Here is a 46924-nt window from a genome sequence, read left to right as displayed (position 1 = left end):
GGAGCTTACATCAGTAAGTGACCGGGGTTGAGGGCCGCAGACAACGCATTTGCAGTGTGAAAGGCCCCCACCCATTTAACCCAGCATTTCGCGTTGCAAAAAGGCGTCAAGACCCGAAATCCCCGGGAGCTTACATTAGTAAGTGACCGGGGTTGAGGGTCGCAGACAACGCATTTGCAGCGTGAAAGGCGCCCCGCCCATTTAACCCAGCATTTCGCGTGGCAAAAAGGCGTCAAGACCCGAAATCCCCGGGAGCTTACATCAGTAAGTGACCGGGGTTGAGGGCCGCAGACAACGCATTTGCAGCGTGAAAGGCGCCGGTTAAATTATTTGGCGTCGGTCGCCGTACCATTAGCATGCCAGGTAAAGACCCCGAACTCGAACCCTTTCAGGTCGCCTTTCTGATCCCACGACAGCGGGCCCATCACGGTGTCTACCGTCACGCCTTTCAGGTATTTAGCGATTTCCGCCGGATCGTCAGACTGATTCAGGCCTGCCTGCAGCGACTGCAGCGCCGCGTAGGTGGTCCACACGAAGGCGCCGCTCGGATCCTGTTTCTTCGCCTTGATCGCATCCACGATCGGTTTGTTCGCCGGCACCTGGTCGTAGTTCTTCGGCTTGGTCACCAGCAAACCTTCCGCCGACTCGCCGGCGATGTTAGACAGGGAGACGTTCGCTACGCCTTCCGGGCCCATAAACTGGGTTTTCAGACCGGCAGCGCGGGCCTGACGCAGGATCTGGCCCATTTCCGGGTGATAGCCGCCATAATAGACGAAGTCGATATTCTCTTTCTTCAGGCGCGCTACCAGCGTGGAGAAGTCTTTCTCACCGGCGGTGATCCCGTCGAAGAAGACCACGTTCGCCCCGCCTTTTTTCAGGCCATCCTGCACCGCACGGGCCAAACCTTCGCCATACTGCTGTTTGTCATGCACCACTGCGATACGCTGCGGCTTCACTTTGTCGAGAATGTATTTCGCCGCGGTTGGTCCCTGGTCGGAGTCCAGTCCGGTGGTGCGCAGGATCAGCTTATAGCCGCGCGCGGTCAGCTCCGGCGCGGTTGCTGCCGGGGTGATCATCAGAATGCCTTCGTCTTCATAGATATCAGACGCCGGCTGAGTGGAAGAGGAGCACAGGTGGCCGATAACGTATTTGATCCCGTCGTTGACCACTTTGTTGGCGACCGCTACCGCCTGTTTCGGGTCGCAAGCGTCATCATATTTTACGATCTGCAGCTTATTGCCCTTAATGCCGCCCTTAGCATTGATATCCGCTACCGCCTGCTCGGCGCCGGTAAATTCCTGATCGCCGTACTGGGCCACCGGGCCGGACATCGCCCCGACTACCGCGATTTTGATATCTTCCGCCAGCGCCGCGCTGCTCATAACTAAGGCAATACATCCTGCCAGTAACGCTTTACCCTTCATATTCATCCTGAGGCTCCCCATTATTATGGTTTTTGCATTTGTTGTGATGTTGTTTGTTAGCGCATTATTTTGTTTATATCGATAGGAAAAGCATATGATAGCTAATCTACCGGGGGCTGCTCGCGCTTTTGCAGCACACTATGCTAAACATACCGTCATTCTGAGGAATTTGAAACGACTAAATTGCGGGCTATGTAACAGATAAGTGACAAATAAAAAAACCGCGCCAGCATGAACCGGACGCGGTGCAAAACAGGCCCTAATTACCAGCCAGCGGGCAGGTAGCCTACCGCGGACGCTATCGCGTAGACGGCGCTGCAAAGATACAACAACACAATGAAGCATTGGATAAGCGGATGGGTCATCCAGGCCGGACAGGTCCAGCCCGGCGTCAGGTCGCCACGCTGGCGGGCGCCCTTGAGCATCAGGATCGGCATAATCGATAAAATAACGCCGCTGAACACCCCGGCAAAATAGAGCGCGTTGACGAAGGAGACCATGCCGCTGTAGGCCAGCGCGAACGGCGGGATCGCCACCACCAGCAGCACCATCAGGCGACGGGCGGGCTGTTCGTCATTCCCCAGGCGGAACTGATCGAAGATATTGGTCAGGAAGCTGCCGCCCAGTCCCCAGTAGGAGGTCAACATCGCGCACAGCGCAAACAGGTTGGCGGAGAAGAAGGCCCATTCGCCAAGCGCCCTGCCCCAGGAGATGGTGGCCACATCCGAAATATTCTCCAGGCCGTTAAGCGAGATCACCGACAGCGGCACCAGCGCCAGCAGGGTAAAGGTCAGCGCCATGCCGACCATAATGGCTTTAGGCAATTTTTCCGGTTTGTCGGCGAAGCCCCGCGCCATTTCCGGGACGATATACTGTGCCGAGAAGCAGAACGCCACGACGTTGAAGACCGGAACCATATACAGCCAGTTGCCGTCGAGCAGATAGCCCACGCGGGTGGTCTCTTTCAGCAGCGTGGCAATCACCAGCACCGAGATCATCACCACCATGCCGATGCTGATAAATTTCTCGCCGCGGCCGATCGCCTTCAGCCCCAGATAGAGCACCCCTGCCGCCGGGACGAAAAACAGCACGCTGCCCAGCGCCGGCGAGATGCCAAACAGCGAGTGCAGCAGCTTGCCGCTGCCGGTCATATAAGCCGTCAATGCCCCGACGCTGTTGACGCAGACGGAGAGGAACATCATTAGCGCGCCGAAGCCGCCGACGTAGCGCTTTGATAATCCGCTGAGCTGCAGATGTTTACGCGTGCGGAGCGTGGATTCCGCGACATAGAGCATGGTCACCGTGGTCAGGCTGCCCACCAGCACCAGCCAGAACAGCAGCGGTAAGAAGCCCGCTTTGCTTGACGCATAGGCGATAGAGAGGACACCCGCGCCAATATTGGTACCGACAATCATCGATACCCCTTCGACGAAGCTCAGAGATTTTGCAGGGACAGCCGTACGTTCCCGGCCGGTGAGGACGGGAGAAAAGGTGGAGTTTTCAGACATAATACTTTCCGTTTTACTCCGGCGGTTTTCTCCGCCGGAAAAAAGGTGATATCAGGGTGATAAACCACTCACGCTGAGCATGAACAGCCAGCTGCGGCGTCCTGTTTCTGTTCGGCTTCCCTGCCGCCGCAGCCCGCCGGGGAGACGTTAGCTCTTCAGTACGCGCGCCAGAATATCCAGCGCTTTCGAGAACTGGGCGTCCGGAATCGTCAGCGGATAGAGGAAGCGGATCACGTTGCCGTAGACGCCGCAGCTCAGCAGCAGCAGGCCGTTCTCCTGCGCTCTCTGTTGCACCTGGCGGGTGAACTCCGGCGACGGCTCGCCAGTTTGCGGATCGTTAAACTCCACTGCCACCATCGACCCCCGGCCGCGGACATCGACAATCGCCGGACAGGTGGCGCGCGCCTGGTTGAGCACTTCCTTCAGATGGCTACCCAGCTGCTCAGCGCGCTGGCACAGCTGCTCTTCGGCAATCACATCCAGCACCGCGTGCGCCGCGGCCACCGCCAGCGGGTTACCGGCATAGGTCCCGCCCAGTCCGCCTGGCGCTGGGGCATCCATTACCTCGGCGCGACCAACGACGCCCGACAGCGGGAAACCGCCGGCGAGGCTTTTCGCCATCGTCATCAGATCCGGTTTCACATCATAATGCTGCATGGCGAACAGCTTGCCGGTACGAGCGAAACCGGTTTGCACTTCATCGGCGATCAGCAGAATGCCGTGGGTATCGCACAGGTCGCGCAGCGCCTGCATGAAATCGGCCGGCGCGACGTTAAAGCCGCCTTCCCCCTGGATCGGCTCGAGGATGATGGCCGCGACCTGATCCGGCGCAATATCCGCTTTGAAAATGCGCTCCAGGCTTTTCAGCGCATCCGCTGTGGTCACGCCATGCGCCGCATTCGGGTAGACACCGTGGTACACCGAGCCCGGGAACGGCCCGAAGCCGATTTTGTAGGGTGCGACCTTACCGGTGAGGGCCATGGTCATAAAGGTACGGCCGTGGAAACCGCCGCCGAAAGTTATCAGCCCCGGACGACCGGTGTAAGCGCGGGCAATTTTCACCGCGTTCTCGACCGCTTCCGCGCCGGTGGTGAAGAAGGCCGTTTTTGCCGGCCCGTCAATCGGCGCCAGATCGTTGATACGTTCCGCCAGCGTGACATAGCTTTCGTACGGCACAATCTGATAGGCGGTGTGGGTGAACGCCTGCAGCTGGTCAGCGACCGCGGCGACCACCTTCGGATGACGGTGACCGGTATTTAACACGGCGATACCGGCGGCGAAATCGATCACCTCATTGCCTTCGATATCCCAAAGCGTGGCGTTCTCCGCCTTCTCGACAAAGTAGTTACACATTACGCCTACGCCGCGCGGCGTCGCCTGCTGGCGACGTTGATTCAGTTCTGAGCTTTTCACCTGCGAATCTCCTGTCGTGTATGTCACGTTATCGCAACAAATTAGAAACGATGTCGTTTATTTACACAGGAGTTGGCCCTATAATCGAGTACCAATTTTGAATATCTGAGGGATCCAATTGCGTTCGCTGGTGGGTGACCTGGTGCTGGTCCGTCTGCAGGAAGAGCGCGACCCTCTTCTGCACAAACGCTTATACAACGCGCTTCGCCGCGCGATCCTTGACGGTTCGCTGGCGCCGCAAAGCCGCCTGCCGCCGTCGCGGGACCTGGCGGGAGAACTCGGCGTATCAAGAAACACCATATTAACAACTTATGAACAATTACTGGCGGAAGGATATGTGGTTTCCCGTCGGGGAAGCGGAACATTCGTTGCCCAAACCGCCTCTGAAAGTTCCTTGACCGCTAAGGGTGAGCGGGAAAACAGCAGCATCGCGACATCGACGGCGCATCTTTCACGCCGCGGCCAGCACCTGCTCGGCCAGGTCAGCGCCAGCCCGCGCCAGTGGGGAGCGTTTATTCCCGGCGTACCGGACGTTAACGCCTTTCCCCATCCGCTGTTCAGCAAGATCCAGGCGCGCATCAGCCGTCGGCCAAAGCCCGAGCGGCTCAGCTACAGCTGCAACGGCGGTACCCCGGAGCTGCAGCAGGCGCTGGTGGATTATCTGCGGGTATCGCGCGGCGTCCACTGTCAGGCAGATCAAATTCTTATCACCGAGGGGATCCACCAGGCTATCGATCTGGTCACCCGCATGCTGTGCGACAGCGGCGATCTGGCGTGGGTGGAGGAGCCTTCCTACTGGGGCATTCGCCACCTGCTGGCGATGAACGACGTCCGGGCGGAGCCCCTGACCGTCGATGCCAACGGCCTGTGTCCGCCGGAAACGGTTGACGATGCGCCGCGGCTCATCTTTGTCACCCCTTCTCACCAGTATCCGCTGGGCGCAGTGATGAGCCTTGAACGTCGTCAGCGGCTGCTGGCGCTCGCCCGCCAGCAGGGGAGCTGGATCGTCGAAGATGATTATGACAGCGAGTTTCGCTTTTCCGGCCAGCCCATCCCCGCCCTGCAGGGGCTGGTGGCCGACGCGCCGGTGGTCTATATCGGCACCTTCAGTAAAACGCTCTATCCCGGCCTGCGTCTGGGCTATGTGGTGATCCCCCGTCCGCTGGTCAGCGATCTGAAGCACGCCCACGCCGAGCTTTACCGCGGCGGCCATTCGCTGATCCAGATGGCGCTGGCGGAGTTTATTACCGCTGGTCACTACTCGGCCCATATCCGCCGCATGCGCCTGCTCTACAGCCGTCGCCGCGCCTTTTTAACCGAGCTGATTCAGCGGCACTGTATGCCCGACGCCCTGTCGGACTTCAGCGATAATGCCGGGCTGCATTTGATCCTCAATTTACCGGAAGAGGCTGACGATGTGGCGATCGCCCGCGAGGCCAATGCGCGCCACATTCTGGTGCGGCCGCTCTCGCGCTACTACCTGACGGCGGCGCGTAAGAAAGGATTATTGATGGGATTTGCCAGCCAGCCCGAGGAGCAGATGGCGCCGGCATTCAGCGTGCTGATCGGCTGCCTGCGGACGCACTGTCCAGAGGTGCTGCGGCCCATGGATGGCGCAGAAAAACAAAACGCCCCAACCTGAGGCGGGGCGTTATCGGGTTGCCTGGCGTCAGGCAGGGGTGGCGTATCAGGCTTCGATCGCTGCACGCAGTTTTTTCATGGCGTTCTTTTCCAGCTGACGCACGCGCTCTGCGGAGACGCCGTAGCGGTCAGCCAGCTCCTGCAGCGTGGACTTGTTGTCTTCGTCCAGCCAGCGGGCGCGGATGATATCCTGGCTACGCTCGTCCAGGCCCTGCATCGCGTCAGTCAGCTTATTCGCCGCCTGCTCTTCCCAGTTATCGTCTTCGATTCCATCGGCAAAGTTTGACGTTTTGTCCTGCAGATACAGGACCGGCGCCATCGGCTGGCTGTCGGATTCATCGTCCGACGACATGTCGAACGTCATGTCCTGGGCCGCCATACGGGATTCCATCTCGCGGACGTCTTTGCTCGACACGCCCAGCTCACGGGCCACCATTTCCACTTCATCCTGGTTGAACCAACCCAGACGCTGTTTGGTTTTACGCAGGTTAAAGAACAGCTTACGCTGTGCTTTGGTGGTAGCGACCTTCACGATACGCCAGTTGCGCAGCACGTATTCGTGAATTTCGGCTTTAATCCAGTGCACGGCGAAGGAGACCAGGCGCACACCCACTTCCGGGTTGAAGCGACGCACGGCTTTCATCAGGCCGATATTGCCTTCCTGGATCAGATCCGCCTGCGGCAGGCCATAGCCCGAGTAGTTACGAGCAATGTGAACAACAAAGCGCAGGTGAGACAGAATCAGCTTTTTCGCTGCTTCCAGATCGCCCTGGTAATGCAGCTTTTCAGCAAGCTCCCGCTCTTCATCAGCCGACAGCATCGGCCAAGTGTTAGCGGCCCGGATATACGATTCCAGGTTACCAACGGGGGCTAAAGCTAAAGTTTGCATTTCTTTGGTCATTCAAATCCTCTCAATTGATATCTTCTGACGTGGTCTTGTCCCCATCAGGCAACAAGCATGCCAGCATTCATGAGCAACGAGAATATCACTCACATTAGTATCAGACAGTGATTTTATCCACAAGTTCCATGCAACGGTGTGAATAAATTACGCACAAAATGTGACACCACGATGAAAAAGTGAGGGCAGGAAAAGGAGAACAAGCTTGCGGTATCTTTCCCTGCGAACAGGAACTCATTGCAGCAGGGAAAGATTATATCACGCTTTTTTTAATCGGGAGTAAAGTGACGTAAATGTTGCACTGTCGCCAGCCAGGCGGCCACCCAGCCAATCATCGAGCAGACGATCAGCATCAGCAGACACTCGTCAAAGCCTAAGCCGCTTAGCTCAAACTGGGTGCCGAACACCTTCGCCACTTCGGTCACTGCCGACGAGAGGCGCATCACCAGAATCTCCGACAGGATCAGCGATAAAAACGCGCCGGAGAAGCCCAGCATCGCCCCGCCGTAGAGGAACGGACGCAGGATAAAGCCGTCGGTGGCGCCGATCAGTTTCTGCACGTTAATGGTATCGCGGCGGGCGAAGATGCTCAGGCGCACGCTGTTGCCGATCACCAGGAACACCGCCGCCACCATCAGCACGCCAATCATCGCCGACACGCGGCCCACCAGCCCGGTGAGCGAGGAGAGGCGGGCAAACCAGCTGTCGTCCATCCGCACCTCATCGACCCCCTGGATCCGCGATACCCGATCGCGCAGGGTGTTCAGCGCTTCCGTGCTCTGGAAATCCAGCTTCGGCACCACGATGGCGACCGCCGGCAGCGGGTTCTCTTCCAGCATATCCAGGGCGCCGCCAAAGCCGGACCAGTTACGGAATTCACCCAATGCCTCGTCACGTGACAAATAGTTCACCTTGTCGACGCCCTGCTCCGCCTGCAGCTGACCTACCACCCGCGCCGCGGCGTCGTCATCCAGCGTTTTTTCCAGATACACGGTGATCTGCGGCGAGGGATAGTACTGTGACGCCGCGCTGCTGACGTTTTTGTAGACCATGTAGCAGACGCTTGGCAGGGTCAACGAGATGGCGATAACCATCACCGTCAGGAAGGTGGCCAGCGGTGTGCTTTTTAAATCCTGGAGCGCGCCGTGCCAGGCGTAGCGCACCTGCTCGTTGAACACGTTGCTCTTACGCGAGGCCGGGTTAGGCGCCGCTTTCGGCCGTTTTGGCGCATTGCGCCCGCCGCCGCCGCCGCCCGCCGCGTTGCGCAGGCGATCGAACTTGCTGCCGAACTGGCGGATTTGGTTCATTGCGTCGCGCTTATTCACCCCGAATGCCTCCATGCAGATGGCCGTCGCTGAGCGTCAGCACGCGGTACGGACGGCTGGAGATAAGCCCCAGATCGTGCGTGGCCATCAGTACCGTCACCCCGACGCGGTTAAACTCTTCAAACAGACGTAAAATCCCCTCCGAGAGCGCCTCGTCGAGGTTACCGGTCGGTTCATCCGCCAGCAGTACCGCCGGCTTGTTGACCACCGCGCGAGCGATCCCCACGCGCTGCTGCTCGCCGCCGGAGAGCTGAATCGGAAAGTTCTTCGCTTTGTCCAGCAGCCCGACCTTGTCCAGCGCCGCCGAGACGCGGCGACGAATGTCATCGCCGCTGGCGCCGGCGATAATCAGCGGGATCGCCACGTTGTCATACACGGTGCGATCCATCAGCAAATGGTGGTCCTGGAAAATCATGCCGATCTGGCGGCGCAGGAACGGCACCTCACGGCTCTTCAGGCGGCTGATTTCATGACCGCTGAAGAAGATTTTGCCGGCGCTGGGCCGTTCGATACCACAGATAAGCTTCAGCAGGGTACTTTTCCCTGCGCCGGAGTGGCCGGTCAGAAACGCCATCTCGCCCGGCTGCAGGTGGAAGTTCACCCCCTGCAGCGCTTGTCTCCCACCGAGATAGGCTTTGCTGACTTGTTCAAAGCGAATCATTCTTAATCCTCTCGGGCAAAAAGTGCCTCAATAAAGTCGCCCGCATTAAACGGACGCAGATCCTCAATACGCTCGCCGACGCCAATATAGCGAATCGGAATGCCGAACTGGTCGGCCACCGAGAAGATCACGCCGCCTTTGGCGGTGCCATCCAGCTTGGTCAGGGTGATCCCGGTCAAACCTACCGCCTCATGGAACAGTTTGGCCTGGCTAATCGCATTCTGCCCGGTGCTGGCGTCGATGGTTAACATCACCTCATGCGGCGCGTCGACGTCCAGCTTTTTCATCACCCGGACGATCTTCTTCAGCTCTTCCATCAGGTGCGATTTATTCTGCAGACGCCCAGCGGTATCGGCAATCAGCACATCAACATGGCGCGCCTTCGCCGCCTGAATGGCGTCGAAAATCACCGAAGCGGAATCGGCGCCGGTGTGCTGGGCGATCACCGGGATATTGTTACGCTGCCCCCAGACCTGCAACTGTTCTACCGCCGCCGCACGGAAGGTATCCCCCGCCGCCAGCATCACCGATTTGCCCTGCTGCTCAAACTGACGCGCCAGCTTGCCGATGGTGGTGGTTTTCCCCACCCCGTTCACGCCGACCATCAGAATAACAAATGGCGTTTTGCCTTCAACGTTCAGCGGCGCATCCACTTTGGCGAGAATCTCACCCATCTCTTCTTTCAGCAGGCCGTACAGCGCCTCCGCATCGCGCAGCTGCTTACGGCTGGCGCCCTCAGTGAGGTTAGTAATGATCTTGCGGGTGGTCTCCACCCCGACATCAGCGATCAGCAGCTGCTCTTCCAGCTCTTCAAACAGATCGTCGTCGATCTTCTTACCGCGGAACAGGCTGATAAATCCGGAACCGAGATTTTCTTTTGTTTTCAGAAGACTACGTTTTAGGCGGGCAAAAAAGCCTTCTTTCGTCGGTTTTTCCTGCTCCTGGGCCAGTTCTTCCACCGGCGCCTCGTCTTCTGGCGCCGGCACCACCACCGCCGCCTCTTCTGCCGCCTCGGCCGCCAGCGCCTGCGCTTCCAGCTCTTCATCGCTTAACGGCGCGTCCTCTTCCGGCGCTTCCGTCTCCTGCGGCTGGGCAACAGCATCCTCTACAGGCTGCTCAGCCACGACCTCCGCCGCCACCGGTTCGGCGATAACCTCTTCCGCCAGCGACTCAACCACCGCAGGCTGTTCAGGCGGTTCGCTGACTGCGGGATCCGGTTCAACAACAGGCGCTTCTTCGGTCAGAGCAGGCGCTTCCACCCACTCTTCTTCCTGCGCGCTGGCAGGCTCCGCAAGGTGGGCCTTTTCGTTTTCGACCACCGTCTCGGTGACGTCGACGACCTCTTCGGCAAACGCCTCCGGGTCCGCTTTCGGCGCGCTCGGCTCGGCAGGGGTTTCCGCCGCCGGCGTCTCATCGGCAACCGCTTGTTGTTCTTCTACTTTTTGTTCAGTCTCGGTTTCCTGTGCCTGTTCTTTCTGTCCAAAGCCCAGCCAGGAAAAGAAGCCACGTTTTTTCTCTTTTGCCATTTGCGACCACACTCCTCGCTGTTTATTCATGGCGCAGCTTCATCAGAAGCTGAAAAAATGATGAAATTAGTTGGATAGTCTATCACTTAACTTAACTCGCAGCACCGCCCCCGGATTAAGGTTTCGTCAACCGCCGTCGATCGCTAGAATAGCAGGCCGGAAGTTGAGACTTGAGCAGAGAGATGAAAAAACCAAACCACGCGGGCAGCGGTCAGATCCGCATCATCGGCGGGCAATGGCGCGGCCGTAAATTACCGGTGCCGGAGAGCCCGGGCCTGCGGCCGACCACCGACCGGGTTCGCGAAACCCTTTTTAACTGGCTGGCGCCGTCCATCGTTGACGCGCACTGCCTCGACTGCTTTGCCGGCAGCGGCGCGCTGGGGCTTGAGGCGCTGTCCCGCTATGCGGCCAGCACTACGCTACTGGAGATGGAGCGCGGCGTCGCTCAGCAGTTGCAAAAAAACCTGGCCACCCTGAAAGCGGATCGCGGCAAGGTGATCGCGACCAACACCCTCAGCTTCCTGAGCCAACCGGGCACGCCGCATGAGATCGTATTCGTCGACCCACCGTTCCGTCAGGGGCTGCTGGAGGAGACGCTGCGCCTGCTGGAAACGCAGGGCTGGCTGGCCGATGAGGCCCTGGTGTACGTCGAAAGCGAAGTCGAAAACGGTTTACCGCCGGTACCGGCAAACTGGCATCTGTATCGTGAAAAAGTGGCCGGACAGGTCGCGTACCGTCTTTACCAACGTGAGGCCCAAGGAGAGCACCATGCTGATTAATTTAGGCCGCCTGCTGATGCTGTGCGTCTGGGCCTTTCTGTTATTGAATCTGTTTCAGCCCTTCCCGAAGCCGCTGAATATCTTCGTCAACGTCGCGCTGATTTTTATGATCCTGATGCATGGCCTGCAGCTGACGCTGCTCAAGGCGACGCAGCCGAAAGATGCCCCGCCGCTGGGCCGCTTTGAGCAAATCCGCATTTTTATCTTCGGCGTGTTTGAGCTCGTCGCCTGGCAGAAAAAACTGAAGGCGACGCTGAAGAAATAGTCCTGACAAGGGCTCAGGGATCGGGCGTAAACGCCACGAACGCTGTGCCCTTATAACGCAACATCCCGCGATCGCCGACGCTCAGCGCATGATACTGCGGCGCGTCAAGGCGAAACACCACCTCCAGCCCGCCGCTCTCAGGGCGAAAGCTCGCTTCATAGCGCATCTCGCTGCCCGCAGGCGTCACCGTCTGCTGGCGCGAACGCCGATCGTTAATCACTTTTTCCCGCTTATTGCTGACGATCACCCGCTTTTGCAACACCGGCGCGGCGTCGTTCGCCAGTTTTTCGCGGCGCTGCTGCACATAGCGAAACGAAGCCGCCACCACAATCACCGCGACGACCAGAACAAAAAAGAGCGGCATTTTACTCATTAAGGTTACCCATAAAAAATATCAGGAATCAGCATACTGCGACTGGAATAACATTGTCATCTGCTGCGCCAAACCACTACACTGAGTGGTAGCTTCACGCATCCGTAACTTTCTTTATGATAACAGATACAGGGACTTACTATGCTTTGGTCATTTATTGCTGTCTGTTTCTCCGCATGGCTTTATGTCGATGCATCCTATCGCGGGCCGGCCTGGCGACGCTGGGTATTTAAACCTGTCACCCTGATTCTGTTGCTGTTGCTGGCCTGGCAGGCGCCGATGTTCAATGCCATCAGCTACCTGGTGCTGGCTGGCCTGTGCGCCTCGCTGCTCGGCGACGCCCTCACCCTGCTGCCGCGTCAGCGGGTGATGTACGCGGTGGGCGCCTTCTTCCTGTCGCATCTGCTGTATACCATCTGGTTTGCCAGCCAGCTGACGCTGTCGTTCTTCTGGCCGCTGCCGCTGGTGCTGCTGGTATTCGGCGCCCTGCTGATGGCGGTGATCTGGAGCCGCCTGGAAGAGATGAAAATGCCGGTGCTGACCTTTATCGGCATGACGCTGGTGATGGTCTGGCTGGCCGGTGAGCTATGGTTTGCCCGCCCTACCAACACCGCGCTGTCCGGTTTCGCCGGCGCCGCTCTGCTGCTGCTGAGCAATGCCGTGTGGCTGGTAAGTCACTATCGTCGCCGTTTCCGCGCCGATAACGCCATTGCCGCCGCGTTTTACTTTGCCGGCCACTTCCTCATCGTGCGCGCACTGTACCTGTAATTTAGTCCTTGACTCTGGAGTCGACTCCAGAGTGTATCCTACGGCTAATGAGAAAATTATCATTTACCGGAGGGTGCCATGTCGACTCCAGACGCGCAGGATAAAAAAGTCCCACAATTCTCGTCATTCACCATGCGGCCAGCGCCCGCCCCGGCGGAGAGCTGCTGCACAGACCACGCCTGCGCCGCAGAGACCGCACCAGCCGCCGAAGCGCTTAGCGACGCCCGCTACAGCTGGCAGGTTGCCGGCATGGACTGCGCCGCCTGCGCCCGCAAGGTGGAAACGGCGGTTCGTCAGGTGCCCGGCGTCAGTCAGGTTCAGGTGCTGTTCGCCACGGAAAAATTATTGGTTAACGCCGAAGGCGACGTTCGCGCTCAGGTTGAGCAGGCGGTACGTCAGGCAGGCTATACGCTGCGCGATGCCGATGCCTCCGCGTCAGAGAAAACGCAGGGCTCGCGGCTGCGCGACAATTTACCGTTGCTGACGCTGGTCATTATGATGGCCCTGAGCTGGGGGCTGGAGCAGGCCAACCACCCCGCCGGTCAGTTAGCCTTTGTTGCCACCACCCTGGTCGGCCTGTGGCCGGTTGCCCGTCAGGCGCTGCGCCTGATCAAAAGCGGGAGCTGGTTCGCCATTGAAACGCTGATGAGCGTCGCCGCCATCGGGGCGCTGTTTATCGGCGCCACCGCGGAAGCGGCGATGGTCCTGCTACTGTTCCTGATCGGCGAGCGTCTCGAAGGCTGGGCCGCCAGCCGCGCGCGGCAGGGCGTGAGCGCGCTGATGGCGCTGAAGCCCGACACCGCCATCCGTCTGCGCAACGGCGTGCGGGAAACCGTCGCCCAGCGTGACCTGCGTCCCGGAGATGTGATTGAAGTGGCTGCCGGCGGGCGTCTGCCGGCGGATGGACAACTGCTGTCGCCGTTTGCCAGCTTTGATGAAAGCGCCCTGACCGGCGAGTCGGTGCCGGTGGAGCGCCAGGCCGGAGAACGGGTAGCGGCGGGCGCCACCAGCGTCGACCGCCTGGTGCAGCTGACCGTGATCTCCGAACCGGGCGACAGCGCCATCGACCGCATCCTGAAGCTGATTGAAGAGGCGGAGGAACGTCGGGCGCCGATCGAGCGTTTTATCGACCGCTTCAGCCGGATCTACACTCCGGCCATTATGGTGGTGGCCCTGTTGGTGGCCATTGTCCCGCCGCTGTTCTTCGCCAGCGCCTGGCTGCCATGGATCTATAAAGGCTTAACGCTGCTGTTGATCGGCTGCCCGTGCGCGCTGGTCATCTCCACCCCGGCGGCCATCACCTCCGGCCTGGCGGTCGCCGCCCGACGCGGGGCGCTGATCAAAGGCGGCGCGGCGCTGGAACAGCTGGGCCAGGTGCGCCAGGTGGCGTTCGATAAAACCGGCACCCTGACCGTCGGGCAGCCGCAGGTGACCTCGGTCATCACCACGGCTGAGAATGACGACAACGCGCTGCTGGCGCTGGCGGCGGCGGTGGAGCAAGGCTCCAGCCATCCGTTGGCGCAGGCCATCGTCCGCGAAGCGCAGCGGCGCCAGCTGAGCATTCCGCTGGCCAGCGGCCAGCGGGCGCTGGCAGGTTCCGGTATCGAAGCCGAGGTCAACGGCAGCCGGATTTTAATCTGCGCGGCCAGCAAAGCCGCCCCGGCAGAGTATGAGGCGCAGATCCAGCAGCTGGAGAGCGCCGGGCAAACGGTGGTGCTGGTCATGCGCGGCGAGACGCTTCTCGGCATCCTGGCGCTGCGCGACACCCTGCGCGACGACGCGCGTCAGGCAGTGGATGCCTTACACCAGCTGGGGGTGCAGGGGGTGATCCTCACCGGGGATAACCCGCGCGCCGCGGCGGCCATCGCCAGCGAACTGGGGCTGGAATTCCGCGCCGGCCTGCTGCCGGCGGACAAAGTCGAAGCGGTGATGGCGTTGAATGCCGATGCGCCGCTGGCGATGGTCGGCGACGGCATCAACGACGCCCCGGCGATGAAAGCGGCGACCATCGGCATCGCCATGGGCAGCGGTACCGACGTGGCGCTGGAGACTGCCGACGCCGCGCTGACCCACAACCGTCTGACCGGCCTGGCGCAGATGATTTCCCTGGCGCGGGCGACTCACGCCAATATCCGCCAGAACATCGCGATTGCCTTAGGGCTGAAGGGGATTTTCCTTGTCACCACCCTGCTCGGCCTGACCGGTCTGTGGCTGGCGGTGCTGGCGGATACCGGCGCCACCGTGCTGGTAACGGCTAACGCGCTGCGGTTATTGCGTAAGAAGTTGTAGCATAGATACCGGCTTCCCTGCTCGCGCTACGCTTAGCAGGGCTACGGTTCCAGACCGTCGGGTAGCCCGGATAAGGCGCTACGCGCCGCCATCCGGGGTATTCCCTGCTCGCGCTACGCTTAGCAGGGCTACGGTTCCGGACCGTCGGGTAGCCCGGATAAGGCGCTGCGCGCCGCCATCCGGGAGAGGCTCAGTGGCTTTTGCGGATCAGGTAGCGGTACGGCAGGGCTTCGGTTTCCTGGGCCACCAGCTCATGCTCCATAAAGCGGCAGAATCCCGGGATATCGCGGGTGGTGGCCGGATCGTCAGCAATAATCAGCAGCGTCTCGCCCACCGGCATCGTCCGCACGGTTTTACGCACCATCATGACCGGCTCCGGGCAGCGGAGTCCCAGGGCATCCAGAGTGTGGTCAGGAGTGGAGAAAAGTTCGCTCATTTTAGTCTCACGTCAACAAAACGGCCCTAGTTTACCCCCTGCTCGCCAGTACGCAAGCCAGGTTAACGTTTGCGCGAAAAACAACCATTGCATTACGCCGGCAACGCAGTATCATGCAGCCGTTTTTAATTGGGTTCCCTCACCCCAACGTTCCGCTGCCGATTGCTCATTTACCTGAAGCATGACGGGCATAAAAAGGTCACAATATGAATCCGTTTACTACCGTACAGCGCAAAAAAGCGCTCGTCTGGCTTTCGCTATTTCATCTGCTGGTGATTACCTCCAGCAACTATCTGGTTCAGCTGCCGATCTCCATCTTTGGTTTCCATACCACCTGGGGCGCGTTCAGTTTTCCGTTTATCTTCCTCGCCACCGATCTGACGGTGCGAATTTTTGGCGCACCGCTGGCGCGACGCATTATTTTTGCGGTGATGGTCCCGGCGCTGGTCATCTCCTACGCCATCTCCGCCCTGTTTTACATGGGCGAGTGGCAGGGCTTCGCCGCGCTGGGCACCTTTAATCTCTTCGTCGCGCGCATCGCCATCGCCAGCTTTATGGCCTATGCGCTGGGGCAGATCCTTGACGTCCACGTCTTCAACCGCCTGCGGCAGAGTCGTCACTGGTGGCTGGCCCCCACCGCCTCGACGCTGTTCGGCAACATCAGCGATACCGTAGCGTTCTTCTTCATCGCCTTCTGGCGCAGCCCGGATCCGTTTATGGCCGCTCACTGGGGGGAAATCGCCCTCGTCGACTACAGCTTTAAAGTGCTTATCAGCATCATTTTCTTCCTGCCGATGTACGGCGTGCTGTTAAATATGCTGTTGAAAAGGCTGGCGGATAAATCTGATTTGTCGGCATTGCAGCCGAGTTAAAGGTACTCGCGGACTGATGTGTTAAGATAGCCGGATGAGCCATTAGTGGCCGTTTATCGAAAGGAAGATGTCAATGCGCAATTTGGTTAAATATGTCGGTATTGGCCTGCTGGTGATGGGGCTTGCCGCCTGCGATAACAGCGATTCAAAAGCGCCAACCGTTGGGGCAGCAGCGGAGAGCAACACCAGCGGCCAGGCGATCAGCCTGCTGGATGGCAAACTGAGCTTCACCCTGCCTGCGGGCATGGCCGACCAGAGCGGCAAACTGGGTACTCAGGCGAACAACATGCACGTCTATTCTGACGCCACCGGCCAGAAAGCAGTCATCGTCATCGTCGGCGACAGCACCAATGAAGACCTGGCGGTGCTGGCGAAACGCCTGGAAGATCAGCAGCGTAGCCGCGACCCGCAGCTGCAGGTGGTGAGCAATAAGTCGCTGGAGATCAAAGGTCATACCCTGCAGCAGCTGGACAGCATCATCTCCGCCAAGGGGCAGACCGCGTGGTCTTCCGTACTGCTCGGCAAAGTGGATGACAAACTGCTGACCCTGCAGGTCACCCTGCCGGCGGACAACCAGCAGCAGGCGCAGACCGAAGCGGAAAGCATCATCAGCACCCTCACCATCCAGTAATTACTGGCCTGGTGCGACGGCCTCCGGTTCGCTGACCGGGGGCCGTTTTTTTAGCCGCCAGCCCAACAGCAGTGCCGCCATCACCAGCCCCGCCGCCGCCAGATATATCACCGGGATCCCGGTCCACGCCATCAGCAAGCCGGCCAGCGGCCCGGTGACGCCTAACGACAAATCCATAAACACGGTATAGGTGGCCAGCGCCGACCCCTGTTTGTGCTGCGGCACCGCTTTCACCGCCACCACGCCCAGCGCCGGAAAGACCAGCGAGAACCCGGCCCCGGTAAGCAAGGTGCCGATTTTCGCCAGCAGCGGAGTATCAGCAAAGCCGACCAGCAGCAGGCCGATGATCTCCACGCTAAAGCAGAGCATCGCCACGTTCAGCCCGCCGAAGCGGTTAATGGCGTTGGGAAACAGCAGCCGCGCGCCAACGAACGCGCAGCTGAACAGCGTCAGGGCGAAGGCCGCCCCGTCCCAGCCTTTGGCCTCATAAAACAGCGTGATAAAGGTGGCGATAACCCCGAAACCGGCGGAGGCCAGGGCCAGCGCCATGCCGTAGGGCCACACCCGCCCGAGCACCGCGCGAAACGACATCGCTTTGCCTTTCGCCGCCTTCACCGCTGCGCGGGGCAGCGCGCAGAGGATAGCCGCCAGCGCAACCGCCATAATGACCCCAGCCAGGCCGCTGAGGCCAATGTACGAATAGCACAGCACGCCGAGCGGGGCGCCCATCGCCATCGCCCCGTAGGTCACAATGCCGTTCCACGAGATCACCCGCCCGATATGCAGCGACCCAACAACGCCGACGCCCCACAGCGTCGAGCCGGTGCCGGCAAAGCTCTGGCCGATGCCGAGAATGACCCGCCCCAGGCATAGCAGCAGTAGGCTAACCAGCGGCCAGCCGCTGCTCCAGGCGGCAAGCAGGTAGCTCAGGCCGCTTAAAAAGCAGCCGCAGAGGCCGAAGACAACGATCTTTTTGGGCCCCAGCAGGTCAGCATAGCGCCCGGCGTGCGGGCGGCTGAGCAGCGTGGCGAAATATTGCAGACTAATCACCAGGCCGGCCCAGAAAGCGCTAAAGCCCATTACATCATGCACATAGCCGGGAAGCACCGCCAGCGGCAAGCCGATGGTGAGATAGCTGGCAAAGTTAAAAATGACGACGGAGACAATCCGCAGATTGAGGCGCAGTCCAGTGAGCGCCGGTTCGGCGACGGGTTCGGGCATCAGGTTCCACCAGATTTCGACAACCAGCTTTCACTATTACCACGCTGGCGGCGGAAAAGCAGCTCGCCTTTCGGAATATTGGCAGTCGGCGAACCGCTACACTTATCAGGCGCGACTCACAAAAGGAATACCTATGTCCCCTCCGCAGGCTGATAAAGCCGGGCTCCATATTTTACTTAAGCTGGCGGCGCTGGTGATTATCCTCGCAGGGATCCACGCCGCCGCCGATATTCTGGTGCAGCTCCTGCTGGCGCTGTTTTTCGCTATCGTCCTCAACCCGCTGGTCACCTGGTTCATTCGCCGCGGGGTGCGGCGCCCGTTCGCCATTACCCTGGTGGTGACGGCAATGCTGGTGATGCTCACCGCGCTGCTTGGCGTGCTGGCGGCGTCGCTCAATGACTTTGTCGCCATGCTGCCCGATTTCAACCGCGCCCTGACGCGTAAGATCGTCCAGCTCCAGGAGTATCTCCCCTTTCTCAACCTGCATATCAATCCGGAGCGCATGCTGCGGCGTATGGATTCAGAACGGCTGATGACCTGGGCCACAACGCTGATGACCCAGCTTTCCGGGGCGATGGCCAGCATTGTGCTGCTGGTGATGACGGTGATCTTTATGCTTTTTGAGGTTCGCCACCTGCCCTACAAACTGCGTTTTGCCCTCAATAACCCTCGTCTGCATATCGCCGGGCTGCACCGGGCGCTGAAAGGCGTTACCCACTATCTGGCTTTGAAAACGCTGATCAGCCTGTGGACCGGGCTGATTGTCTGGCTGGGGCTGCTGGCGATGGGGGTGCAGTTCGCGCTGATGTGGGGGGTGCTGGCGTTCCTGCTGAACTATGTGCCGAATATCGGCTCCGCCATCTCCGCCATCCCACCCATGCTGCAGGCGCTGCTGTTCAGCGGCATCTATGAGTGCCTGCTGGTCGGGGCGCTGTTTCTGGTGGTGCATATGGTGCTGGGCAACATGGTGGAGCCGCGCATGATGGGCCACCGGCTGGGGATGTCGACCCTGGTGGTGTTCCTGTCGCTGCTGGTCTGGGGCTGGCTGCTGGGGCCGGTGGGAATGCTGCTCTCGGTGCCGTTAACCAGCGTCTGTAAAATCTGGATGGAGACCACCGTCGGGGGCAGCAAGCTGGCGATCCTGCTCGGCCCGGGGCGTCCCAAAAGCCGGCTCCCCGGCTAGCGGCGTTTCACCGGCCAGAAGATGGTCAATACGCCGGCGACGATAATCGCCACGCCCAGCAGCGATTGCCAGTAGAACGGCTCATGCCAGCCGGGCAGCCAGATGGCGGCAGCCCACACCAGGATATAGCTCAGGCTCAACAGTGCATACGCTTTTGATAACGGTAGACGGTGGAGGGCAAAGTACCAGCAGACCATTGACAACAGGTAGCCCAGCAGGCCGAAAAACAGGCCGAAGGTACCAGGCTCGAAATGCAGCAGATGCTGGAGAAAGGCCAGAATATCGGTCAGCGGCGGCAAGGCCACCATGGCGCTGCGCAGCAGCAGCTGCGCGGCGCTGACAAGGCCGACGCTGAATAATGCCCAGAGAAAGCCCATCAAACGCTGGTCCCCAGAATGACAATGCCCACGACGATCAACCCGACGCCAAACCAGTGGCGGCGAGCGACCGGCTCATGCCAGATGCCCCAGCCCGCAAGGGTGACCCAGACGAAGTTCAGGCTCAGCATCGGATAGGCGATGCTCACTGGAATAGACTGCAGGACGCTCAGCCACAGCAGCATGCCGCAGCCGAGGCATAGCAGCGCCATCCCCAGCCAGAAGAGTATATGGCGACTCCGCCGTCCGCGACGGGACGGGCGGGTCGCCTGTTTCTGGCACAGCTGTCCGGCGCAGCTCAGCAGGCTGGCGAACACCAGACAGATCCAGACGCTCATTGCGGCAGGTACTGAAGGAAGACCACCCGACCCAGCTCGTAGGCGTTATCGGGTTTCGGTAACGGTAAGTCGACCATACTCTCTCCTTTATCCATCAACAGCACCAGCGAGACCGGCCCCTGCTGACGATGCGTGGCCAGCCAGTCGGCAAACCCGGCCTGGCTGACAAAGCTTCCCTGAGCGTCCGGCCAGTCGAGACCGTACTTCAGCTCACCCTGTTTGTCGAACATAATAATATCGCTTCGCTTCAGCTCCCAGGCCAGGCCGCCGGCAATCCCGACGTTGTTAGTCAGGACGTAACGGCTGGGCTGCAGGGATTCGCTGACGATGTCCACGAGGAACTGCGGCTGTTTGCTGTCGATAACCCGGTCCGGAATGGCGAAGCCCACCAGCAGCGCCAGGCCAAGCGGGCAAAGCGCCGCCAGGCTCCAACGGCGACCAGCGTCTTTCATCGCCAACCAGCCCATCAGCGCCCAGACGGCGAAGGCGATGGCCGCCAGCAGACATTTATACAGCTCAATCTTGGTCCATACCGGCTTGTGCATCACGCCCCAGGGCGAGACCACCAGCACGGCGATCAGCCCCAGCAGGCCAAAGCCCAGGTTGATCATCCCATTGATGCGCAGCGCTTTCGCGCCGGTCTTCGCCGCCTCCAGCGCGTAGCGCGCCATCAGGATCGACAGCGGCGCAAAGCACGGCAGGATATAGGTCGGCAGTTTGCCTTTTGCAATACTGAAGAACAGGAGCGGCATCGCCACCCAACCGAGCAGATACAGCGCGCCGCGGGCCTCATCGCGCTCACGCCAGCCGCGCTTCAGCGCCCCTGGCAGCAGGGCCAGCCACGGCAGGCTGCCGGCAATCAGGAACGGGATGTAGTACCAGAATGGCGCTTTGTGCTGGGCGTCTTTTTCGGCGAAACGCTGAATATGCTCGACCCAGAAGAAGTAGCGCCAGAAGTCCGGCTCGCGCTGGGCGATAGCCAGCCCCCAGGGCAGCACCACCAGCGTACAGACGACCACCGCCAGCCAACCGTAGGTCAGCACTTCACGCCAGCGTTTACGGGCGATCACCCACGGCAGAACGCCCACCACCGGCACCGCCAGCGCAAGGAAACCTTTGGTCATCACCCCCATACCGCAGGCGACGCCCAACAGCACGTAACCCAGTATTTTGCCGCCGCGGCTCTGCGCCTGCGTCGCGCCCCAGAAGCTGCACATCGCCAGCGCCAGCCACAGGGTGATCATCGGGTCCAGCACCGCATAGGTACCAATCGCATACACCAGCATCGCGGTGAGAAAAATCACTGGCGACAGGACGGCTACCCGCTTATCGCGAAAGATGCGCCACGCCAGCCAGGCCACCAGCACGGCGGTCATGGTGATGGCGAAGACCGACCCGAAGCGTACGCCGAAGTTATTATGGCCAAACAGCCACTGGCCGACACTGTTGATCCAGTAACCGGCAATCGGCTTTTCGAAGTAGCGCAGCCCGAGAAAATGCGGCACCACCCAGTCGCCGGTGGCCAGCATTTCACGGCTGATCTCCGCATAGCGTGTTTCATCGGGTTGCCAGAGCAAACGGAAATTGAGCGGCAGCAGGTAATACAGCGCAAACAGCGCAATCAGAGAGACGCCATAGCGAATGCTTTTCATCAAACACCCGAAGTCAGTAATTGTTCACGTCCGAGCCAGCCTTCCCGGCCAGCCAGTTCACCCCGAACCACTTTGCCGGACGGCAGCTCGCTAAAGTCAGCGGGCAGCAGCTGGCTCAGTGGGCAAAACTGAATTTCTTCTTCCGCCGCCATGGTCAGCAGTTCATCGAACTGATCGGCATAGGCAATACCTTCCACTTCGGCGTGAATGGTATAGACCGGCACGCCAGGGTCGCGATGGATGCAGTCGAGGAGATAGCGGTTAAAGCCGGCGATATCCACCGCCGTGCCCACCGCCTCGTCCCAGGTCGGCAACGTGACCGGGATCTGCACCGTACCAGAGACGCCGCTGCCGAGCTGGGGCAGAAACGGCCGCGTGCCGCGACAGTCGCTGTTGTAGAGAAAATCGAAGGATTCTTTGGCTTTCACCACCCGCTGATCGGCGCGCCAGCCGGCAACGGCCGAACAGGTGACCGGGCGGCCGATGATGCGCTCGAGCTCCAGCAGGCCACGCTCGACCTCCAGCGTCAGCCGTTCCTGCGGCCAGACGCCGCTCCACGCCTGCCAGCTGTAGTGGTCCCAGGCGTGCAGGCCCACTTCATGAGACTCGGCGGTCGCACGGATCACCGCCTCGTTCCCCGCGCCGATGCGGCGTCCCGGCCACGCGGTGCCGGCCAGCAGAATATCCCAGCCGTACAGCGAAGCCGCTCTGGAACGCAGCATCTTCCACAGAAACTTCGGTTTTACCAGGCGCCACAGGTGACGCCCCATATTGTCCGGCCCGACGCTGAAGAAGAAGCTTGCCTGAATCCCGTGCTGGCCTAGCAGGTCCAGCAGCCGCGGAACACCGTCCCGCGTCCCGCGAAAAGTATCGACATCTATGCGTAAGCCGACCTGTTTCATGGATGTTTAGCGTCCACCAGTTCTACCGTGCGCAGGAAGAAGTCCAGCGTATGCTCAACGGTCTCTTCCATCTCCACCTTCGGCTCCCAGTTCAGGCAGCGTTTGGCGTTGCGGATGCTCGGTTTGCGATGCTCAACGTCCTGATAGCCCTTGCCGTAGTAGTCGCTGCTTTCCACTTCGCGGAAGCCGGCAAACGGCGGGAAGCGATCGCGCAGCGGATGGCGTTCGAAGCAGGCCAGCAGCATCTCCGCCAGCTCTTTGATGCTCGCTTCGTTATCCGGGTTACCGATGTTGATGATCTGCCCGTCGCAGCGGCCGTCTTTGTTCTCGATGATGCGGAACAGCGCTTCGATACCGTCGCTGATGTCAGTAAAGCAGCGCTTCTGCTTACCGCCTTCGATGAGCTTGATCGGCGAGCCTTCCACCAGGTTGAGGATCAGCTGGGTGATGGCGCGGGAGCTGCCGATACGCGCGGCGTTGAGGTTATCCAGACGCGGCCCCATCCAGTTGAACGGACGGAACAGGGTGAACTTCAGGCCATTCTTATCGCCGTAGGCCCAGATCACGCGGTCCAGCAGCTGCTTGGAGACCGAGTAGATCCAGCGCTGTTTGTTGATCGGCCCGACCACCAGGTTGGAAGTATCTTCGTCGAAGTTTTTGTCGGTGCACATGCCGTACACTTCAGAGGTCGACGGGAAGATGATGCGCTTATTGTATTTCACGCAATCGCGGATGATCTTCAGGTTCTCTTCGAAATCCAGCTCGAACACGCGCAGCGGGTTGCGGGTGTACTCGATAGGGGTGGCGATAGCTACCAGCGGCAGCACCACGTCGCATTTCTTAATGTGATATTCGATCCACTCGGAGTGAATGCTGATATCGCCTTCCACGAAGTGAAAACGCGGGCAGTCGAGGAAACGGCTGATGGCGTCGGAGCCGATATCCAGGCCGTAAATCTCATAGTTGTCGTCCTGCAGCAGGCGTTCGGTCAGATGGTTACCGATAAAGCCATTGACGCCGAGGATCAGCACCCGGGTACGACGCTTAACCGCCACCACCGGTTTGCTGCTGATCACCGCCCCGGACACCAGGCCCAGCGCCTGCGCCAGCTGGGCGCCCTGCATGTACACGCCGCGTTCGGTCTGGCCGGTGACAATCTCCAGCGCCCCTTCCTGGCACGCCACGATCAGCGGTGCAACGGAGATAACGGTGCCCGGTTTGGCTGCAGGTAGATCACTGCGTACACGGGATTTCCAGACAATAAATTTGTTCGCGCCAGCGTAGCCGAAGGCCCCCGGCCACGGATCGGAGACCGCGCGCACCAGATTGTGCAGCGTCTGCGCCGGCTGCTCCCAGTCGAGGCGGCCATCTTCCGGGGTGCGCCGTCCCACATAGGTCGCCTGGCTGTGATCCTGCGGACGTTCATCGGTGGTTCCGGCGAGGATCGCCGGCAACGCCTGGCTCAGCAGCTCAGTGGCGGCAGCGCACAGCTTGCGGTGCAGCGTCAGGGCGGCGTCATCCGGGCCAATCGCCACGGTTTGCTGAGCGACGATATCGCCGGCATCCGCGCGGTTCACCATCCGGTGCAGCGTCACGCCGGTTTCGCTTTCGCCATTGACCAGTACCCAGTTCAGCGGCGCGCGGCCGCGATATTTCGGCAGCAGCGAACCGTGTAGGTTAAACGCCCCTTTCGGCGCAAGACTGAGGATCTCATCGCCCAGCAGGTTGCGGTAGTAGAAGGAGAACAGCACGTCCGGCTTCATCTCGCGGATACGCTCAATCCACAGCGGATGGTTCACGTCTTCCGGCGCCCACACCGGAATGCCCTGCTCGGCGGCAAGGCGCGCCACGGAGCCAAAGAAATGGTTTTCGCCAGGGTTATCCGGGTGGGTGAAAATAGCAGCGATATCATATCCAGCGTCCAGCAGAGCCTGGATACCGGTGCAGCCCATATCGTGATAAGCGAAGACTACGGCTTTCATGAACGATCTTCCTCTTTAGATGCCGTTTCCGGCTGGCGAACAACACGTTGAATAAAGTAGCGGGGACGCGCGCGCACGTCGTTATAGATGCGTCCGATATACTCCCCGAGCAGGCCCATCCCGATAAACTGAGCGCCGATGAACATAAACAGCACGGCGAAGAGCATAAATACCCCTTCCGCCGCCCACTGCGGGCCAAAGGCCAGACGCAGCACCACCAGCAGCAGGCCAAAGGCGAAGCCCAGCAGGGCTATCACGCTGCCGAAAATGCTGAGCAGACGCAGCGGCGTGGTGGTCAGACAGGTCACCAGGTCGTACATCAGGTTGATCAGGCGCATAAAGCTGTATTTGGAGTCGCCGAATTCGCGCTCGGCGTGCATCACCGGGATCTCCACCGCGCGCCGGGCGAAGGTATTCGCCAGGATCGGGATAAAGGTGCTGCGCTCATGGCAGTTGAGCATGGCGTCGATGATATGGCGGCGGTAAGCGCGCAGCATGCAGCCGTAGTCGCCCATCGCTTTGCCGGTGGTGCGCTGGATCAGGCGGTTGATCATCTTCGACGCGGTTTTGCGGAAGATGCTGTCCTGACGGTTCTGGCGAACGGTGCCCACCACGTCGTAGCCTTCATCCGCCTTCTCTACCAACCGCGGGATCTCTTCCGGCGGGTTTTGCAGGTCGGCGTCAAGCGTAATGATTAAATCGCCGGTTACATGGCTGAAACCGGCCATGATCGCCGAGTGCTGCCCGTAGTTACGGTTTAACAGCACGGCGACGACGTGACTGCCTTCCGCCTCGGCAGCTTCGGTGAGCATGCGCGCGGAATCGTCGCTGCTGCCATCGTCGATCAGCAGAATTTCATATTGCCGCCCCAGCGTGGCGCAGGCGGTATCCGTACGACGAAGCAGCTCCGGCAGGCTATCCTGTTCGTTATAAACCGGAATAACCACCGAGACCTTCTTCACGGGAGGGTAAGTAAGCATATCAACGTCCTGACAGCTGGCGCAGTGCGGAAATGACGCGAGTGACATCGTCATCGGTCATGTCCGGGAACAACGGGAGAGAACAGATGCGGGCGCTGTTCCATTCGGTATTCGGCAGGGAAACCTCCGGGAAGCGCTCGCGGTAATATTTTTGCGTATGGGCCGCACGGAAGTGCAGACCGGTGCCGATACCCATCGCCTTTAGCTTTTCCATCAACGCGTCACGGCTGATGCCGCAGGCAGCCTCATCGACGCGGATGATAAACAGATGCCAGGCGTGCTGGTGATCCCAGGCCGGGACGGTCAGGGGCGTAAACGGCGTGTCCGCCAGTTCGCGCAGATAGCGCTGGGCAATTTCCGCCCGCCGCTGGTTGGCGTGAGGCAGTTTTTCCAGCTGGACCAGCGCCAGCGCGGCGTTGATGTCGGCAAGATTGTATTTAAAGCCCGGAGCGATCACCTCCGCCTGCGGCGCGCGGCCATGGGTCTGGCGGTCATAGGCGTCCACGCCAAGGCCATGGAATTTCAGGCTGCGGATACGGGAGGCCAGCTCGTCGTCGTCGGTGACAATCAGGCCGCCTTCAGCGCAGGTCATGTTTTTGATCGCGTGGAACGAGAAAATCGCGGTCCCCTGCCAGCCTACGTGGCGGCCCTTATAGTGGGTCCCCGCCGCATGGGCGGCGTCTTCGATCACCGGAATGCCATGGCGCTCGCCCACCGCGCGAATGGCGTCGATATCGGCTGGCGCCCCCGCGTAGTGCACAGGAATAATCGCTTTGGTACGCGAGGTGATCGCCGCTGCCACCGCCTCAGGGGTGATCATCAGATTGTCGTTATCGACATCGATCATTACCGGCGTGGCGCCCAGCAGGCAGATCATATTGAGAGTGGAGACCCAGGTCTGGGAAGGTGTAATGACTTCATCGCCAGGGCCAATACCCAGCGCCATCAGGGTCACATGCATCCCGCCGGTCGCTGAACTGACGGCAATCGCGTGGCGGTTGCCGGTCAACTGGCAAAATGCCGCTTCAAGTGCCTGATTCTTCGGTCCGGTGGTGATCCAGCCCGACGTTAAAACTTCACGCAGGGCTGCCAGCTCTGCGTCGCCCATCGACGGGCGCGAAAAAGGCAAAAAATCGCTCATCATCATCCTGTTCTGTAGATGACCCACGCACAAACCTGGGTCGTTAGAATAAAATATCCTGCGCCTGCGGACTTAAACGAAATTAAAATGAAGTGAGTTCAGCGCGGCATTCCATTTCAGGGTATTTCGACCACTATTAATGTAGTCGACCTTGCTTAGGATAATATTAAGAAATTAATCTTTTCTCAGCATAGCCAAATAAATCATTAAGAAACAGAATGATAGGTTTTATTTATGGCAGAATTTTGACAAAAAAGCGTTCCTGTCTGGAAAAGAAAACAGGAACGCTATCGCGGAAAGTAAACGGGGGTTAAACCAGATAACAATTAATGACGCTGTCTTTGTCACGCTTGATGACAAAAAGTTAGCGCAGATCACAAAGTTATTTCTGCTTAATTACAAATTTGCAGGAAAATCAGCTGGCAATTCACTTGCCGGGCAATTAATAACCTCGTCATTATCCGCGCCACAGTCGCGAATGAAGGTGATAGTAGCAAACTCGTCAATCACTTCCGTCGGGTAGGCCGGGCCGGCATCGCGGTACGAATTCATCAGAGGAATGTGATCGTTCTGGAAGCAGACGGTTTTTTCCGGGTTATTCATGATCCAGCGCGGGAAGAAAATGGTGCCGTGGAACAGTTTATCGCCCAGGTTGACGATCAGGCTGACGTCGGTACCGGTCGGTTCGGTCCATGAGATTTTGTAGATACTTTCCCCCACCCGCACGATGTACGCTTCCTGATCTTTCACCCAGCGATTGCCAACGATGCCGCTGTGAATACGGTAGTCGAGGGTGTGGCCGTTTTTGACGTAAATTTCGTAGTTCCAGCCGTTGTCGTAGGTGTAGACCAGATGTTTACCGATAAAGCCGCTGAGGTCATGTTTGTCGAAAGTGCTCATCATTTATTCTCCTCTGTGTTGTTGAGGACAGCATACGTCTTTAAAAATTGAATGAATAACGCTATGTTTGGATTAAATACATCCAAATTTTAGATTGATTATGCACAAGACAACCCTGGAGCAGTGGGCGTTACTCGAAAAGGTAGTGGAATTGGGGAGCTTTGCCAGAGCGGCGGAGGAGACCAATCGCAGCCAGTCTTCGGTGAGCTATAACCTCGCGCTGCTGCAGGAGCGTTTAGGGGTAGCGCTGCTGGCGCCGTCCGGGCGGCGGGCGGTGCTGACCCCGGCCGGCGAACTGCTGCTGAATCAGGTCAAACCGCTGCTACAGGCCTTCGCCTACGTTGAGACGCATGCCGCCACTCTGCGCAACGGGGCGCGCACCCGTCTGGATCTGGTGGTCGACAGCATTTTCCCGCGCCAGCGGTTGTTCGCCATTTTGCGCCAGTTTCAGCAGCGTTATCCGCAGACGCAGGTCAGACTCACCGAAGTGCTGGAAAATATGGATGACGAGGGTGCGGCGCGAACGGAAGCCGATGTCATGGTTCTGACCCGCCGCCAGGATATTACCGGCCGCGGAGAGTGGCTGATGAATATTGATTTTATCGCCGTCGCCCACCGCGACCATCCTCTCGCCGCCCTCGACGGTCCGCTGGAGGATAGCGCGCTGGCGCCATGGCCGCTGGTGCGCATTGCCGACCAGACCGGCGATGGCCAGGCGACGCGTGACGCCTGGACTTTCTCCACCATTGACGCCGCCATTGATGCGGTGATGTATCAGGTCGGCTTCAGCTGGCTGCCGGAAGAGCGCATTCGTTCCCATCTCGATCAGGGCGTGCTGAAGCGGCTGCCCCTCAGCCATGGCGCGCGCCGCGCGACGCCGCTGCATCTGATCGTCAAGCGGGATCTGGCGCCGATCGACGAACAGGTGGCCACGCTGCTGGGGTTGTTCCGGGCGCCCTGAGGGGTAAAGCGGCGCCTGCCCCTGCGCATAATCATACGGATTACTTATACTTTTCGGCGCAATATTGATCCAGGTTACTCCGAAAGTATGATGAATCACTAAAATCGTCATACTTTCCTGTCGTTGAGATTGCCGTCTTGTCTATTTTCCGCCTCACTCTGCTGGCGCTGATCGCCTGCGTCCCTCTGCTGGCTCAGGCCGCGCAGCACTCGCTCACCACCGCCTGGCCGGTGAACGTCGGCCCGCTGAATCCGCATCTTTATACCCCCAACCAGATGTTTGCCCAAAGCATGGTCTATGAGCCGCTGGTGAAGTATCAGGCTGACGGCAGCGTGCAGCCCTGGCTGGCGACCCGCTGGCGTCACTCCGACGATGGTAAAACCTGGTGGTTCACCCTGCGCGAGGATGTGACCTTCTCCAACGGCGAACCCTTTACCGCCCAGGCCGCAGCGGCGAATTTCCAGGCGGTGCTCGCCAACCGTCAACGCCACGCCTGGCTTGAGCTCGCCAATCAGATAACCGACGTGCGGGCGCTCAGCGCCAGCGAGCTGCAGATCACCCTGAAAAGCGCCTACGCCCCTTTGCTACAAGAGCTGGCCCTGCCCCGCCCGTTCCGCTTTATCGCCCCCTCGCAGTTTATCGATGGCGGCACCGCCAACGGCATCAAAGCCCCGATCGGCACCGGGCCGTGGCGACTGGCGAGCTCGCAGCTCAATCAGCGCGACGTGCTGGTACGCAACGAACAGTACTGGGGTAATAAACCCGCGCTGCAGCAAATCACCATCAAAGTGATCCCTGACGCCACCAGCCGCGCGGTGGCGTTCGAAACCGGGGAAATCGACATGCTCTACGGCGACGAAGGGCTGCTACCGCTGGATACCTTCGAACGCTTTCGTCATCACCCCGGCTACGTGGCTCGACTCTCCGCCCCGACGGAGACGGTGATGCTGGCGCTGAACGCCAGCCAGGGCCCGACCCGCGAGCAGGCGGTTCGCGAGGCGCTCAACTACGCCGTCGACAAGCAGACCCTCGTCGATAGCGTGCTCTACGGCACCCAGCAGGTTGCCGACACCCTGTTTGCGCCCTCGGTCCCCTACGCCCCGCAGGATCTGACGCCACGCCGTTACGATCCGGCAAAAGCCCGCGCCCTGCTGGCGCAGGCCGGCTGGCAGCAGCCGGAAGGCCAGCCCTGGCGACAAAAAGCCGGGCAACCGCTGGCGATTGAGCTGGCGTTTATCGGCACCGACGCGCTGGCTAAATCGATGGCCGAAATTATTCAGGCCAATCTGCGGGAGGTCGGCGTCCGCGTCACCCTGGTGGGCGAGGAGGAAAGCAGCATCTATGCGCGCCAGCGCGAAGGCCGGTTCGGCATGATCTTCAATCGCACCTGGGGCGCCCCCTACGATCCGCATGCCTTTTTAAGCTCGATGCGCGTGCCCTCGCATGCCGATTATCAGGCCCAGCGCGGCCTGCCCGACAAAGCGCTGATTGATAAAGAGATTAGCGAGGTGCTGACCACCAGCGACGAGGCGCAGCGGAAACGGCTGTACCACGATGTGCTGACCCGTCTGCATCAGGACGCGGTGTACCTACCCATCAGCTATGTCTCGCTGATGTCAGTTGCGCGCCAGGAGGTCGGCGAGATCCCGTTCGCGCCGGTGACCACCGAGATCCCGTTCGACCAGATTAAACCGGTAACACCATAATGCTACGCTATATTTTACGCCGCCTGCTGCTGCTGATCCCGCTGTTGCTCGCCGCCTCCGCCATCATCTTTCTGCTGCTGCGGCTCGGCACCGGCGACCCGGCGCTGGATTATCTGCGCCTGTCGAATCTGCCGCCCACGGAAGAGATGGTCGCCTCGACCCGCGAACTGCTGGGTCTCAACCAGCCGCTGGCGATGCAGTATCTGCACTGGCTGTGGCGGGCGCTGCACCTGGACTTCGGCCTCTCTTATGCCACCCGGCGGCCGGTGCTGGACGACCTGCTGCACTTCCTGCCGGCCACCCTGCTGCTTACCGGCGCGGCGCTGGCGCTGATCCTCGTCACCTCGCTGCCGCTGGGGATCTGGGCGGCGCGCCATCGCGATCGCCTGCCGGATTTTGCTGTACGGCTGATTGCCTTCCTCGGCGTGTCGATGCCGAACTTCTGGCTAGCCTTTCTGCTGGTGATGCTCTTTTCCGTGCATCTGCAGTGGCTCCCGGCGATGGGATACGGCGACTGGCAGCACCTGATATTGCCCGCCGTCTCCATCGCCTTTATGTCGCTGGCGATTAACGCCCGGCTGCTGCGCGCCACCATGCTGGAGGTCTCCGGCCAGCGTCACGTGGTATGGGCGCGGCTGCGCGGGTTGAGCACGCGCCAGGTGGAGCGGCGGCATATCCTGCGCAACGCCACCCTGCCGGTGGTGACCGCCATGGGCATGCACATTGGCGAGCTGATCGGCGGCACGATGATTATCGAAAATATCTTTGCCTGGCCGGGGGTTGGCCGCTACGCGGTTTCCGCGATCTTCAATCGCGATTATCCGGTGATTCAGTGCTTTACCCTGATGATGGTCACGGTGTTCGTACTGGCTAACCTGGCGGTGGATGTGCTTAACGCGGCGCTCGACCCGCGCCTGCGCCGCCATGAGGAGGTGAGCGTATGAGATGGCTGCGAAACTTCCGCTGGCCGGTGAAACTGGCCCTGCTGGTTATCGCGCTGCTGGCGGTCATCGCCCTCGGCAGCGGCTGGTGGCTGCCCTGGGATCCGGCGGCGATTAACCTGCAGCAGCGGCTGCTGCCGCCAGGGGGGGCGCACTGGCTGGGAACCGATCATCTTGGACGGGATATTTTCTCGCGCCTGCTGGCCGCCACCCGCGTCTCGCTGGGGGCGGTAATGGCCTGCCTGCTGCTGGTGCTGCTGATCGGTTTGGCGGTTGGCGGCAGCGCCGGGCTGCTGGGCGGCCGCGCCGACCGCGGCCTGATGCGCCTCGCCGAACTGTTTATGACCTTTCCGACCTCGATCCTGTCGTTCTTTATGGTGGGGGTGTTGGGTACCGGGCTGACCAACGTGATCCTCGCCATTGCGCTGTCGCACTGGGCCTGGTACGCCAGAATGGTGCGTAATCTGGTGGTCTCCCTGCGCCAGCGCGAATTTATCCTCGCCGCCCGCCTGAGCGGCGCCAGCCAGTGGCGGCTGTTCAGCGACCATCTGGCAGGGGCGGTGATCCCCTCGCTGCTGGTGCTCGCCTCGCTGGATATCGGTCATATGATGCTTCACGTGGCCGGCATGTCGTTCCTTGGCCTCGGCGTCAGCGCGCCGACGGCGGAATGGGGGGTGATGATCAACGACGCCCGGCAGTATATCTGGACCCAGCCGCTGCAGATGGTCTGGCCGGGGCTGGCGCTGTTCATCAGCGTGATGGCCTTTAACCTGCTGGGCGACGCGCTGCGCGATCGCCTCGATCCTCACCTGATCGCGGAGCATAGCCACTGATGCCGCAGAAGATCCAACTGCAACAGATCGCCCTTACCGCCGACCGCCCGCTGGTCAGCGACGTCTCGCTTACCCTGCGCCGCGGCCAGGTACTGGCGCTGCTCGGCAGCAGCGGCAGCGGGAAATCGCTCACCTGCGCCGCCGCGCTGGGCCTGCTGCCGCCCGGCGTCAACCAGACCGCCGGCCGGGTGTTGCTTGACGGCATGCCGGTGCACGGCGAACAGCTGCGCGGCGCGACTATCGCCACTATCATGCAGAACCCACGCAGCGCCTTTAATCCGCTGCATACCATGTCCGCCCACGCCCGGGAAACCTGCCGGGCGGCGGGCCGCGAAGCAAGTGACGCCGCCCTGCTGGCGGCAATGGAAGAGGTGGGTCTGGATAATCCGCGGGCGCTGCTGAAACGCTACCCCTTTGAGATGAGCGGCGGCATGCTGCAACGGATGATGGTCGCCCTCGCCCTGCTCAGCCGCGCGCCCTTTATCATCGCCGACGAACCGACCACCGACCTCGATGCCATCGCCCAGGCGCGGATCCTCAATCTGCTGGCGGATATCGTCGCCAGCCGCGGTCTGGGGCTGCTGCTGGTGACCCATGACATGGGCGTTGTGGCGCGGCTGGCGGATTACGTAGCGGTCATGGAGAACGGTCGCCTCGTTGAACAGTGCGATGTAAATACGCTGTTCAGCGCCCCACAGCACCCGCTGAGCCAACGCCTGTTGGCGGCGCATCTGGCGCTGTACGGACTGGAGAAAACAGCATGAATTTACTCAGCGTCACCGGGGTGAGCCACAATTACCCGCACCACGGCAGGGTCCTGCACGAGGTCCAACTCGCCATCGCCCCCGGCGAAACGGTGGCCCTGCTCGGGCGCAGCGGCTGCGGCAAGAGCACCCTGGCGCGGATGCTGGTGGGCCTGGAAACGCCGCAGCACGGCGATATTGTCTGGCGCGGCACACCGCTGACCGCCCTGAAGGGCGAGGCCGTCGGCGCCTTCCGCCGCGATATTCAGCTGGTGTTTCAGGACGCCTTCAGCGCGGTGAATCCGCGCAAAACGGTGCGCGAGATCGTCAGCGAGCCGCTGCGCCATCTGTTGCGCTTGTCGCGCGAGGAACGCGCGCGTCAGGTGGAAGAGATGCTGCAGGCGGTCGACCTTTCCACGACGCTACTCGATAAACGCCCGTCGCAGCTCAGCGGCGGACAGCTGCAGCGCGTCTGCCTGGCTCGCGCCCTGGCAGTACGGCCGCAGCTGTTGATTCTGGATGAAGCGGTCTCGAATCTCGATCTGCTGCTGCAGGCGGAGATTATCGCCCTGCTGAAGCGCCTGCAAGCCCAGTTTGGCACCGCCTGCCTGTTCATCACTCACGACCTGCGGCTGGTGGAGCGCTTTTGCCAGCGGGTGCTGGTGATGGAGCACGGACGCATCGTCGAAACCGCAACGGTCAGTCTACCGCTGCGCCTGCGCTCCCCTGCCGGACAGGCGCTCCAGCAGGCGGTGCTGCCACCTTTTCCTGCCACTCTGCTTAACGAGGCCATGCCATGCAGCGCGTAACCCTGACTCTTGATGATGACCTGCTGGCCGCTCTCGATGCGCTCAGCGCCCGCCGCGGCTACCACAATCGTTCGGAGGCGGTACGCGATATTCTGCGAGACGCCCTCAACCAGGATCCCGCACCGTCGGAGCCGCGGCGCGGTTATGCCGTCCTGTCATATGTGTACGAGCATGAAAAACGCGAACTGGCGAGCCGGCTGATGGCCACCCAGCATCATCATCACGATCTCTCCGTCGCCACGCTGCATGTGCATATCAGTCATGACGACTGCCTTGAGATTGCGGTGCTGAAGGGAGACATGGTCGAGATACAGCATTTTGCCGACGACGTGATTGCCCAGCGCGGCGTGCGCCATGGGCATTTGCAGTGTTTAGCGGATGATTAACGATTTGAAAATTCTTGGGTGGTTTATCAACAGTTGATAAACCACATAAATTATACGCTTTGTGAATTATCCCGCTTCGCCAATAATGGCGCTTCATTTAACGATCTCGTTATGGCGAGGCTCCTGCATAAATACAAGTTACCGCCCTGTTGGTATCGAGAGAGACCACTAAGGGAAATACAGGCTTCCATCGAATCAAGGTGTTGCCAAGGTAACTTCTGGCGGTCATGACCGTTCAGATACGTTATGCAGTGCTAAAACCAGGACGTAGGGATCTGCCTGCGCTAACCCTGTCTTGTTCGCCCCTATGAGTGATTTTTTATAGGGATTTTAATCATGTCTTCCATTCAACTCTGCGCCGCCCATCAGGCGACCTCTGGCTTCAACGGCGATGCCATCGCCCAGTACATGCGTACCGACTTTATTACGCTGCAGGAACATCTCAGCGTCCATGAGGCGCGGGAGCACTTTATCTCGCAGCTCACCAGCGATGATATTCCCGGCCAGGTGTTTGTTGTCGCCGGTAAAAAGCTGCGCGGCAGCCTGTCGGTCAAAAAGCTACTGCAGGAAGGGGATGTCGGGCAGTCTATCCGCTACCTGATGGACAGCTGCCTGTTCCGCGTCAAACCTGACGATGAACGCCCGCAGGTCATTGCCGAGCTCAACGATCGCGGCCTCGAGCTGGTTCCCGTCGTCGATAAAGGCGAGCTGGTCGGCTGCCTGATGGAAAAGGAGATCGCCCATCTGCTGGAGGATGACGTCACCGAGGACGCTCAGCTGCAGGGGGCGACGCTGCCGCTGGAAAAACCGTATCTGGACATCAGCCCCTGGACGCTGTGGAAGAAACGCTCGGTGTGGCTGCTGCTGCTGTTCGTGGCCGAAGCCTACACCAGCAGCGTGCTGCAGCATTTCGAAGAAGCCCTGGAGTCGGCCATTGCGCTGGCCTTCTTTATTCCGTTGCTCATCGGCACCGGCGGCAACAGCGGAACGCAGATCACTTCGACGCTGGTGCGCTCGATGGCGCTGGGAGAAGTACGGCTGCGCGATATGGGGCGGGTGATCCGCAAAGAGGTGTCGACCTCGTTTCTGATTGCCTTAACGCTGGGGCTGGCGGGCTGCCTGCGCGCCTGGATGATGGGCATCGGCATGGAAATCACGCTGATCGTCAGCCTGACGCTGGTATGCATTACCCTGTGGAGCGCAGTTGTCTCGTCGGTCATTCCGATGGTGCTTAAACGGATCGGCATCGACCCGGCGGTGGTTTCCGCGCCGTTTATCGCCACGCTGATCGATGGCACCGGACTGATTATCTATTTCAAAATCGCCCAGTATTTTCTTGGGTTGAACTGATCATATACGTTCGGGCGCCAGGGCGCCCGAACGCTTAGATTACCCTTCCACCAGCGCCTGCGCGCAGGCCCAGGCGCTTGACCATGCCCACTGGAAGTTATAGCCGCCGAGCCAGCCGGTGACGTCCATCACTTCGCCGATAAAGAAGAGGCCCGGCGCCTTACGCGCCTCCATGGTACGCGACGAGAGCTCATTGGTGTCCACGCCGCCGAGGGTCACTTCCGCCGTCCGGTAGCCTTCGGTGCCGTTCGGCTGCACGCGCCAGGCGGTCAGCGTCTCCACCAGCGCTTGCTGATCGCGAACGTTCAGCTGCTTCAGCGTGACATCAGGAATTTGCCCCAGCTGCTGCAGACACTCCACCAGCCGCTTCGGCAACTGCATCGCGAGGGTGTTTTTCAGGCTCTGGTTGGGATGCGCGCCGCGCTGCTCGTTAAGGAATTCCTCAAGATTGCAGTCTGGCAGCAGATTCACGGTGACGAACTCACCGGGCTGCCAGTAGCTGGAAATTTGCAGCACCGCCGGTCCGGAAAGGCCGCGATGGGTGAACAGCAGATTTTCGCGGAACAGGGTGCCGTTCTCGGCGGTGATGGTCGACGGCACCGAGACGCCGGAGAGAACCTGGAGCTGCTCAAGCAGCGGCTTGTGCAGGGTAAACGGCACCAGACCCGCACGGGTCGGCAGCACCTTCAGGCCGAACTGCTCGGCGATTTTATAGCCAAACGGCGAGGCGCCGAGGCCCGGCATCGACAAGCCGCCGGAGGCGATCACCAGCTTTTTGGTCGCCAGCGTTTCGCCGTTCACCTGAAGCCGATAGCCTTGCTCGTCGCGCTCCACGCTGAGAATTTCGCTGCGCAGGCGGATCTGCACGCCGCCCTTTTCGCATTCCGCCAGCAACAGAGTGACGATCTGTTCCGCCGAATCATCGCAAAACAGCTGACCGAGGGTTTTCTCATGCCAGGCGATGCCATATTTGCCGACCAGCTCGATAAAGTCCCACTGGGTGTAGCGCGCCAGGGCTGATTTGCAAAAATGCGGGTTTTGGCTCAAATAGGCCGCCGGCTCGACATACATATTGGTAAAGTTGCAGCGGCCGCCGCCGGACATCAGAATTTTTCGCCCCGGCTTTTTGCCGTTGTCGAGCAGCAGGACGCGACAGCCAAGCTGCCCCGCCTGCGCTGCGCAAAACATTCCCGCCGCTCCGGCGCCAACGACAATGGCATCAAACCTTTCCACACCGCATTCCTCGTTCCCCAATTGTCGGGTTTTGTAAATATTTCACTCTGGTCACACCAGCGGGAAAAATCCCGCATTAGATACATCATTGAAAGATATAGGATTACTCCCAACAGGGTAAAACCTAAACAGGAAGAAAATCAAAAAAAGTCTATATTTCACTTTGCCCGCGCCGCTAAAGTCACTGATAATGCGCCGCGTTCATGTCCTCAAAATGGCGTAACGTCCTATGCTACATTTATTTGCCGGTCTGGATTTACATACCGGACTATTATTATTGCTTGCTTTAGCTTTTGTACTGTTTTACGAAGCGATTAACGGTTTCCATGATACCGCAAACGCGGTGGCTACGGTTATCTACACTCGCGCTATGCGCTCACAGCTCGCTGTGGCGATGGCGGCGCTCTTCAACTTCTTCGGCGTTCTGCTGGGCGGTCTCAGCGTAGCCTATGCCATCGTGCATATGCTGCCGACCGATCTGCTGCTTAACATGGGTTCCGCGCATGGCCTCGCCATGGTGTTCTCTATGCTGCTGGCGGCGATCATCTGGAACCTCGGGACCTGGTACTTCGGTCTTCCGGCATCCAGTTCTCATACCCTGATTGGCGCCATCATCGGTATTGGTTTAACCAATGCGCTGATGACAGGCACCTCCGTGGTTGATGCGTTGAATATCCCGAAAGTCATCGGCATTTTTGGTTCGCTTATCATCTCGCCTATCGTTGGTCTGGTGATTGCGGGCGGCCTGATTTTCCTGCTGCGCCGCTACTGGAGCGGCACCAAAAAACGGGCGCGTATCCACTTGACTCCGGCGGAGCGTGAAAAGAAAGACGGCAAGAAAAAGCCGCCGTTCTGGACCCGTATCGCCCTGATCCTGTCCGCTATCGGCGTGTCGTTCTCTCACGGCGCTAACGATGGACAGAAAGGCATTGGTCTGGTGATGCTGGTCCTGATCGGCGTCGCCCCGGCGGGCTTCGTGGTGAATATGAACGCCTCCGGTTACGAAATCACCCGTACCCGCGATGCGGTCAACAACGTGGAAACCTTCTTCCAGCAGCGCCCTGACCTGCTGAAGAAAGCCACCGGCGTTGACCAGCTGGTTCCCTCTCCGGACACCAATACCGCGGCCAACGGCGAGTTTCATTGCCATCCGGCGAACACCATCAACGCCCTTGACCGCGTGAAGACCATGCTGACCGGCGTTGAGAACTACGAGTCGCTAAAACCGGAACAGCGCGGCCAGCTGCGTCGCATCATGCTCTGCATCTCCGACACTACCGACAAAGTGGCGAAACTGCCGGACGTAAGCGCTGACGACCAGCGTCTGCTGAAGAAACTGAAAACCGATATGCTGAGCACCATCGAGTACGCGCCAATCTGGATTATCATGGCGGTCGCGCTGGCGCTGGGTATTGGCACCATGATCGGCTGGCGCCGCGTGGCGACCACCATCGGTGAGAAGATCGGTAAGAAGGGTATGACCTACGCCCAGGGGATGTCGGCGCAGATGACCGCAGCGGTCTCAATCGGTCTGGCGAGCTACACCGGGATGCCAGTTTCCACCACCCACGTGCTCTCCTCCTCGGTAGCGGGGACGATGCTGGTGGATGGCGGTGGTCTGCAGAAAAAGACGGTAACCAGCATTCTGATGGCCTGGGTACTGACCCTGCCGGCAGCGATTATCCTTTCAGGCGTCCTTTACTGGCTCTCCCTGAAGCTGATTTAAGCGTTATTCGTTCAAAACGGGCCAGCTTGCTGGCCCGTTTTTTATTCTGAAAATATCGTTAGTGCCAGATCATCAGCGCAATCAGGCTCACCACCACCAGGCCGCACAGGGCGCTGGTCAGAATAAACTGGCGACGAACACGTTCGCAGCGACGAATAAATTCATCGTCATGATGGTCACGGTAGCGCTGGGCATAGATATACCAGACCAGCCGCATCTGTTTGCTGGGCTGCCCGTGCGAGGTAAAAAAGCCGCCGCCATCGACGTACTGATAGAGCAAGGGATCGCAACCACGTAGCACAACCAATAATGCACGCAACGATGAGAAGTAGCGTGCCATATTCACCACACAAACGACACACAGGGCCCAAAACAGCGCAATAGTGCTGATCATACCTCCTCCCCGGCGACCCGCCCACGGAGAAATCCTCCGCGGCTACCGCTCCCCAAATAACCGACGACAATACCGTAAAGAGTGCGATTCCGATCACATTTATTTTTCCGACCGGCTCATTAAATAGTGTAGGAGATCCATTAATTTTTTTACCACAAGGTTATTCGTTATCAATACGTAAGACGGATAAATTTGTTTAGCTTTTAGGTGAACCCAGTGCATTGACGGAGTGCGGGGGGCGCTATAAGGTAAGAAATATCTTCTACAATGAAGTCCTTAAAGGCTACCCTCCCGCGAATGTAGCACGCAGGACGCGGGCGAAACGGCAGCGCCAGCTGTCAGGTCCAATGGTCATCGACAAACTTATGGAAGGAGTAACACTATGGCTTACAAACATATTCTGATTGCAGTAGACCTGTCCCCGGAGAGTAAAGTACTGGTTGAAAAAGCCGTTTCTATGGCCCGCCCTTATAACGCGAAAGTCTCCCTGATCCACGTGGATGTAAATTACTCCGACCTCTACACCGGGCTGATTGACGTGAACCTCGGCGATATGCAAAAACGCATCTCCGAAGAGACCCATCACGCGCTGACCGAGCTCTCAACCAACGCCGGCTACCCGATCACCGAGACCCTGAGCGGCAGCGGCGACCTCGGTCAGGTGCTGGTCGATGCGATTAAAAAATACGATATGGACCTGGTGGTCTGCGGCCATCATCAGGACTTCTGGAGCAAGCTGATGTCCTCTGCCCGTCAGCTGATCAACACCGTCCATGTCGACATGCTGATCGTCCCGCTGCGCGACGAAGAAGACGAATAACCCTCCCGTTGTGTCATGCCAGACGCCCGCCGCTGCGGGCGTTTTTATTTTCGCTTCTGCCCCGCCAGACAACAGAGATTAACTCCATAAAAAAGCTATTCAATTAGTGTGATCAGCCAGTTATTCACTAAAACATCTATATAATAATCTACTCATTAAGCCAATAACCGCAGCATGGCGAGTTATCAGACATTTTCGGCGCGTTCTGGCATACGCGTTCATACTTTTTGGGAAAGTAATACAAGGCGAAGGAATATGAATACAACTGCACCTACGGGTTTGCTGCAGCAACCTCGTCCGTTCTTCATGATCTTCTTTGTGGAGCTCTGGGAACGTTTTGGCTATTACGGCGTTCAGGGGATCCTGGCGGTCTTCTTTGTTAAACAGTTGGGCTTCTCTCAGGAACAGGCCTTTATCACCTTCGGCGCCTTCGCGGCGCTGGTTTACGGGCTGATCTCGATCGGCGGCTACGTGGGCGACCATCTTCTGGGGACCAAACGTACCCTGGTGCTCGGCGCGGTTGTGCTGGCTATCGGCTACTTTATGACCGGGATGTCGCTGCTGAAACCGCAGCTGATCTTTATCGCCCTCGGCACCATCGCCGTCGGCAACGGTTTGTTTAAAGCCAACCCGGCGAGCCTGCTGTCAAAATGCTATCCGCCGAAGGATGCCCGTCTCGACGGGGCGTTCACCCTGTTTTATATGTCGATAAACATCGGTTCGCTGCTGTCGCTGTCGCTGGCGCCGGTGATCGCGGAAAAGTTTGGCTACGCGGTGACCTATAACCTGTGCGGCGCGGGGCTGATTATCGCGCTGCTGGTCTACTTCGCCTGCCGCGGGATGGTAAAAGATATTGGCTCCGAGCCCGATCACCGCCCCCTCAGCCTGCGCAATCTGGCGCTGGTGCTGGCCGGTACGGTGGTAATGATTTTTCTCTGCGCCTGGCTGATGCATAACGTGATGATCGCCAACCTGGTGCTGATTGTCCTGTCGGTCGTGGTCATTGCGTTCTTTTTCCGCGAGGCGTTTCGCCTTGATAAAACCGGGCGCAACAAAATGTTCGTCGCCTTTATCCTGATGATCGAGGCGGTGCTGTTTTACATTCTCTACGCCCAGATGCCGACCTCGCTGAACTTCTTCGCCATCAACAACGTCCATCATCAGATCCTGGGTTTTACCATCAACCCGGTCAGCTTCCAGGCGCTGAACCCCTTCTGGGTGGTGGTAGCCAGCCCGGTGCTGGCGGCGATTTACACCCATCTCGGTCATAAGGGTAAAGACCTGACCATGCCGGTGAAATTTACCCTCGGGATGTTCCTCTGCGCGCTGGGCTTCCTGACCGCCGCGGCCGCCGGGATGTGGTTCGCCGACGCCCAGGGATTAACCTCGCCGTGGTTTATTGTGCTGGTTTATCTGTTCCAGAGCCTGGGCGAGCTGCTGATCAGCGCCCTGGGGCTGGCGATGGTCGCCGCGCTGGTGCCGCAGCATCTGATGGGCTTTATTCTGGGGATGTGGTTCCTGACCCAGGCCGCCGCGTTCCTGCTCGGCGGCTATGTGGCGACCTTCACCGCGGTGCCGGAAAATATCACCGACCCGCTGCAGACGCTGCCGGTTTACACCAGCGTGTTCAGTAAAATTGGCCTGGTGACCCTGGGGGTCACGGTGGTGATGGCGCTAATGGTGCCGTGGCTGAACCGGATGATTAATACCCCGGCCAGCGCCGAGTAACCGTTTAAGATGGCCGACCCGCACTGGCGCCGTTTGTTTAAATATTACGGTTCCCGGCTTGCGCTACGCTGAGCCGGGCTACAATGCGGTAGCCCGGATAAGGCGCGTTGCGCCGCTATCCGGGAGATACCACCACGGGGTAATATTACTCCGGCGTGCCGGCGTAAATATCAAACCGATGCCCTTTGGTCACCACCGCGTTCGGCGTGGCGACTTCCGCCAGCGGCGGCGCGTAATCCGGGCGCTTTACCACCACCCGTTTGGTCGCCAGCTGGCGCGCCGGGGCCAGCAGGCCATCGGCGTCTAAATCAGGCCCCACCAGCGACTGAAAAACGCGCATCTCTTTCTTCACCAGCGCGCTTTTCTGCTTATGCGGGAACATCGGGTCGAGGTAGACCACCTGCGGACGCGGGGTGATATCGGTCAGCGCCGTCAGGCTGGAGGCGTGGATCAGCTGCAGCCGCTCCTGCAGCCAGCCGCCGATTTCCGCATCGGCATAGCCGCGGGCCAGACCATCGTCGAGCAGCGCGGCGACCACCGGATTGCGCTCCAGCATCCGCACGCGACAGCCGACCGACGCCAGCACAAAGGCATCGCGCCCCAGGCCGGCGGTGGCGTCAACCACATCCGGCAGATAATCGCCTTTAATGCCCACCGCTTTGGCTACCGCTTCACCGCGGCCGCCGCCAAACTTGCGCCGGTGGGCCATCGCCCCGCCGACGAAATCGACGAAGATACCGCCAAGCTTAGGCTCATCGCGCTTACGCAGCTCCAGATGCTCAGCGGTCAACACCAGCGCCATCAGGTTATTGTCATCCTGCTCCAGCCCCCAGCGGGCGGCCAAAACAGATAAGGCGCCGTCTCCGGCGCCCGTTTCATCAATTAAGCAGATCTTCACGTAGCAATCAGCCTTTGATCCCGTAATGCTCAAGCATCGCGTCCAGCTGCGGCTCGCGCCCGCGGAAGCGTTTGAACAGCACCATCGGCTCTTCGGAACCGCCGCGGCTCAGGATGTTGTCGAGGAACGACTGACCGGTTTCGCGGTTGAAGATGCCCTCTTCTTCAAAGCGTGAGAAGGCATCTGCCGCCAGCACGTCGGCCCACAGGTAGCTGTAGTAACCCGCCGCGTAACCGCCGGCGAAGATATGGCTGAAGGCGTGCGGGAAGCGGCCCCAGGTTGGGCCTGGCACCACGGCGACCTGCTTTTTAATCTCCGCCAGGGTCTCAAGGATTTTCGCCCCCTGCTCCGGCTTGTACTCCGCGTGCAGGCGGAAATCGAACAGGCCGAACTCCAGCTGGCGCAGAATAAACATCGCCGCCTGGTAATTTTTCGCCGCCAGCATTTTCTCCAGCAGCGCCTGCGGCAGCGGTTCACCGGTTTCATAATGACCGGAGATAAAGGCCAGCGCTTCCGGCTCCCAGCACCAGTTTTCCATAAACTGGCTCGGCAGCTCGACCGCGTCCCACGGCACCCCGCTGATGCCGGAAACCCCGGCGGTATCGATGCGGGTCAGCATGTGGTGCAGACCGTGGCCGAACTCGTGGAACAGGGTGATCACTTCGTCGTGGGTGAACAGCGCCGGTTTGCCGTTGACCGGACGGTTGAAGTTACAGGTCAGGTAGGCGACCGGCTTCTGCAGGGAGCCATCCAGCTTACGCATCTGGCCGACGCAGTCGTCCATCCACGCCCCGCCGCGCTTGTGCTCGCGGGCATACAGGTCGAGATAGAAGCTGCCGCGCAGCTCGTTGTGTTCGTCATACAGCTCGAAGAAGCGCACTTCCGGATGCCACACATCGACATCGGTACGCTCTTTGGCGGTAATGCCGTAAATGCGCTTCACCACTTCGAACAGACCGTTAACGACTTTGTTTTCAGGGAAATAGGGGCGCAGCTGCTCATCGCTGATGCTGTAGAGATGCTGTTTCTGTTTTTCGCTGTAGTAAGCGATGTCCCACGGCTGCAGCTCTTCGACGCCGAACTCGGTTTTAGCGAAAGCGCGCAGCTGGGCCAGCTCTTTTTCGCCCTGTGGACGGGCGCGTTTTGCCAGGTCGGTGAGGAAGTCGAGCACCTGCTGCGGATCCTCCGCCATTTTGGTGGCGAGGGATTTAAAGGCGTAGCTGTCAAAGCCCAGCAGCTGCGCCAGCTCGTGGCGCAGAGCGAGGATCTCCGCCATCACCGGGCTGTTATCCCATTTCCCGGCGTTCGGCCCCTGATCGGAGGCGCGGGTGGAATAGGCGCGGTACATCTCTTCGCGCAGCGCCTGATTGTCGCAGTAGGTCATCACCGGCAGGTAGCTCGGGATATCCAGAGTCAGTAGATACCCTTCCTGCTCTTTGGCCTGGGCCTGCGCCTGAGCGGCGGCCAGCGCGCTTTCCGGCATACCGGCCAGATCGGCGACGTCGGTCACCAGCTTGTTCCAGCCCATGGTGGCGTCAAGGACGTTGTTGCTATACTGGTTGCCCAGCTCAGAGAGGCGCGCGGCGATTTCACCGTAGCGTTTCTGCGCCTCCGGCGGCAGGCCAATACCGGATAATTCGAAATCGCGCAGCGCGTTATCAACCGCTTTTTTCTGCGCGGTATTCAGCGTGGCGTAGTTATCGCCATCGCGCAGGTCGCGGTAGGCTTTATACAGGCCTTCATGCTGGCCGACCCAGGTGCTGTACTCGGAGAGCAGCGGCAGCGTCTGTTCGTAGGCCTCGCGCAGTTCCGGGCTGTTTTTTACCGAATTGAGATGGCTGACAGGCGAGAAGATGCGTCCCAGCACATCGTCCACTTCCGCCAGCGGCTGGCAAAGATTTTCCCAGCTATACGGCGCGCCGTGCGCCACCGCGCTTTCCACTGCGGCCCGGCAATCCTCCAGCGCTTTGGTGACCGCGGGGACCACGTGCTCTGGTTTGATCGCAGAAAAAGGCGGCAGGGAAAAAGGCGTCAGTAATGGATTGGTCATATGCGCTGTCCTGTTGAAAAGGGTGAGTGAAGCGCGCGTCCGGCGCTTATGCATGAGATCTAGAATGGGGGATAGTTGGGGGAATTTCAATGACGGGCGGTGCGTCAGCCTGGGTATTGCTGCGATAAGTCCGCCCGTTGCCGGAAAAACGCGGCACGCGGTGCAGCGTGCCGGAAACCGCATTAATGCCCTTTTTGCGCCATTTCCCAGGCCGCCGACAGATTCAGCCGCTGCCAGAACTGCTGCTCGGGGGTGGCGCCGGACAGCGGGTAGCCCGCCGGCAGCGCGGTATTGACCATCAGCGCCCGGCGCTGGGCCGCAGACAGCTGCGGCAGGGCAGCCTCCAGCAGCACTTCCGCCCCCTTCGGCACCTGCAGGCGCGGCTGCGGCCCCGTCTGGCGCGGCAGGTCGTAGGTCATGGTGAAACGAGTGAAATCACGCATCGCCGGATCGCGCCAGGGATCGTCTTTCACGCTGCTCTTCGCGCACTCGGCAAGCGATGTGCCGCAGGCTTTCGCCAGCGCGGCGCGCAGCTGATCGCGGGCTTCGTTAAATAATACCCGGTAGCGCGGATCGTTAAGATAATGGGCCACGTTGCGCTCGGCCACCATCCGCGAGCCGATCACATCCAGGGGATAGTGGACACCCAGCACGATGCGCGAATAGCCATAGCGTGCGCCACGCGCCACCAGTGCGTCGAACCGCTCCGGGATCATCGCCGCCAGCAGCAGCGCATCAGTATAGCCAGTGTTGGTGTGACCGCTGGGGAACGAGCCGCCGTCGGCGGTATAGGGCTGGTTATCCTTCACCACCACGTCGTCCGGCACCAGGTGAATGGTGTTGCCCTGCACCAGAAACGGCCGCGGATTGTTGTAGTGCTTTTTCGCCTCGCCGGTGCTGACCTCCGAGGCTTTGATCAGCGCCGCCGCTTTCCCCAGCGCGCCCTGGTCATAGGCGGTCAGAAACGCGTTGCCCAGCCGCGGCCCCAGCGCGTCGCTGAGGAAGTAGAGGTAGCTAATCCCTTCCGCATCGGCCAGCGCCTGACGTCGGGTGGTCTGTACGGCGTCGCGGTTAATGGCGGTCACCATCGCCAGATTCTGCTGCACGACGGTCTCCGGCAGGCTGCTGAACGCCGACAGCAGCGCAATGCCCGCCTGCTGATTGGCCCGGGTCTGGAATTCATAGCCGCTGGCCTTCAGCCAGGCGGTATCGGCCTGGGTTTTGTTTTGTTTCGCGTGCGCCAGCCGATCGCGTGTCAGCGCGGCGGCATCCCCCTGCAGAGCGTGGCGCAGCTGCGCCAGCGCCTGTTGCTCAAGATCGTCATACGCCTGGCTGGAGGCAGCCGGCGTCACGCTATTGGCGAGGGCCGCCGCTCTGTTCAGCGGGATGTCTTTAGCCAGAACCGGTTGCGCCAGCAGCAGCGCCACGGCCAGCAGCGAGAGTTGATTTTTCATTATTTTTCCTTTTATTCAAACAATTACCTTGCCTGTATCCGACGCTAGCGCGGCCGTTTGACGCTTTTATGACAGCGTTATGTTTTGCAACGCTTTTGGCAGAAATGAAACAGCGCGGCGGCGCAGCGGTAATCTCGGCCGATCTGCGGTAAACTATCGGTTAACTTGTTTATTTCCCGGAATCTCTGCATCCATGCTCAGTTATCGCCACAGCTTTCACGCAGGCAACCACGCCGACGTCCTCAAACACACCGTTCAGAGCCTGATCATCGAAGCGCTGAAAGAGAAAGAAAAACCGTTTCTCTACCTGGACACCCACGCCGGCGCGGGCCGCTATCAGCTGAGCGGCGAGCACGCCGAGCGTACCGGCGAGTATCTTGAAGGCATCGCCCGAATCTGGCAGCAGGACGACCTGCCGGCAGAGCTTGAGCCCTATATTTCGGTGGTCGAACACTTCAACCGTAACGGCCAGCTGCGCTACTACCCGGGCTCCCCGCTGATCGCCCGCCAGCTGCTCCGCGAGCAGGACAGCCTGCAGATGACCGAGCTGCACCCGAGCGACTTCCCGCTGCTACGCGCCGAGTTCCAGAAAGACAGCCGCGCGCGCGTCGATAAAGCCGATGGCTACCAGCAGCTGAAAGCTAAGCTGCCGCCGGTCTCGCGCCGCGGTCTGATTCTGATCGACCCGCCGTACGAAATTAAAACCGACTATCAGGCGGTGGTGACCGGGATTAACGAAGGCTATAAACGCTTCGCCACCGGCACCTACGCGCTGTGGTATCCGGTGGTGCTGCGCGCGCAAATAAAACGCATGATCAAAGATTTAGAAGCCACAGGTATCCGCAAAATTCTGCAAATCGAGCTGGCGGTGCGTCCGGACAGCGACCAGCGCGGCATGACCGCCTCCGGGATGATCGTCATCAACCCGCCGTGGAAGCTGGAGCAGCAGATGAACAATGTGCTGCCGTGGCTACACAGCAAGCTGGTGCCGGCCGGTACCGGTCACACGGCCGTCAGCTGGATCGTGCCGGAGTAATCGCAACCATCGGTGGAACCTTTTACGCCTCGCGCTACAATCGCGGCAATCAACGATTAAGGACATATGGGCATGAGCAAACATTATGATTACCTCGCCATCGGCGGCGGTAGCGGCGGTATCGCCTCGATTAACCGTGCGGCCATGTACGGCCAGAAGTGCGCGCTGATTGAAGCCAAAGCGCTGGGCGGTACCTGCGTCAACGTCGGCTGCGTGCCGAAAAAAGTGATGTGGCATGCGGCGCAGATCCGCGAAGCGATTCATCTTTACGGCCCGGACTACGGTTTCGATACCACCATCAACCATTTCGACTGGGAGAAGCTGGTCGCCAGCCGCAGCGCCTATATCGACCGCATTCATACCTCCTA

At 59.9% G+C, this 46924-nt stretch carries 44 protein-coding genes and 1 riboswitch (1 of these 45 only partly in view); of the genes, 21 read left to right on the top strand and 23 right to left on the bottom strand.

Going from position 1 to position 46924, the window contains the following annotated elements:
- Positions 1-326: 326 nt before the first annotated feature.
- The 3 genes from livJ to ABLV76_RS11780 form a co-directional block, all read right to left on the bottom strand.
- Entirely contained in the window at positions 327-1430 is a 1104-nt protein-coding gene (gene livJ / locus ABLV76_RS11790) for a branched chain amino acid ABC transporter substrate-binding protein LivJ (protein ID WP_043522566.1), read from the bottom strand.
- 257 nt (positions 1431-1687) lie between these two features.
- Positions 1688-2932: an amino acid permease gene (locus ABLV76_RS11785; RefSeq protein WP_017899980.1), complete on the bottom strand. Its 1245-nt coding sequence runs from the start codon at positions 2930-2932 to the stop codon at positions 1688-1690.
- 147 nt (positions 2933-3079) lie between these two features.
- Positions 3080-4345 (bottom strand): 4-aminobutyrate--2-oxoglutarate transaminase, encoded by a 1266-nt coding sequence (locus ABLV76_RS11780; protein WP_053809899.1) that lies wholly within the window; start codon positions 4343-4345, stop codon positions 3080-3082.
- A 118-nt stretch (positions 4346-4463) separates the two neighbouring features.
- Here ABLV76_RS11780 and ABLV76_RS11775 point away from each other — a divergent pair, with 118 nt between their 5' ends.
- Positions 4464-5987 carry a PLP-dependent aminotransferase family protein gene (locus ABLV76_RS11775; RefSeq protein ID WP_004202101.1) on the top strand — a complete coding sequence of 508 codons (1524 nt, stop codon included), beginning with the start codon at positions 4464-4466 and terminating at the stop codon, positions 5985-5987.
- 45 nt (positions 5988-6032) lie between these two features.
- Here ABLV76_RS11775 and rpoH read toward each other — a convergent pair whose 3' ends face one another.
- From rpoH to ftsY, 4 genes are all read right to left on the bottom strand, one after another.
- Positions 6033-6887 carry an RNA polymerase sigma factor RpoH gene (gene rpoH / locus ABLV76_RS11770; RefSeq protein WP_002920815.1) on the bottom strand — a complete coding sequence of 285 codons (855 nt, stop codon included), beginning with the start codon at positions 6885-6887 and terminating at the stop codon, positions 6033-6035.
- 269 nt (positions 6888-7156) lie between these two features.
- Complete coding sequence (ftsX, locus tag ABLV76_RS11765) at positions 7157-8212, bottom strand: permease-like cell division protein FtsX (RefSeq protein ID WP_002920816.1); 1056 nt, start codon at positions 8210-8212, stop codon at positions 7157-7159.
- Complete coding sequence (gene ftsE, locus ABLV76_RS11760) at positions 8205-8873, bottom strand: cell division ATP-binding protein FtsE (RefSeq protein ID WP_004202097.1); 669 nt, start codon at positions 8871-8873, stop codon at positions 8205-8207. Before ftsE ends, ftsX begins: the two co-directional genes overlap by 8 nt.
- A gap of 2 nt (positions 8874-8875) precedes the next feature.
- On the bottom strand, positions 8876-10399 hold the full coding sequence (gene ftsY, locus ABLV76_RS11755) for a signal recognition particle-docking protein FtsY (RefSeq protein WP_049002846.1): 1524 nt from the start codon (positions 10397-10399) through the stop codon (positions 8876-8878).
- A 182-nt stretch (positions 10400-10581) separates the two neighbouring features.
- Between ftsY and rsmD the strand changes: the two genes are divergently transcribed.
- On the top strand, positions 10582-11178 hold the full coding sequence (gene rsmD / locus ABLV76_RS11750; RefSeq protein WP_017899982.1) for a 16S rRNA (guanine(966)-N(2))-methyltransferase: 597 nt from the start codon (positions 10582-10584) through the stop codon (positions 11176-11178).
- A complete protein-coding gene (locus ABLV76_RS11745) occupies positions 11168-11443 on the top strand; it encodes a DUF1145 family protein (protein ID WP_004202092.1) in 276 nt (91 codons plus the stop codon). The genes rsmD and ABLV76_RS11745 overlap by 11 nt, the downstream gene beginning before the upstream one ends.
- A 13-nt stretch (positions 11444-11456) precedes the next feature.
- Here the strand turns inward: ABLV76_RS11745 and ABLV76_RS11740 are convergent, their stop codons facing one another.
- Entirely contained in the window at positions 11457-11807 is a 351-nt protein-coding gene (locus tag ABLV76_RS11740) for a DUF2500 domain-containing protein (protein WP_074377636.1), read from the bottom strand.
- Between the two features lie 150 nt (positions 11808-11957).
- Between ABLV76_RS11740 and ABLV76_RS11735 the strand changes: the two genes are divergently transcribed.
- Together ABLV76_RS11735 and zntA are read left to right on the top strand one after the other, a co-directional pair.
- Positions 11958-12584, top strand: a complete 627-nt coding sequence (locus tag ABLV76_RS11735; protein WP_004173987.1) for a lysoplasmalogenase — start codon at positions 11958-11960, stop codon at positions 12582-12584.
- A 78-nt stretch (positions 12585-12662) separates the two neighbouring features.
- Positions 12663-14873, top strand: coding sequence for a Zn(II)/Cd(II)/Pb(II) translocating P-type ATPase ZntA (gene zntA, locus ABLV76_RS11730; protein WP_135683833.1), 2211 nt, complete (start codon positions 12663-12665; stop codon positions 14871-14873).
- Positions 14874-15063: 190 nt separating this feature from the next.
- Here the strand turns inward: zntA and tusA are convergent, their stop codons facing one another.
- Positions 15064-15309, bottom strand: a complete 246-nt coding sequence (gene tusA, locus ABLV76_RS11725) for a sulfurtransferase TusA (protein WP_002920858.1) — start codon at positions 15307-15309, stop codon at positions 15064-15066.
- A 206-nt stretch (positions 15310-15515) separates the two neighbouring features.
- Between tusA and ABLV76_RS11720 the strand changes: the two genes are divergently transcribed.
- Both ABLV76_RS11720 and ABLV76_RS11715 read left to right on the top strand, forming a co-directional pair.
- A complete protein-coding gene (locus ABLV76_RS11720; RefSeq protein ID WP_004202088.1) occupies positions 15516-16181 on the top strand; it encodes a 7-cyano-7-deazaguanine/7-aminomethyl-7-deazaguanine transporter in 666 nt (221 codons plus the stop codon).
- 73 nt (positions 16182-16254) lie between these two features.
- On the top strand, positions 16255-16812 hold the full coding sequence (locus ABLV76_RS11715) for a DcrB family lipoprotein (protein ID WP_023291237.1): 558 nt from the start codon (positions 16255-16257) through the stop codon (positions 16810-16812).
- Here ABLV76_RS11715 and ABLV76_RS11710 read toward each other — a convergent pair whose 3' ends face one another.
- Complete coding sequence (locus ABLV76_RS11710) at positions 16813-18033, bottom strand: MFS transporter (protein ID WP_348878323.1); 1221 nt, start codon at positions 18031-18033, stop codon at positions 16813-16815. It abuts the gene before it with no gap.
- A gap of 133 nt (positions 18034-18166) precedes the next feature.
- Here ABLV76_RS11710 and ABLV76_RS11705 point away from each other — a divergent pair, with 133 nt between their 5' ends.
- A complete protein-coding gene (locus ABLV76_RS11705; protein ID WP_004202085.1) occupies positions 18167-19216 on the top strand; it encodes an AI-2E family transporter in 1050 nt (349 codons plus the stop codon).
- Here the strand turns inward: ABLV76_RS11705 and arnF are convergent.
- The 8 genes from arnF to ABLV76_RS11665 all read right to left on the bottom strand — a co-directional run bounded on the left by arnF (position 19213) and on the right by ABLV76_RS11665 (position 27491).
- Positions 19213-19593: a 4-amino-4-deoxy-L-arabinose-phosphoundecaprenol flippase subunit ArnF gene (gene arnF / locus ABLV76_RS11700; RefSeq protein ID WP_023319275.1), complete on the bottom strand. Its 381-nt coding sequence runs from the start codon at positions 19591-19593 to the stop codon at positions 19213-19215. The genes ABLV76_RS11705 and arnF overlap by 4 nt on opposite strands.
- Positions 19593-19931 carry a 4-amino-4-deoxy-L-arabinose-phosphoundecaprenol flippase subunit ArnE gene (gene arnE / locus ABLV76_RS11695; RefSeq protein ID WP_004202083.1) on the bottom strand — a complete coding sequence of 113 codons (339 nt, stop codon included), beginning with the start codon at positions 19929-19931 and terminating at the stop codon, positions 19593-19595. The genes arnF and arnE overlap by 1 nt, the downstream gene beginning before the upstream one ends.
- Entirely contained in the window at positions 19928-21583 is a 1656-nt protein-coding gene (gene arnT / locus ABLV76_RS11690) for a lipid IV(A) 4-amino-4-deoxy-L-arabinosyltransferase (protein ID WP_032456697.1), read from the bottom strand. Before arnT ends, arnE begins: the two co-directional genes overlap by 4 nt.
- Complete coding sequence (gene arnD, locus ABLV76_RS11685) at positions 21583-22485, bottom strand: 4-deoxy-4-formamido-L-arabinose-phosphoundecaprenol deformylase (protein ID WP_004202080.1); 903 nt, start codon at positions 22483-22485, stop codon at positions 21583-21585. The genes arnT and arnD overlap by 1 nt, the downstream gene beginning before the upstream one ends.
- Positions 22482-24467 (bottom strand): bifunctional UDP-4-amino-4-deoxy-L-arabinose formyltransferase/UDP-glucuronic acid oxidase ArnA, encoded by a 1986-nt coding sequence (arnA, locus tag ABLV76_RS11680; RefSeq protein ID WP_032456699.1) that lies wholly within the window; start codon positions 24465-24467, stop codon positions 22482-22484. The genes arnD and arnA overlap by 4 nt, the downstream gene beginning before the upstream one ends.
- Entirely contained in the window at positions 24464-25447 is a 984-nt protein-coding gene (gene arnC, locus ABLV76_RS11675; RefSeq protein WP_128335934.1) for an undecaprenyl-phosphate 4-deoxy-4-formamido-L-arabinose transferase, read from the bottom strand. Before arnC ends, arnA begins: the two co-directional genes overlap by 4 nt.
- A gap of 1 nt (position 25448) precedes the next feature.
- Positions 25449-26588 carry a UDP-4-amino-4-deoxy-L-arabinose aminotransferase gene (gene arnB / locus ABLV76_RS11670; protein WP_004202075.1) on the bottom strand — a complete coding sequence of 380 codons (1140 nt, stop codon included), beginning with the start codon at positions 26586-26588 and terminating at the stop codon, positions 25449-25451.
- A gap of 396 nt (positions 26589-26984) precedes the next feature.
- Complete coding sequence (locus ABLV76_RS11665) at positions 26985-27491, bottom strand: phenolic acid decarboxylase (protein WP_012540376.1); 507 nt, start codon at positions 27489-27491, stop codon at positions 26985-26987.
- 97 nt (positions 27492-27588) lie between these two features.
- On the opposite strand from ABLV76_RS11665, the gene ABLV76_RS11660 reads away from it, so the two are divergent.
- The 8 genes from ABLV76_RS11660 (at position 27589) to ABLV76_RS11625 (ending at position 35217) form a co-directional block, all read left to right on the top strand.
- Entirely contained in the window at positions 27589-28449 is an 861-nt protein-coding gene (locus ABLV76_RS11660) for a LysR family transcriptional regulator (RefSeq protein ID WP_348878322.1), read from the top strand.
- Between the two features lie 137 nt (positions 28450-28586).
- The gene (nikA, locus tag ABLV76_RS11655) at positions 28587-30155 is read left to right on the top strand and encodes a nickel ABC transporter substrate-binding protein (protein WP_247049294.1); all 1569 of its coding nucleotides are present in this window, start codon (positions 28587-28589) and stop codon (positions 30153-30155) included.
- Complete coding sequence (gene nikB / locus ABLV76_RS11650) at positions 30155-31099, top strand: nickel ABC transporter permease subunit NikB (RefSeq protein ID WP_049116342.1); 945 nt, start codon at positions 30155-30157, stop codon at positions 31097-31099. Before nikA ends, nikB begins: the two co-directional genes overlap by 1 nt.
- Complete coding sequence (gene nikC / locus ABLV76_RS11645; RefSeq protein WP_004202068.1) at positions 31096-31929, top strand: nickel ABC transporter permease subunit NikC; 834 nt, start codon at positions 31096-31098, stop codon at positions 31927-31929. The genes nikB and nikC overlap by 4 nt, the downstream gene beginning before the upstream one ends.
- Positions 31929-32693: a nickel import ATP-binding protein NikD gene (nikD, locus tag ABLV76_RS11640; RefSeq protein WP_064189856.1), complete on the top strand. Its 765-nt coding sequence runs from the start codon at positions 31929-31931 to the stop codon at positions 32691-32693. The genes nikC and nikD overlap by 1 nt, the downstream gene beginning before the upstream one ends.
- A complete protein-coding gene (gene nikE / locus ABLV76_RS11635) occupies positions 32690-33481 on the top strand; it encodes a nickel import ATP-binding protein NikE (protein ID WP_135683842.1) in 792 nt (263 codons plus the stop codon). The genes nikD and nikE overlap by 4 nt, the downstream gene beginning before the upstream one ends.
- On the top strand, positions 33469-33867 hold the full coding sequence (gene nikR / locus ABLV76_RS11630) for a nickel-responsive transcriptional regulator NikR (RefSeq protein ID WP_135683844.1): 399 nt from the start codon (positions 33469-33471) through the stop codon (positions 33865-33867). Before nikE ends, nikR begins: the two co-directional genes overlap by 13 nt.
- 98 nt (positions 33868-33965) lie before the next feature.
- Positions 33966-34147, top strand: a riboswitch (M-box (ykoK) riboswitch).
- Between the two features lie 56 nt (positions 34148-34203).
- Complete coding sequence (locus tag ABLV76_RS11625) at positions 34204-35217, top strand: magnesium transporter (protein WP_032456703.1); 1014 nt, start codon at positions 34204-34206, stop codon at positions 35215-35217.
- Between the two features lie 39 nt (positions 35218-35256).
- On the opposite strand, the gene ABLV76_RS11620 is transcribed toward ABLV76_RS11625, so the two are convergent.
- A complete protein-coding gene (locus tag ABLV76_RS11620) occupies positions 35257-36450 on the bottom strand; it encodes an NAD(P)/FAD-dependent oxidoreductase (RefSeq protein ID WP_032431155.1) in 1194 nt (397 codons plus the stop codon).
- 229 nt (positions 36451-36679) lie between these two features.
- On the opposite strand from ABLV76_RS11620, the gene pitA reads away from it, so the two are divergent.
- Complete coding sequence (gene pitA, locus ABLV76_RS11615) at positions 36680-38176, top strand: inorganic phosphate transporter PitA (protein WP_004204940.1); 1497 nt, start codon at positions 36680-36682, stop codon at positions 38174-38176.
- Between the two features lie 58 nt (positions 38177-38234).
- Here the strand turns inward: pitA and uspB are convergent, their stop codons facing one another.
- Entirely contained in the window at positions 38235-38570 is a 336-nt protein-coding gene (gene uspB, locus ABLV76_RS11610; protein WP_002921203.1) for a universal stress protein UspB, read from the bottom strand.
- Positions 38571-38952: 382 nt separating this feature from the next.
- On the opposite strand from uspB, the gene uspA reads away from it, so the two are divergent.
- The gene (uspA, locus tag ABLV76_RS11605; RefSeq protein ID WP_004145166.1) at positions 38953-39390 is read left to right on the top strand and encodes a universal stress protein UspA; all 438 of its coding nucleotides are present in this window, start codon (positions 38953-38955) and stop codon (positions 39388-39390) included.
- A 255-nt stretch (positions 39391-39645) separates the two neighbouring features.
- Positions 39646-41118, top strand: coding sequence for a dipeptide/tripeptide permease DtpB (gene dtpB, locus ABLV76_RS11600; RefSeq protein ID WP_004204941.1), 1473 nt, complete (start codon positions 39646-39648; stop codon positions 41116-41118).
- 145 nt (positions 41119-41263) lie between these two features.
- On the opposite strand, the gene rsmJ is transcribed toward dtpB, so the two are convergent.
- From rsmJ to ABLV76_RS11585, 3 genes are all read right to left on the bottom strand, one after another.
- The gene (rsmJ, locus tag ABLV76_RS11595; protein ID WP_043522531.1) at positions 41264-42016 is read right to left on the bottom strand and encodes a 16S rRNA (guanine(1516)-N(2))-methyltransferase RsmJ; all 753 of its coding nucleotides are present in this window, start codon (positions 42014-42016) and stop codon (positions 41264-41266) included.
- Positions 42017-42023: 7 nt separating this feature from the next.
- The gene (gene prlC / locus ABLV76_RS11590; protein ID WP_135683846.1) at positions 42024-44066 is read right to left on the bottom strand and encodes an oligopeptidase A; all 2043 of its coding nucleotides are present in this window, start codon (positions 44064-44066) and stop codon (positions 42024-42026) included.
- 182 nt (positions 44067-44248) lie between these two features.
- The gene (locus ABLV76_RS11585; protein ID WP_094334647.1) at positions 44249-45520 is read right to left on the bottom strand and encodes a phosphatase PAP2 family protein; all 1272 of its coding nucleotides are present in this window, start codon (positions 45518-45520) and stop codon (positions 44249-44251) included.
- 193 nt (positions 45521-45713) lie between these two features.
- Here ABLV76_RS11585 and ABLV76_RS11580 point away from each other — a divergent pair, with 193 nt between their 5' ends.
- Both ABLV76_RS11580 and gorA read left to right on the top strand, forming a co-directional pair.
- Positions 45714-46556 (top strand): 23S rRNA (adenine(2030)-N(6))-methyltransferase RlmJ, encoded by an 843-nt coding sequence (locus ABLV76_RS11580; protein WP_053809893.1) that lies wholly within the window; start codon positions 45714-45716, stop codon positions 46554-46556.
- 72 nt (positions 46557-46628) lie between these two features.
- Positions 46629-46924: the beginning of a glutathione-disulfide reductase gene (gene gorA, locus ABLV76_RS11575; RefSeq protein ID WP_053809892.1), read on the top strand. Its footprint extends 1057 nt past the window's final position; 296 of the gene's 1353 nt are visible here — the first part of the coding sequence; its start codon is at positions 46629-46631; the stop codon falls past the right edge of the window.

Source organism: Klebsiella sp. GB_Kp047 (assembly GCF_040065235.1).
Classification (GTDB): Bacteria; Pseudomonadota; Gammaproteobacteria; order Enterobacterales; family Enterobacteriaceae; genus Klebsiella; species Klebsiella quasipneumoniae.
The sequence above is the reverse complement of the archived record's forward strand: the minus strand, read 5'-3'. Positions and strand labels throughout refer to the sequence as shown.

What these genes read in the sequence shown, in the direction of transcription:
- arnC (WP_128335934.1), bottom strand. Translation starts at nt 25,447, where the DNA reads ATGCTTACTTACCCTCCCGTGAAGAAGGTCTCGGTGGTTATTCCGGTT.
- rpoH (WP_002920815.1), bottom strand. Translation starts at nt 6,887, where the DNA reads ATGACCAAAGAAATGCAAACTTTAGCTTTAGCCCCCGTTGGTAACCTG.
- arnF (WP_023319275.1), bottom strand. Translation starts at nt 19,593, where the DNA reads ATGGGCTTTCTCTGGGCATTATTCAGCGTCGGCCTTGTCAGCGCCGCG.
- nikD (WP_064189856.1), top strand. Translation starts at nt 31,929, where the DNA reads ATGCCGCAGAAGATCCAACTGCAACAGATCGCCCTTACCGCCGACCGC.
- prlC (WP_135683846.1), bottom strand. Translation starts at nt 44,066, where the DNA reads ATGACCAATCCATTACTGACGCCTTTTTCCCTGCCGCCTTTTTCTGCG.
- arnD (WP_004202080.1), bottom strand. Translation starts at nt 22,485, where the DNA reads ATGAAACAGGTCGGCTTACGCATAGATGTCGATACTTTTCGCGGGACG.
- zntA (WP_135683833.1), top strand. Translation starts at nt 12,663, where the DNA reads ATGTCGACTCCAGACGCGCAGGATAAAAAAGTCCCACAATTCTCGTCA.
- ABLV76_RS11705 (WP_004202085.1), top strand. Translation starts at nt 18,167, where the DNA reads ATGTCCCCTCCGCAGGCTGATAAAGCCGGGCTCCATATTTTACTTAAG.
- tusA (WP_002920858.1), bottom strand. Translation starts at nt 15,309, where the DNA reads ATGAGCGAACTTTTCTCCACTCCTGACCACACTCTGGATGCCCTGGGA.
- ABLV76_RS11715 (WP_023291237.1), top strand. Translation starts at nt 16,255, where the DNA reads ATGCGCAATTTGGTTAAATATGTCGGTATTGGCCTGCTGGTGATGGGG.
- ABLV76_RS11745 (WP_004202092.1), top strand. Translation starts at nt 11,168, where the DNA reads ATGCTGATTAATTTAGGCCGCCTGCTGATGCTGTGCGTCTGGGCCTTT.
- nikC (WP_004202068.1), top strand. Translation starts at nt 31,096, where the DNA reads ATGAGATGGCTGCGAAACTTCCGCTGGCCGGTGAAACTGGCCCTGCTG.
- pitA (WP_004204940.1), top strand. Translation starts at nt 36,680, where the DNA reads ATGCTACATTTATTTGCCGGTCTGGATTTACATACCGGACTATTATTA.
- ABLV76_RS11785 (WP_017899980.1), bottom strand. Translation starts at nt 2,932, where the DNA reads ATGTCTGAAAACTCCACCTTTTCTCCCGTCCTCACCGGCCGGGAACGT.
- livJ (WP_043522566.1), bottom strand. Translation starts at nt 1,430, where the DNA reads ATGAATATGAAGGGTAAAGCGTTACTGGCAGGATGTATTGCCTTAGTT.
- arnA (WP_032456699.1), bottom strand. Translation starts at nt 24,467, where the DNA reads ATGAAAGCCGTAGTCTTCGCTTATCACGATATGGGCTGCACCGGTATC.
- uspA (WP_004145166.1), top strand. Translation starts at nt 38,953, where the DNA reads ATGGCTTACAAACATATTCTGATTGCAGTAGACCTGTCCCCGGAGAGT.
- ABLV76_RS11580 (WP_053809893.1), top strand. Translation starts at nt 45,714, where the DNA reads ATGCTCAGTTATCGCCACAGCTTTCACGCAGGCAACCACGCCGACGTC.
- arnT (WP_032456697.1), bottom strand. Translation starts at nt 21,583, where the DNA reads ATGAAAAGCATTCGCTATGGCGTCTCTCTGATTGCGCTGTTTGCGCTG.
- ABLV76_RS11720 (WP_004202088.1), top strand. Translation starts at nt 15,516, where the DNA reads ATGAATCCGTTTACTACCGTACAGCGCAAAAAAGCGCTCGTCTGGCTT.
- ABLV76_RS11585 (WP_094334647.1), bottom strand. Translation starts at nt 45,520, where the DNA reads ATGAAAAATCAACTCTCGCTGCTGGCCGTGGCGCTGCTGCTGGCGCAA.
- arnE (WP_004202083.1), bottom strand. Translation starts at nt 19,931, where the DNA reads ATGAGCGTCTGGATCTGTCTGGTGTTCGCCAGCCTGCTGAGCTGCGCC.
- nikB (WP_049116342.1), top strand. Translation starts at nt 30,155, where the DNA reads ATGCTACGCTATATTTTACGCCGCCTGCTGCTGCTGATCCCGCTGTTG.
- nikE (WP_135683842.1), top strand. Translation starts at nt 32,690, where the DNA reads ATGAATTTACTCAGCGTCACCGGGGTGAGCCACAATTACCCGCACCAC.
- ABLV76_RS11625 (WP_032456703.1), top strand. Translation starts at nt 34,204, where the DNA reads ATGTCTTCCATTCAACTCTGCGCCGCCCATCAGGCGACCTCTGGCTTC.
- nikR (WP_135683844.1), top strand. Translation starts at nt 33,469, where the DNA reads ATGCAGCGCGTAACCCTGACTCTTGATGATGACCTGCTGGCCGCTCTC.
- ABLV76_RS11710 (WP_348878323.1), bottom strand. Translation starts at nt 18,033, where the DNA reads ATGCCCGAACCCGTCGCCGAACCGGCGCTCACTGGACTGCGCCTCAAT.
- ABLV76_RS11665 (WP_012540376.1), bottom strand. Translation starts at nt 27,491, where the DNA reads ATGATGAGCACTTTCGACAAACATGACCTCAGCGGCTTTATCGGTAAA.
- dtpB (WP_004204941.1), top strand. Translation starts at nt 39,646, where the DNA reads ATGAATACAACTGCACCTACGGGTTTGCTGCAGCAACCTCGTCCGTTC.
- ABLV76_RS11660 (WP_348878322.1), top strand. Translation starts at nt 27,589, where the DNA reads ATGCACAAGACAACCCTGGAGCAGTGGGCGTTACTCGAAAAGGTAGTG.
- ftsY (WP_049002846.1), bottom strand. Translation starts at nt 10,399, where the DNA reads ATGGCAAAAGAGAAAAAACGTGGCTTCTTTTCCTGGCTGGGCTTTGGA.
- uspB (WP_002921203.1), bottom strand. Translation starts at nt 38,570, where the DNA reads ATGATCAGCACTATTGCGCTGTTTTGGGCCCTGTGTGTCGTTTGTGTG.
- arnB (WP_004202075.1), bottom strand. Translation starts at nt 26,588, where the DNA reads ATGAGCGATTTTTTGCCTTTTTCGCGCCCGTCGATGGGCGACGCAGAG.
- ABLV76_RS11740 (WP_074377636.1), bottom strand. Translation starts at nt 11,807, where the DNA reads ATGCCGCTCTTTTTTGTTCTGGTCGTCGCGGTGATTGTGGTGGCGGCT.
- ABLV76_RS11735 (WP_004173987.1), top strand. Translation starts at nt 11,958, where the DNA reads ATGCTTTGGTCATTTATTGCTGTCTGTTTCTCCGCATGGCTTTATGTC.
- ftsE (WP_004202097.1), bottom strand. Translation starts at nt 8,873, where the DNA reads ATGATTCGCTTTGAACAAGTCAGCAAAGCCTATCTCGGTGGGAGACAA.
- rsmD (WP_017899982.1), top strand. Translation starts at nt 10,582, where the DNA reads ATGAAAAAACCAAACCACGCGGGCAGCGGTCAGATCCGCATCATCGGC.